At 71.4% G+C, this 56,213-nt stretch carries 51 protein-coding genes (1 of these 51 running past the window's edge); 18 read left to right on the top strand and 33 right to left on the bottom strand.

The window, feature by feature from the left end; all coding sequences use genetic code 11:
- The 5 genes from ACFVW8_RS07365 to ACFVW8_RS07345 form a co-directional block, all read left to right on the top strand.
- Positions 1–1,032, top strand: the 3' portion of a protein-coding gene (locus ACFVW8_RS07365; protein WP_389687005.1) for a beta-N-acetylhexosaminidase. It extends 558 nt beyond the left edge of the window; only the last 1,032 of its 1,590 coding nucleotides appear in the window; its start codon lies beyond the left edge, outside the window; its stop codon occupies positions 1,030–1,032.
- A 39-nt stretch (positions 1,033–1,071) separates the two neighbouring features.
- On the top strand, positions 1,072–2,496 hold the full coding sequence (locus ACFVW8_RS07360) for a cellulose binding domain-containing protein (RefSeq protein WP_389687003.1): 1,425 nt from the start codon (positions 1,072–1,074) through the stop codon (positions 2,494–2,496).
- A 177-nt stretch (positions 2,497–2,673) separates the two neighbouring features.
- A complete protein-coding gene (locus ACFVW8_RS07355) occupies positions 2,674–3,516 on the top strand; it encodes a TIM barrel protein (protein WP_389687001.1) in 843 nt (280 codons plus the stop codon).
- Between the two features lie 44 nt (positions 3,517–3,560).
- Complete coding sequence (locus ACFVW8_RS07350; protein WP_389686999.1) at positions 3,561–4,460, top strand: 2-hydroxy-3-oxopropionate reductase; 900 nt, start codon at positions 3,561–3,563, stop codon at positions 4,458–4,460.
- A gap of 282 nt (positions 4,461–4,742) precedes the next feature.
- Entirely contained in the window at positions 4,743–6,200 is a 1,458-nt protein-coding gene (locus ACFVW8_RS07345; RefSeq protein WP_389686997.1) for a catalase, read from the top strand.
- A 677-nt stretch (positions 6,201–6,877) separates the two neighbouring features.
- Here the strand turns inward: ACFVW8_RS07345 and gcl are convergent.
- Positions 6,878–8,662, bottom strand: a complete 1,785-nt coding sequence (gcl, locus tag ACFVW8_RS07340) for a glyoxylate carboligase (protein WP_389686995.1) — start codon at positions 8,660–8,662, stop codon at positions 6,878–6,880.
- A 293-nt stretch (positions 8,663–8,955) separates the two neighbouring features.
- On the opposite strand from gcl, the gene ACFVW8_RS07335 reads away from it, so the two are divergent.
- From ACFVW8_RS07335 to ACFVW8_RS07325, 3 genes are all read left to right on the top strand, one after another.
- On the top strand, positions 8,956–9,690 hold the full coding sequence (locus tag ACFVW8_RS07335) for a hypothetical protein (protein WP_389687078.1): 735 nt from the start codon (positions 8,956–8,958) through the stop codon (positions 9,688–9,690).
- A 47-nt stretch (positions 9,691–9,737) separates the two neighbouring features.
- Positions 9,738–10,274, top strand: coding sequence for a GNAT family N-acetyltransferase (locus ACFVW8_RS07330; RefSeq protein WP_389686993.1), 537 nt, complete (start codon positions 9,738–9,740; stop codon positions 10,272–10,274).
- A 76-nt stretch (positions 10,275–10,350) separates the two neighbouring features.
- Positions 10,351–10,590 carry a hypothetical protein gene (locus ACFVW8_RS07325; protein WP_389686991.1) on the top strand — a complete coding sequence of 80 codons (240 nt, stop codon included), beginning with the start codon at positions 10,351–10,353 and terminating at the stop codon, positions 10,588–10,590.
- Between the two features lie 33 nt (positions 10,591–10,623).
- Here ACFVW8_RS07325 and ACFVW8_RS07320 read toward each other — a convergent pair whose 3' ends face one another.
- Positions 10,624–12,231, bottom strand: coding sequence for an AMP-binding protein (locus ACFVW8_RS07320; protein WP_389686989.1), 1,608 nt, complete (start codon positions 12,229–12,231; stop codon positions 10,624–10,626).
- The gene (locus tag ACFVW8_RS07315; protein ID WP_389686987.1) at positions 12,228–13,904 is read right to left on the bottom strand and encodes an AMP-binding protein; all 1,677 of its coding nucleotides are present in this window, start codon (positions 13,902–13,904) and stop codon (positions 12,228–12,230) included. The genes ACFVW8_RS07320 and ACFVW8_RS07315 overlap by 4 nt, the downstream gene beginning before the upstream one ends.
- A gap of 136 nt (positions 13,905–14,040) precedes the next feature.
- Here ACFVW8_RS07315 and ACFVW8_RS07310 point away from each other — a divergent pair, with 136 nt between their 5' ends.
- Entirely contained in the window at positions 14,041–14,883 is an 843-nt protein-coding gene (locus tag ACFVW8_RS07310) for a response regulator transcription factor (protein WP_389686985.1), read from the top strand.
- 120 nt (positions 14,884–15,003) lie between these two features.
- Here the strand turns inward: ACFVW8_RS07310 and ACFVW8_RS07305 are convergent, their stop codons facing one another.
- The 6 genes from ACFVW8_RS07305 to ACFVW8_RS07280 all read right to left on the bottom strand — a co-directional run bounded on the left by ACFVW8_RS07305 (position 15,004) and on the right by ACFVW8_RS07280 (position 22,075).
- Positions 15,004–16,554 carry a sensor histidine kinase gene (locus ACFVW8_RS07305; protein ID WP_389686983.1) on the bottom strand — a complete coding sequence of 517 codons (1,551 nt, stop codon included), beginning with the start codon at positions 16,552–16,554 and terminating at the stop codon, positions 15,004–15,006.
- Positions 16,551–17,276, bottom strand: a complete 726-nt coding sequence (locus ACFVW8_RS07300; protein WP_389686981.1) for a response regulator transcription factor — start codon at positions 17,274–17,276, stop codon at positions 16,551–16,553. The genes ACFVW8_RS07305 and ACFVW8_RS07300 overlap by 4 nt, the downstream gene beginning before the upstream one ends.
- A gap of 93 nt (positions 17,277–17,369) precedes the next feature.
- Entirely contained in the window at positions 17,370–19,172 is a 1,803-nt protein-coding gene (locus ACFVW8_RS07295) for a CotH kinase family protein (protein WP_389686979.1), read from the bottom strand.
- Positions 19,172–19,849 (bottom strand): DUF4956 domain-containing protein, encoded by a 678-nt coding sequence (locus ACFVW8_RS07290; RefSeq protein ID WP_389686977.1) that lies wholly within the window; start codon positions 19,847–19,849, stop codon positions 19,172–19,174. The genes ACFVW8_RS07295 and ACFVW8_RS07290 overlap by 1 nt, the downstream gene beginning before the upstream one ends.
- Positions 19,846–20,751: a polyphosphate polymerase domain-containing protein gene (locus tag ACFVW8_RS07285; protein ID WP_389687076.1), complete on the bottom strand. Its 906-nt coding sequence runs from the start codon at positions 20,749–20,751 to the stop codon at positions 19,846–19,848. Before ACFVW8_RS07285 ends, ACFVW8_RS07290 begins: the two co-directional genes overlap by 4 nt.
- 163 nt (positions 20,752–20,914) lie before the next feature.
- Complete coding sequence (locus ACFVW8_RS07280) at positions 20,915–22,075, bottom strand: winged helix DNA-binding domain-containing protein (protein ID WP_389686975.1); 1,161 nt, start codon at positions 22,073–22,075, stop codon at positions 20,915–20,917.
- A 132-nt stretch (positions 22,076–22,207) separates the two neighbouring features.
- Between ACFVW8_RS07280 and ACFVW8_RS07275 the strand changes: the two genes are divergently transcribed.
- Positions 22,208–23,089, top strand: a complete 882-nt coding sequence (locus ACFVW8_RS07275) for a DMT family transporter (protein WP_389686973.1) — start codon at positions 22,208–22,210, stop codon at positions 23,087–23,089.
- A 64-nt stretch (positions 23,090–23,153) separates the two neighbouring features.
- Here the strand turns inward: ACFVW8_RS07275 and ACFVW8_RS07270 are convergent, their stop codons facing one another.
- The 3 genes from ACFVW8_RS07270 to ACFVW8_RS07260 all read right to left on the bottom strand — a co-directional run bounded on the left by ACFVW8_RS07270 (position 23,154) and on the right by ACFVW8_RS07260 (position 25,385).
- A complete protein-coding gene (locus tag ACFVW8_RS07270; RefSeq protein WP_371775396.1) occupies positions 23,154–23,738 on the bottom strand; it encodes a TerD family protein in 585 nt (194 codons plus the stop codon).
- 101 nt (positions 23,739–23,839) lie between these two features.
- Positions 23,840–25,099 carry a CaiB/BaiF CoA transferase family protein gene (locus ACFVW8_RS07265; protein ID WP_389686971.1) on the bottom strand — a complete coding sequence of 420 codons (1,260 nt, stop codon included), beginning with the start codon at positions 25,097–25,099 and terminating at the stop codon, positions 23,840–23,842.
- A gap of 55 nt (positions 25,100–25,154) precedes the next feature.
- Positions 25,155–25,385, bottom strand: coding sequence for a DUF6296 family protein (locus tag ACFVW8_RS07260; protein ID WP_389686969.1), 231 nt, complete (start codon positions 25,383–25,385; stop codon positions 25,155–25,157).
- 274 nt (positions 25,386–25,659) lie between these two features.
- Here ACFVW8_RS07260 and ACFVW8_RS07255 point away from each other — a divergent pair, with 274 nt between their 5' ends.
- The 3 genes from ACFVW8_RS07255 to ACFVW8_RS07245 all read left to right on the top strand — a co-directional run bounded on the left by ACFVW8_RS07255 (position 25,660) and on the right by ACFVW8_RS07245 (position 27,546).
- Positions 25,660–26,118 (top strand): DUF5709 domain-containing protein, encoded by a 459-nt coding sequence (locus ACFVW8_RS07255; RefSeq protein ID WP_389686967.1) that lies wholly within the window; start codon positions 25,660–25,662, stop codon positions 26,116–26,118.
- A gap of 97 nt (positions 26,119–26,215) precedes the next feature.
- The gene (locus ACFVW8_RS07250) at positions 26,216–27,058 is read left to right on the top strand and encodes an alpha/beta fold hydrolase (protein ID WP_389686965.1); all 843 of its coding nucleotides are present in this window, start codon (positions 26,216–26,218) and stop codon (positions 27,056–27,058) included.
- Positions 27,059–27,180: 122 nt separating this feature from the next.
- Positions 27,181–27,546 (top strand): nuclear transport factor 2 family protein, encoded by a 366-nt coding sequence (locus tag ACFVW8_RS07245; RefSeq protein WP_389686963.1) that lies wholly within the window; start codon positions 27,181–27,183, stop codon positions 27,544–27,546.
- Position 27,547: 1 nt separating this feature from the next.
- Here ACFVW8_RS07245 and ACFVW8_RS07240 read toward each other — a convergent pair whose 3' ends face one another.
- From ACFVW8_RS07240 to ACFVW8_RS07205, 8 genes are all read right to left on the bottom strand, one after another.
- Complete coding sequence (locus ACFVW8_RS07240) at positions 27,548–28,591, bottom strand: aldo/keto reductase (protein WP_389686961.1); 1,044 nt, start codon at positions 28,589–28,591, stop codon at positions 27,548–27,550.
- Positions 28,588–32,412: an ABC transporter ATP-binding protein gene (locus ACFVW8_RS07235; RefSeq protein ID WP_389686959.1), complete on the bottom strand. Its 3,825-nt coding sequence runs from the start codon at positions 32,410–32,412 to the stop codon at positions 28,588–28,590. Before ACFVW8_RS07235 ends, ACFVW8_RS07240 begins: the two co-directional genes overlap by 4 nt.
- Complete coding sequence (locus ACFVW8_RS07230) at positions 32,409–33,794, bottom strand: LLM class flavin-dependent oxidoreductase (RefSeq protein ID WP_389686957.1); 1,386 nt, start codon at positions 33,792–33,794, stop codon at positions 32,409–32,411. Before ACFVW8_RS07230 ends, ACFVW8_RS07235 begins: the two co-directional genes overlap by 4 nt.
- Complete coding sequence (locus tag ACFVW8_RS07225) at positions 33,778–34,587, bottom strand: ABC transporter ATP-binding protein (protein WP_389686955.1); 810 nt, start codon at positions 34,585–34,587, stop codon at positions 33,778–33,780. Before ACFVW8_RS07225 ends, ACFVW8_RS07230 begins: the two co-directional genes overlap by 17 nt.
- Positions 34,563–35,456 (bottom strand): ABC transporter permease, encoded by an 894-nt coding sequence (locus tag ACFVW8_RS07220; RefSeq protein WP_389686953.1) that lies wholly within the window; start codon positions 35,454–35,456, stop codon positions 34,563–34,565. Before ACFVW8_RS07220 ends, ACFVW8_RS07225 begins: the two co-directional genes overlap by 25 nt.
- A complete protein-coding gene (locus tag ACFVW8_RS07215; RefSeq protein ID WP_389686951.1) occupies positions 35,453–36,520 on the bottom strand; it encodes an ABC transporter substrate-binding protein in 1,068 nt (355 codons plus the stop codon). The genes ACFVW8_RS07220 and ACFVW8_RS07215 overlap by 4 nt, the downstream gene beginning before the upstream one ends.
- Positions 36,521–36,556: 36 nt before the next feature.
- A complete protein-coding gene (locus ACFVW8_RS07210; protein ID WP_389686949.1) occupies positions 36,557–37,078 on the bottom strand; it encodes a flavin reductase family protein in 522 nt (173 codons plus the stop codon).
- 359 nt (positions 37,079–37,437) lie between these two features.
- Positions 37,438–38,715: an ROK family protein gene (locus ACFVW8_RS07205; protein ID WP_389687074.1), complete on the bottom strand. Its 1,278-nt coding sequence runs from the start codon at positions 38,713–38,715 to the stop codon at positions 37,438–37,440.
- Positions 38,716–39,279: 564 nt separating this feature from the next.
- On the opposite strand from ACFVW8_RS07205, the gene ACFVW8_RS07200 reads away from it, so the two are divergent.
- Complete coding sequence (locus tag ACFVW8_RS07200) at positions 39,280–41,706, top strand: endonuclease/exonuclease/phosphatase family protein (protein ID WP_389686947.1); 2,427 nt, start codon at positions 39,280–39,282, stop codon at positions 41,704–41,706.
- A gap of 19 nt (positions 41,707–41,725) precedes the next feature.
- Here ACFVW8_RS07200 and ACFVW8_RS07195 read toward each other — a convergent pair whose 3' ends face one another.
- From ACFVW8_RS07195 to ACFVW8_RS07185, 3 genes are read right to left on the bottom strand one after another with little or no spacing between them, the layout of a single operon-like run.
- The gene (locus ACFVW8_RS07195; protein WP_389686945.1) at positions 41,726–42,655 is read right to left on the bottom strand and encodes an alpha/beta fold hydrolase; all 930 of its coding nucleotides are present in this window, start codon (positions 42,653–42,655) and stop codon (positions 41,726–41,728) included.
- Positions 42,656–42,693: 38 nt separating this feature from the next.
- Positions 42,694–43,941 carry a beta-ketoacyl-[acyl-carrier-protein] synthase family protein gene (locus ACFVW8_RS07190; protein ID WP_389686943.1) on the bottom strand — a complete coding sequence of 416 codons (1,248 nt, stop codon included), beginning with the start codon at positions 43,939–43,941 and terminating at the stop codon, positions 42,694–42,696.
- Positions 43,938–44,171, bottom strand: coding sequence for a phosphopantetheine-binding protein (locus ACFVW8_RS07185; RefSeq protein ID WP_389686941.1), 234 nt, complete (start codon positions 44,169–44,171; stop codon positions 43,938–43,940). The genes ACFVW8_RS07190 and ACFVW8_RS07185 overlap by 4 nt, the downstream gene beginning before the upstream one ends.
- Positions 44,172–44,445: 274 nt before the next feature.
- On the opposite strand from ACFVW8_RS07185, the gene ACFVW8_RS07180 reads away from it, so the two are divergent.
- Complete coding sequence (locus ACFVW8_RS07180) at positions 44,446–45,177, top strand: nitroreductase family protein (protein WP_389686939.1); 732 nt, start codon at positions 44,446–44,448, stop codon at positions 45,175–45,177.
- A gap of 201 nt (positions 45,178–45,378) precedes the next feature.
- On the opposite strand, the gene ACFVW8_RS07175 is transcribed toward ACFVW8_RS07180, so the two are convergent.
- Positions 45,379–46,200: an NAD(P)H-binding protein gene (locus ACFVW8_RS07175; protein ID WP_389686937.1), complete on the bottom strand. Its 822-nt coding sequence runs from the start codon at positions 46,198–46,200 to the stop codon at positions 45,379–45,381.
- A gap of 98 nt (positions 46,201–46,298) precedes the next feature.
- Here ACFVW8_RS07175 and ACFVW8_RS07170 point away from each other — a divergent pair, with 98 nt between their 5' ends.
- Positions 46,299–46,892 carry a TetR/AcrR family transcriptional regulator gene (locus tag ACFVW8_RS07170; RefSeq protein ID WP_389686935.1) on the top strand — a complete coding sequence of 198 codons (594 nt, stop codon included), beginning with the start codon at positions 46,299–46,301 and terminating at the stop codon, positions 46,890–46,892.
- 15 nt (positions 46,893–46,907) lie between these two features.
- On the opposite strand, the gene ACFVW8_RS07165 is transcribed toward ACFVW8_RS07170, so the two are convergent.
- Complete coding sequence (locus tag ACFVW8_RS07165) at positions 46,908–47,312, bottom strand: nuclear transport factor 2 family protein (RefSeq protein WP_389686933.1); 405 nt, start codon at positions 47,310–47,312, stop codon at positions 46,908–46,910.
- 50 nt (positions 47,313–47,362) lie between these two features.
- Positions 47,363–47,941 carry a dihydrofolate reductase family protein gene (locus ACFVW8_RS07160; RefSeq protein WP_389686931.1) on the bottom strand — a complete coding sequence of 193 codons (579 nt, stop codon included), beginning with the start codon at positions 47,939–47,941 and terminating at the stop codon, positions 47,363–47,365.
- Between the two features lie 271 nt (positions 47,942–48,212).
- On the opposite strand from ACFVW8_RS07160, the gene ACFVW8_RS07155 reads away from it, so the two are divergent.
- Positions 48,213–49,253 carry a hypothetical protein gene (locus tag ACFVW8_RS07155; RefSeq protein WP_389686930.1) on the top strand — a complete coding sequence of 347 codons (1,041 nt, stop codon included), beginning with the start codon at positions 48,213–48,215 and terminating at the stop codon, positions 49,251–49,253.
- 194 nt (positions 49,254–49,447) lie between these two features.
- Positions 49,448–50,710 carry an MFS transporter gene (locus tag ACFVW8_RS07150; RefSeq protein ID WP_389686928.1) on the top strand — a complete coding sequence of 421 codons (1,263 nt, stop codon included), beginning with the start codon at positions 49,448–49,450 and terminating at the stop codon, positions 50,708–50,710.
- On the opposite strand, the gene ACFVW8_RS07145 is transcribed toward ACFVW8_RS07150, so the two are convergent.
- The 7 genes from ACFVW8_RS07145 to ACFVW8_RS07115 form a co-directional block, all read right to left on the bottom strand.
- Entirely contained in the window at positions 50,697–51,440 is a 744-nt protein-coding gene (locus ACFVW8_RS07145) for an SDR family NAD(P)-dependent oxidoreductase (RefSeq protein WP_389686926.1), read from the bottom strand. The two genes, ACFVW8_RS07150 and ACFVW8_RS07145, sit on opposite strands and share 14 nt — an antisense overlap.
- Positions 51,441–51,531: 91 nt before the next feature.
- Positions 51,532–52,248: an urease accessory protein UreD gene (locus ACFVW8_RS07140; RefSeq protein ID WP_389686924.1), complete on the bottom strand. Its 717-nt coding sequence runs from the start codon at positions 52,246–52,248 to the stop codon at positions 51,532–51,534.
- Entirely contained in the window at positions 52,245–52,919 is a 675-nt protein-coding gene (gene ureG, locus ACFVW8_RS07135) for an urease accessory protein UreG (RefSeq protein WP_389687072.1), read from the bottom strand. The genes ACFVW8_RS07140 and ureG overlap by 4 nt, the downstream gene beginning before the upstream one ends.
- 67 nt (positions 52,920–52,986) lie before the next feature.
- Positions 52,987–53,652, bottom strand: coding sequence for an urease accessory protein UreF (locus ACFVW8_RS07130; RefSeq protein WP_389686922.1), 666 nt, complete (start codon positions 53,650–53,652; stop codon positions 52,987–52,989).
- Positions 53,652–55,355: an urease subunit alpha gene (locus ACFVW8_RS07125; protein WP_389686920.1), complete on the bottom strand. Its 1,704-nt coding sequence runs from the start codon at positions 55,353–55,355 to the stop codon at positions 53,652–53,654. Before ACFVW8_RS07125 ends, ACFVW8_RS07130 begins: the two co-directional genes overlap by 1 nt.
- Positions 55,343–55,687: an urease subunit beta gene (locus tag ACFVW8_RS07120; protein ID WP_389686918.1), complete on the bottom strand. Its 345-nt coding sequence runs from the start codon at positions 55,685–55,687 to the stop codon at positions 55,343–55,345. The genes ACFVW8_RS07125 and ACFVW8_RS07120 overlap by 13 nt, the downstream gene beginning before the upstream one ends.
- Positions 55,684–55,986: an urease subunit gamma gene (locus ACFVW8_RS07115; protein ID WP_148021623.1), complete on the bottom strand. Its 303-nt coding sequence runs from the start codon at positions 55,984–55,986 to the stop codon at positions 55,684–55,686. Before ACFVW8_RS07115 ends, ACFVW8_RS07120 begins: the two co-directional genes overlap by 4 nt.
- Positions 55,987–56,213 lie beyond the last annotated feature (227 nt).

Genomic DNA, 56,213 nt, shown 5'->3' with positions numbered 1-56,213 from the left:
GTCGCCGCCTACCCCCGGCTGACCGGGATCGGCGGCCACCGCACGCAGTCGGCGTCGGGACCGCCGGGCGACTCCCCCGGGGCGTACGACGGGATTCCGCACTCGGGGGCGTACACCCGGCGGGAACTGCGGGAGCTGGTGCGCTACGCGGCGGGTCTCGGGGTGCGCGTGGTTCCGGAGATCGAGATGCCCGGCCATGTGCGCGCGGCCCTCGCCGCCTACCCCGAGCTGGGCAACGATCCCTCGCGGCGGCTGGGCGTGTGGACCCGCTGGGGCGTCTGCGACACCGTGTTCGGCGTCCACGAGGAGGTCTTCGACTTCTGCCGGACGGTGCTGCGGGAGGTCATGGACGTCTTCCCGTCCCCGTACATCCACGTCGGCGGCGAGGAGTGCCCGACCACCGAATGGGAAAACAGCCCGGCCGCCCGGGAGCGGGCCGCCGCGGAGGGGCTGCCCGACGCCCGCGCCCTGCACGGCTGGTTCATGGGCCGGATCGGGGCGTTCCTGGCCGAGCAGGGCAGGCAGCCCGTCGGCTGGGCGGAAACGGGGGCCGAACTCCCGCTGGAATTCACGGTGATGACCTGGCGCTCCCCGGCCCACGCACGCGCCGCCGCCCGCCGCGGCCACCACGTGGTCGCCGCACACCACCGGGCCACCTACCTCGACTACGCCCAGTCCCCGGACCCCGGCGAACCAGCGACGCAGCCGGGCCCGCCGGTCGACCTCCGGACGGTGCACGGCCATCGGCCGCTGACGGACGACTGGGACGCGGCCGAGACCAGCAGACTCCTGGGCACCCAGGCCCAGTTGTGGACCGAGTACGCGAGCACGCCGGACCGGATCGAGTACCAGACCTATCCGCGGCTGTGCGCCCTCGCGGACCGGGCCTGGTCCGGCGGTGGCGGCGACTGGCCCGGGTTCCTGTCGCGTCTCGGCGGGCACACGGCACGGCTCGACGCGCTCGGCGTCCGCTACCGCCCCCTCAGGGACCCTTTCACGGCCCCCTCCCCAGGAACAGTGCCGACCTCATAGGAACCACTCCCCCACGACCGTTCCGGAAAGGAACAGCTCATGAAGTCACTCGCGAAGAGCCGGATCCGTGCGGTGGCCGCAGCCGCCGCCACCGTGGCCCTGGGCTGTACGGCACTCGCCGCCGTCCCGTCGACGGCGAGCGCCGCCGACGGCTCGCTCGCCGTGCAGTACCGCACCGGCGCCGCAGGGGCGACGGCCGACCAGAGCGAGCCCTGGCTGAAGGTGCGCAACACCGGCAGCGGGGCCGTACAGCTGAGCGATGTCAAGATCCGCTACTACTTCAAGGGCGAGGCGGCCGCCGACGCCTACCGGTTCGCCTGCTCCTGGGCGGTGAAGGGCTGCGCGAACATCACCGGGACGTTCGGCACGCTCGCCTCCCCGACCGCCACCGCCGACCGTTACCTGGAGATCGGCTTCACCGCGGGCGCGGGCTCGCTGGCACCGGGTGCCGACACGGGCGACATGCAACTGCGCTTCTACCGGTCGAACCGGCAGCCGCTGGTGCAGAGCGACGACTACTCCTTCGGCGCGGGCTCGACCGCGTACGGCGACTGGACCAACGTGACGGCGCGGCTCGGCGGGGCCCAGGTCTGGGGCGACGCCCCTGAGGGCAACGGCCCGACGGACCCGACCGATCCGACCGACCCGTCGGAGGACGGGCCGACGCTCTTCGACGACTTCAACTACAGCGGCCACACCGACGCGCAGATCGCCGCCCACGGCTGGAGCGTCCGCTCGAACTCCGGCGGCCCCGGCGTGCCGGGGGCCACCTGGGCACCGGAGAACGTCACGTTCGCCAGCCAGGGCGGGAACTCCGTCATGAACCTGGAGACGTCGACGGCGGGCAGCGGTGAGTCGACGAAGCAGACCGAGATCCTGACGCAGTCGATGAAGTTCCGCAACGGCACCTACGCGGCGCGGGTGAAGTTCAACGACGCGCCCGTGTCGGGGCCGGACGGCGACCACCTTGTCCAGACGTTCTTCACCATCAACGACCTCAAGGCTCCGATGGCGGACGACTACGCGGAGTACGACTTCGAGTACCTACCCAACGGCGGCTGGGGTGAGAGCGGAAACATCCTCTACACGACCTCGTGGGAGACCTACCGGCCCGACCCCTGGGAGGCGGTCAACACGCACACCGAGTCCCGGCAGAGCTACGCCGGCTGGCACGACCTGGTCGTGACCATCGACGACAGCGCGATCACGTACTACATCGACGGGCAGCTGTTCGGCACACACGGGGCGGCCTACCTGCCGGAGCGCGGGATGTCGATCAACTTCAACCAGTGGCTGATCGACCTGGCCGGGCAGACGAGCACAACGCCCCGCTCGTACGACCAGCAGGTGGACTACGTCCTGCACGTGAAGGACCAGGTCCTCACCCCGGCCCAGGTGAATGCCCGGGTGAGCGCCTACCGAGCGGCGGGGACCACGTTCCAGGACACGGTCCCGGCCACCTGACCCGGTAGCGCCGGCGGTGGGCGGGGCGGACAGGCCGACGGGCCTCCGCCCCGCCTTCCGTATGCCCCCGACCGGCCCGAATTCCCGGCACCCTCTTGACATCGCCCCCACCCTCCGGGCAATCTTCCGTTAAGCAGAAACTAACTTCCGCAATACGGAAGGAGCGCCGAAACCCTCATGGGCTACCCGGACCAGCGCTTCGATGTAAACCTTTCGATCCTCTTCACGGAACTCCCGCTCCTGGAGCGTCCCGCGGCAGCTGCCGCGGCGGGCTTCACGGCGGTCGAGCTGTGGTGGCCCTGGATCGAGACCCCCACGCCCCCGCAGGCCGAGATCGACGCCCTCAAGAAGGCGCTCGACGAGGCGGGCACCCACCTGGTGGGGCTGAACTTCTACGCCGGACAGCTGCCCGGCCCCGACCGCGGCGCGCTCTCCGTGCCCGGCACGGAGTCGGACCGCTTCCGGGCCAATATCGAGGTGGCGGCCGACTTCGCCGCCTCGGTCGGCTGCACGGCGCTCAACGCGCTCTACGGCAACCGCGTCGACGGCGTGGACCCGGCCGTGCAGGACGAACTCGCCCTGGAGAACCTGGTCACGGCCGCCCGCGCGGCCGACCGGATCGGGGCGGTCCTGCTGATCGAGACCCTCAACGCACCGGAGTCACCGCGCTACCCGCTGGTCAGCGCGCCGGCCGGGATCGAGGTGGTCGACCGGGTCAACGCGGCGACGGGCCTCGGCAACGCGAAGTTCCTGCTGGACCTGTACCACCTGTCGATGAACGGCGAAGACCTCAGCCAGGTCATCACCGCGTACGCCGACCGGACCGGTCACGTCCAGATCGCCGACAACCCGGGACGCGGCGCGCCCGGCACCGGCTCGCTCCCCCTGGAGCAGCTCCTGGACGAGCTGACGAAGGCCGGTTACGACGGCTGGGTCGGCCTGGAGTACAAGCCGGGCGACCGGCCGAGCGCCGAGTCGTTCGAGTGGCTCCCGGCCACCGCGCGGGCCGCCCGCCGATAGCGGCGGACCGTCACCCGTACACACGCTTATCGGAAGGCACACTCATGAGCAACAACCTCCCCAAGGTTGCGTGGATCGGGCTCGGCATCATGGGTTCGCCCATGTCCGAGAACCTGATCAAGGCCGGTTACGACGTCACCGGTTACACGCTGGAGCAGGACAAGGTCGACCGGCTGGCCGCGGCCGGCGGCACGGGCGCCTCCTCGATCGCCGAGGCGGTCAAGGACGCCGACGTGATCGTCACGATGGTGCCCGCATCCCCGCAGGTCGAGGCCATCGCTTACGGCCCCGATGGCATCCTGGAGAACGCGAAGCGCGGCGCGTTGCTGGTCGACATGTCCTCGATCACCCCGCAGACCTCCGTCGACCTCGCCAAGAACGCCCGGGACAAGGGCGTCCGCGTACTGGACGCCCCGGTGTCCGGCGGCGAGGCCGGCGCCATCGAGGCCGTGCTCTCCATCATGGTCGGCGGCGAGCAGGCCGACTTCGATGCCGCCAGGCCGGTGCTCGACGCGCTGGGCAAGACCATCGTGCTCTGCGGTCCGCACGGCTCCGGCCAGACGGTGAAGGCCGCCAACCAGCTGATCGTCGCCGTCAACATCCAGGCCTGCGCCGAGGCCGTCGTCTTCCTGGAGAAGTCCGGGGTGGACCTCGCTGCCGCGCTCGACGTCCTCAACGGCGGACTGGCCGGCTCGACCGTGCTGACCCGCAAGAAGGACAACTTCCTGAACCGGAACTTCGCTCCGGGCTTCCGGATCGACCTGCACCACAAGGACATGGGCATCGTCACGGACGCCGCCCGCAACGTCGGTGCCGCGCTGCCCGTGGGCGGCGTCGTCGCTCAGCTCGTCGCCTCGCTGCGCGCGCAGGGCGACGGCGGCCTGGACCACTCGGCGCTGCTCCGCTCGGTCGAGCGCCTCTCCGGTCAGCCCGTCCAGGACTGACCCGCAGGCATGCGGCCGGGCCCCGAGCGGGCCCGGCCGGCACCACCCCCGCCGGGTGCGTATCCCCCGGCCCCACAGACTTCCGGACGGCGTCCGCGCTGACACCTGTCCTGTCGCGCCCAGGCGCGGGCGCCGTCCGGAACACCTCTTCACACCCCGCTCCACCCCCATGACCAAGAATTTCAACAAACTGTTGACGTCAGGTTCGGTGCGTACTTACGCTCCTGGAGCCCCAGGACGTCGCAGTTCAGCAGCTCCCGTACGGAAGGTCGCCCCGACACCATGACGCAGCGTGTGCTTACGACCGAGTCAGGCGCCCCGGTCGCCGACAACCAGAATTCCGCCACCGCCGGCGTCGGTGGCCCGATCCTTCTCCAGGACGGTCACCTCCTGGAGAAGCTCGCCCGCTTCAACCGGGAGCGCATCCCGGAGCGCGTGGTGCACGCCCGGGGCTCCGGCGCGTACGGCTACTTCGAGGTGACCGACGACGTCACCGGCTTCACCCGCGCCGACTTCCTCTCCGAGGTGGGCCGCCGCACCGAGACCTTCATCCGGTTCTCCACGGTCGCCGACTCGCTCGGTGGCGCGGACGCGGTACGCGACCCGCGCGGTTTCGCCCTCAAGTTCTATACGGACGAGGGCAATTACGACCTGGTGGGCAACAACACCCCGGTGTTCTTCATCAAGGACCCGATCAAGTTCCCCGACTTCATCCACTCGCAGAAGCGCGACCCGTTCACGGGCCGTCAGGAGCCGGACAACGTCTGGGACTTCTGGGCGCACGCCCCCGAGGCGACGCACCAGGTGACCTGGCTGATGGGTGACCGCGGCATCCCCGCCTCGTACCGTCACATGAACGGCTACGGCTCGCACACCTACCAGTGGACGAACGCCGCGGGCGAGGCCTTCTTCGTCAAGTACCACTTCAAGACGAACCAGGGCGTGCGCTCGCTCTCGGCCGACCAGGCCTCCGAGCTCGTCGGCAAGGACGCCTCCTCGCACCAGACGGACCTGCTGCAGGCCATCGAGCGCGGTATGAACCCGTCCTGGACCCTGCACGTGCAGGTGATGCCGGCCGCCGACGCCGCGGACTACCGGTTCAACCCGTTCGACCTGACCAAGGTGTGGCCGCACAGCGACTACCCGCTCCAGCGGGTGGGCCGGCTGGTCCTGGACCGCAATCCGGACAACGTCTTCGCCGAGGTCGAGCAGTCCGCGTTCTCCCCGAACAACTTCGTGCCCGGCATCGGTCCGTCCCCGGACAAGATGCTGCAGGGCCGGCTGTTCGCCTACGCGGACGCGCACCGCTACCGGCTGGGCGTCAACCACACCCAGCTGCCGGTGAACGCGCCGCGCACGGCCGTCGTCGACAACTACGGCCGCGACGGGCTGCACGCCACGCGTTACGGTGCGCGGCACGACAAGAACTACGAGCCCAACTCGTACGCGGGGCCGGCCCAGACGGACGCGGCGCTCTCCGCCCCGCTGGCCGTCCAGGGCTGGACCGGCACGCACGAGGCGCCGGCCCACAACAAGGACGACGACTTCTTCCAGGCGGGCGAGCTGTACCGGCTGATGTCGGACGACGAGAAGGGCCGGCTGATCGCCAACATCGCGGGCGGCCTGTCCCAGGTCACCCGCGACGACGTGATCGAGAAGAACCTCGCCCACTTCCACGCCGCGGATGCCGAGTACGGCAAGCGCGTGGAGGAGGCCGTCCGCGCCCTGCGCGAGGACTGACCCCTCCCGTTGGGCCCCCAAGCCCTGCCCGCGCCGTCGCGCCCACCCGGATGAGGGGTTGCGCGCGACGCGGGCAGGACGAGGCCGCGGCGGATGTGCGACGCCAGTGCGGTGGTGTGGGTGGAGGTCCCGTCTCCTGACCTGAAGGAGCCGGGCCCTCCGCCCCCGTCGCCCTCCGCCGCGGCCCCTGTCATTCCCTGTACCAGGGCGTGGAGCACGGATTACGGTCCCGTGCTCCACGCCCTTTCGCGTGCGCGCGCCCATGGGGTGACCGGTTCCGTCCTCAAACGCCGGACGGGCTGGGGTTGCACAGGGCCGGCCCACACAATCCCGGTCCGGGCCCCCGCCCTGACGGTTCCGTCCTCAAACGCCGGACGGGCTGAGGGGACGGGCTGGGGGGGGACGGACTGGGGGGGCGGACTGGGGGGACGGGCTGGGGGGGGACAACCCGGCGCAGTCAAGCCCGTCCGGCATCTCTCGAACTCGTCCGACACCCCTCAAGCCCGTCCAGCATCGCTCAAGCCCGTCCGGCGTTTGAGGACACCCTTCAAGCCCGTCCGGCGATTGAGGACATCTTTCAAGCCCGTCCGGCGCTTGAGGACACCCCCCTTCCGGGGCACAACAACACGGCCCCCGCCTCCCCTTGGACGGGAGGCGGGGGCCGCAGGGCCCAGGGGTCAGGCCGTCGTCAGCGGGCGGATCGCCGTCGGCGCGTGGCCCGGCTCCGACGCGACGTCCTCGAACTCGTTGACCGACGCGATGTCCGAACCGCTCATCGAGATGTTCGTGACGCGCTCAAGAATCGCCTCGACCACCACCGGCACCCGGAACTCCGCCGCCAGCTTCTTGGCCTCCTCGAAGGCCGGCAGCAGCTGGTCCGGCTCGGTGACCCGGATCGCCTTGCAGCCGAGACCCTCGACGACCTTGACGTGGTCCACGCCGTAGACGCCCAGCTCCGGGGAGTTGATGTTCTCGAACTCCAGGTTGACCTGGAAGTCGATGTCGAAGTTGCGCTGCGCCTGGCGGATCAGCCCCAGGTAGGAGTTGTTCACCAGGACGTGCACGTACGGGATGCGGTGCTGCGCGCCGACCGCGAGCTCCTCCAGCATGAACTGGAAGTCGTAGTCGCCCGAGAGCGCGACGACGGAGCCCTCGGGGTCGGCCGTGGCGACGCCCAGCGCGGCCGGGATGGTCCAGCCGAGCGGGCCCGCCTGGCCGGCGTTGATCCAGTGGCGCGGGCGGTAGACGTGCAGCATCTGCGCGCCCGCGATCTGGGAGAGTCCGATCGTGGTGACGTAGCGGGTCTCCGGGCCGAACGCCCGGTTCATCTCCTCGTACACCCGCTGCGGCTTCAGCGGCACGTTGTCGAAGTGCGTGCGCCGCTGGAGCTTCGCCTTGCGCTCCTGTGCGGAGGCGGCCCACTGCGAGCGGTCCTTCAGCTTGCCGGCGTCCTTCAGCTCGCGCGCCACCTCGACGAACAGCTCCAGCGCCGCCTTGGCGTCGGAGGCGATCCCGAGGTCGGGGGCGAAGATCTTGCCCAGCTGGGTGGGCTCGATGTCGACGTGGACGAACTTCCGGCCCTCGGTGTAGACGCCCACGTCACCGGTGTGACGGTTGGCCCAGCGGTTGCCGATGCCGAGGACGAAGTCGGACTCCAGGAAGGTCGCGTTGCCGTAGCGGTGCGAGGTCTGGAGACCCACCATGCCGGCGTTCAGCTCGTGGTCGTCCGCGATGGCACCCCAGCCCATCAGGGTGGGGATGACCGGCACGCCGGTCAGCTCGGCGAACTCCACCAGGAGGTCCGAGGCGTCGGCGTTGAGGATGCCACCGCCCGCGACGAGCAGCGGCCGCTCGGAGGCGTTCAGCATCTCCACGGCGCGCTCGATCTGCTTGCGGCTCGCGGCGGGCTTGTGCACCGGCAGCGGCTCGTACAGCTCGGGGTCGAACTCGATCTCGGTCATCTGCACGTTGATCGGCAGGTCGATGAGGACCGGGCCCGGACGGCCGGTGCGCATCAGGTGGAACGCCTGCTGGAAGACGCCGGGGACCTGCGCGGCCTCCAGGACGGTCGTCGCCGCCTTGGTGACCGGCTTGGCGATCGACGCGATGTCGACGGCCTGGAAGCTCTCCTTGTGGAGGGCGTCGGTGGGCGCCTGGCCGGTAATGCACAGGATCGGGATCGAGTCCGCGATGGCCGAGTACAGGCCGGTGATCATGTCGGTGCCGGCCGGTCCCGACGTACCGATGCAGACGCCGATGTTCCCGGGGGTGGCCCGGGTGTAGCCCTCCGCCATGTGGGAGGCGCCCTCGACGTGGCGGGCGAGCGTGTGATGAACCCCGCCGGAGGCCTTGAGGGCCGCGTAGAAGGGGTTGATCGCCGCGCCCGGCACACCGAACGCGTTGCTGACGCCTTCGCGCTTGAGGATCTCAACTGCCGCTCGGGCAGCGGTCATACGAGGCATTGAGTGCTCCTGCTCGAACCTGGAGGAGTCGGGCTCTGTCGCGCCACCTGAGAGCACCAATTCCGTATTGCGGAAATTTGATTCTGCTATACGGAAGCAAATCTAAAGTGCACCCGGACAGCCGTCAAGAGAGGCGCCGGGAGCGGCCCGGGACGGAGCCGTTCCGCCGGGCGATCCCGCGAAGTGGGCCAAGTCCCTCCCCGGGACCTCGCTCTTGGTGGAGCATGGGGGTACGGAGCGCAGCCGCCCGGATTCCGGGCCGTTCCGCGCCCGCGCGGCGGAGGGAGGCCATGGTGGAGTCAGTGCCGTTACGGTGCCCGGCCTGCCGCCGCGACCACATGTACGTCACGCCCGCCTACCCGTGCCCGTGCGGTGCCCCGACCGCCCCGCCGCTGTTGCGCGGGGCCCCCGTCTCGACGATCACCCACCGCACCTGGAACGACGACTGGGTGACGGTGCGCTGCCGCGCCTGCGGGCGGCACGACCAGTGGCCGCAGCCCGAGCTGGGCTGTCCGTGCGGGACGGTGCTGCGCATCCCGGTCCGCCCGGTGGCCGTTCCCGGCCGTCCGCCGGGCGCAGGCCCGCGCCGGGCGGACCGGCCGGTGCGGCCGTCTCACATACCGCTGCCGCGCACCGCGGCCACCCCGAGGCCGGTCTTCCGGCCACTGACGATCCGTACCGCACGGGACGCGGTCGGCGCCGCCGCGCTGTATCTGAAGTGGCTCGGGTACCGGGATGTCGCACAGCCCGCCGAACGGCCCTCGTCCCGGATCGATCTGCGGGCGGCGGGGCTGATCGCCCAGGTCGACTCCACCACCCGGGCCACCGCGCTGCGCGACGTCGAATGCCTGTGGCTCAACGCGCTGAGCACGTCGGTGTCCGGTGTGTTCTTCTCGCTCGCCGGATACGCGCCCGATGCCCGGGAGCGTGCGGACGGGCTCGGCATACCACTGTTCGTCATGGATCTCACCGGGAGCCCGCAGCCGGTGAACGGCCCGGCGGACGAACTGGTCAGCACCGGCGCCTGAGCGCCGCTCGCGCACCGCGCCGCGGGCACCACGCGGCATAATGAGGTATGCGCATCCGCCCTGCCCGACGTTCGGATCTGCCACTGCTTCAGGACATCGAGCGTGCCGCGGGCGAGCCGTTCCGCGCCGTCGGCATGGCCGGCGTGGCCGACGACGAGCCGCCGTCCCTGGACGTCCTGGACGAGTACCGCCGGGCCGGTCGCGCCTGGGTGACCGTCGCCGCCGACGACCGGCCGCTCGGCTATCTCGTCGCCGATCCGGTCGACGGCGCCTGCCACATCGAGCAGGTGTCGGTCCATCCGTCGGCCGCCCGGCGCGGTCTGGGCAACGGCCTCATCGCGCATGCGGGCAGCTGGGCCGCGGCCGAGGCGCTGGCCGCGCTCACCCTGACGACGTTCTCCCACGTCCCGTGGAACGCGCCGTACTACACCCGGCTCGGCTTCCGCGTGCTGGCGGACCGCGAACTCACCGACGGGCTGCGCAAGATCCGGGCCGAGGAGGCGGAGCACGGACTGGACCGGTGGCCGAGGGTCTGTATGCGCCGGGACGTGCCGCACCTCACAGAAACCGTCCGGCCACAGTGAGTGCTATCGGTCACGTTCGAGCCAGGGGCCACAGATGTTCGGTCCGTTGTCGGTGGCGGGCCTTACAGTGGGGCGCATGGTCTTAACTCCACGGCTTTCTCCACCCTCGGTCACGCCGCGCACCACGCAGCCCGTCTACCTCGCCCAGCCGGCCCACCCGGCCGCCGTCGAGGCCAACGAGGCAATCCGCGCGCTCGTGGACGCCCGTGCCGGACAGGACTGGTCATCCGTGGAGTCCGCCGCGTACGAGGTACTCCTGATCGAATGGGCGGCCGCCACCCGGGGCGTCGCGGGCGACATCATCGAAGCCGCCTGACAGCGCCCCTGCCCGCGCCAAGCGGCCCCGGTCCTACCGGGCGTAGTCCTCCCGCAGTTCGATCTTCCGGACCTTCCCGCTGACCGTCATCGGGAAGGTGTCGAGGATCCTCAGCAGACGCGGCACCTTGTAGTGGGCCAGCTGCCCGCTGCAGAACTCCGTGATGTCCTCCAGGCTCGGCGGGTCCGCCGGGTCCCCGGGAATGACGCAGGCCAGGATCTCCTCGCCGTACCGCTCGTCCGGCACCCCCACGACCTGCACGTCCGCGATCTTGGGGTGCCCGTAGAGGAACTCCTCGATCTCGCGCGGATAGACGTTCTCACCACCACGGATGATCATGTCCTTGATCCGGCCGACGATCTGTACGTAGCCGTCCTCCCGCATCACCGCGAGGTCCCCGGTGTGCATCCAGCGTCCCGCGTCGATCACTTCGGCGGTCCGCTCGGGCTGCTCCCAGTAACCGAGCATCACGCTGTAGCCACGGGTGCAGAGTTCGCCCGAGGCGCCGCGCTCCAGCGTCACGCCCGTCGCCGGGTCGATGACCTTGACCTCGATGTGCGGCATCACGCGGCCGACGGAGCCGGTGCGGCGTTCCAGGTCGTCGTCGCGGCGGGTCTGCAGGGAGACCGGGGAGGTCTCCGTCATCCCGTAGCAGATGGACACCTCGTCCATGTGCATCTCGGCCACCACGCGCTTCATCACCTCGACCGGGCAGGGCGATCCGGCCATGATGCCGGTGCGCAGCGAGGACAGGTCGTACGAGGCGAAGCCGGGGAGGTTCAGCTCGGCGATGAACATGGTGGGGACGCCGTACAGCGAGGTGCAGCGCTCCTGCTGAACGGCGGCCAGCACGACGGCGGGCTCGAAGGCGGGGGCCGGGATCACGATGCAGGCGCCGTGCGAGGTGATGCCGAGGTTGCCCATGACCATGCCGAAGCAGTGGTAGAAGGGGACCGGCAGACAGACCCGGTCCTGTTCGGTGTAGGCGACCATCTCCCCCACGAAATAGCCGTTGTTGAGGATGTTGTGATGGGAGAGCGTGGCTCCCTTGGGGAAGCCCGTGGTGCCGGAGGTGTACTGGATGTTGATCGGGTCGTCGCAGGACAGCTCCGCCTCACGAGCGGCGAGTTGCTCCGGGGCCACCGTGTCCCTGACGGCCAGCAGCTCGTCCCAGCTGGGGTCGCCGATGTAGTGCACGGCGCGCAGCGCGGGACAGTTCGCCCGGACCTCGTCGACCAGGGCCCGGTAGTCGCTGGTGCGGTGCGAGAGCGTGGCGACCAGGAGCGAGACCCCCGCCTGCTGCAGCACGTACTCCAGCTCGTGCGCCCGGTACGCGGGGTTGATGTTGACCATGACGGCACCGATACGGGCCGTGGCGTACTGGACGAGCACCCACTCGGGGCAGTTGAGCGCCCAGATGCCGACCCGGTCCCCCTTGGCCACCCCGGATGCCATCAGGGCGCGGGCCAACTCCTCGACCGCCGTGCCGAATTCGGTGTACGTCCAGCGCCGGCCGGAGGCCACATCGACCAGTGCTTCGCGGTCGCCGAACGCGTCGACCGCCCGGTCGAGACTGCGTCCGATGGTGTCGCCGAGCAGGGCGGTGGTGCCGGTGCCGTGGGCGTAGGACAGCTCGGTCATGTCAGGTCCCCCTCGGCGTACTCGGCGCCGGTGCCCCGGGCCGTGGCCTCTCGCAGCTCGATCCGGCGGATCTTGCCCGAGACGGTCTTGGGCAGTTCGGCGAACTCCAGCCGCCGGATCCGCTTGTACGGGGCGAGGACGGACCGGGAGTGGGCGAAGAGCACCTTGGCCGTGTCGGGCCCAGGCTCCCAGCCCTCGGCGAGGACGACGTAGGCCTTCGGGACGGCCAGCCGTACCGGGTCGGGCGCCGGGACGACAGCGGCCTCGGCGACGGCCTCGTGCTCCAGCAGGGCGCTCTCCAGCTCGAACGGCGAGATCTTGTAGTCGGAGGCCTTGAAGACGTCGTCCGCGCGGCCCACGTAGGTGATGTAGCCGTCCTCGTCGCGCGCGCCGATGTCCCCGGTGCGGTAGTAGCCGCCCGCCATGGCCTCGGCGGTACGGTCCGGGTCGCCGTGGTAGCCGGTCATCAGTCCGACCGGGTGGGCCGACAGGTCGAGGGAGATCTCGCCCTCGACGGCGCCGGGCTCCCCGCTGACCGGGTCGAGGAGGACGACCTTGAAGCCGGGGCTGGGACGTCCCATCGAGCCGGCCTTCAGCACCTGGCCGGGCGTGTTGGCGACCTGGACGGCGGTCTCCGTCTGGCCGAAGCCGTCCCGGATGGTGACGCCCCACGCGCGGCGGACGGTCTCGATGACCTCCGGGTTGAGCGGTTCGCCCGCCGCGACGACCTCACGCGGCGGGGTCTTCAGCTGGGAGAGGTCGGCCTGGATGAGCATCCGCCAGACGGTGGGCGGGGCACAGAAGCTGGTGATCTCGGAGCGGTCCATCTCGGCCATCAGCCGGCCCGCGTCGAACCGGGTGTAGTTGAAGATGAAGACGGTCGCCTCGGCGCTCCACGGCGCGAAGAGATTGGACCAGGCGTGCTTGGCCCAGCCGGGCGAGGAGATGTTGAGGTGCACATCGCCGGGCTTCAGCCCGATCCAGTACATCGTCGACAAGTGGCCCACGGGGTAGGACACATGGGTGTGCTCGACGAGTTTGGGGCTGGCGGTCGTGCCCGAGGTGAAGTAGAGCATCAGCGGTTCGTCAGCGTCGGTCTCCCGGTCCGCCGTGAAGGTCTCCGGCTGCTCGTCGGCGCCGGCGTAGTCGAGCCAGCCCTGGGTCTCCGCGCCCACGGAGAACCGCGTGTAGCGGCCGGGCACCTCGTCGAACTTGGCGGTGTCGGCGTCCCGGACCAGGACGTGCCGGACCCGGCCGCGCTCGACCCGGTCACGCAGGTCGGCCGGGCCCAGGAGCGGTGTCGCGGGGATGACGACGGCGCGCAGCTTCATCGCCGCGAGGGCGGTCTCCCACAGCTCGGCCTGGTTGCCGAGCATGACGAGGATGCGGTCGCCCTCCCGTACGCCCTGCGCGCGCAGCCAGTTCGCGGCCTGGTTGGAGCGGGCGGACATCCTGGCGAAGGACATCTCGGTGCGCCGGCCGTCCTCCTCCACGATGTGCAGGGCGGTGCGGTCGTTGTTCTCGGCGATGACGTCGAACCAGTCCAGGGCCCAGTTGAAGTGATCGCTCCGGGGCCAGCGGAAGCCCTCGTAGGCCGCGCCGTAGTCCTCCCGGTTCTTCAGCAGGAAGTCCCGGGCGGCCCGGAACGTCTCCGTCGCACTGGTTGCCGACATGTGCCCTCCTCATTGCGGACCGGACCGGTCTCCCGGGTCCTGACATGATGTAAACAGTGACCCGGGTCTCACCACCCCCGAACGGGGGTGCTCCGGAGGCAGTGGCCCCCTGGGGGCCGGGCAGAGAGGCGTCATCGTGCCGGAATCCGTCGATGCGATCGAGATGCAGGCCGCGCTGCTGCGGCTGCGCCGGACGAGCGGTCTGCCCGTGGCGTTCGGCGGGCTGCTCTCCGACACCCGCCACGCCAGGATCGCGGAGCTGAACGGGGCGCACACCGCTGCCCTGCGCGGGCTGGTGATCTCGGCCGGCAGCGGTCTTGGCGGCAAGTCGATCGCACTGTCCAGGCCGTGCGCGGTGACCGACTACCACTCCTCGCGCCACATCAGCCACGAGTACGACATGGCCGTGGCCGCGGAGGGCCTGCGCTCGGTCGTCGCGGTGCCCGTCGTGGTGCGGCGCAAGGTGCGGGGTGTGCTGTACGGGGCGTTGCGCGAGCCGCTGACGCTCGGCGACCGCACGTTCGACGCGGCGGTCGCGGCCGCCCGCGACGTGGAGCAGGCGCTGGCGGTACGCGACGAGGTGCAGCAGCTGCTCGCCGTGACCCGGGAGGAGGTGACCGATCCGCGGGCCGCCCCTGAAGCCTGGGAGGACGTCAGGGAGGCGCACCGGGAGCTGCGCGCCCTCGTGCCGAAGGTGCTCGACCCGGCGCTGCGCGACGAGCTGCTCGCGGTGTGCGGGCGGCTCGCCTCGGCGGCCGGCGCCCGGGCCCCGGGGTCCCGGGAGGTGCTGCTGGCGCCGCGCGAGGTCGATGTCCTCGCCTGTGTCGCGGCGGGCGCGACGAACGCGGTGGCGGCGGACCGGCTCGGGCTGCGCCCGGAGACGGTGAAGGGCTATCTGCGCTCCGCGATGCGCAAGCTCGGTGCGCACACCCGGCTGGAGGCGGTCGTAGCGGCCCGGCGGGCGGGGCTGCTGCCGTAGCCGCGGTGCCGGGCGTCTGCCGTGGCCGCGGTGCGGGACTTCTGCCGCAACCGCCGTGCGGGCCGAGACGGGTCACGCGGGCGGGTGTCCAGGGGTGCACGACCCGGAAGGGGCCGGTGGTCATGGGCCGGGACCCGTGCTGTCCCGGGCGGAGTCGTCCGGCAGGAGCAGCCGGAACGTGCAGCCTTCGCCGGGTGCGGTGTCGAGCTCCAGGCGGCCGCCGTGCGTTTCGGCGATCGTCGAGGCTATGGCAAGGCCGAGGCCCGAACCTCTGTCACGCGGGGCGCCGGAGGCCGCAGGCGCCCGGTAGAACCGGTCGAAGACCTGCCGCGCCTCCCGCGACGTCAGCCCGGGGCCGTCGTCGGCGACCTCGATGACGTGGGCGAGCGCGCCGTACGGCAGGGCCGGATTGGCGCTGGTGCGGCCGGGCCGGTCGGCGCCGCCGGTGCTCGGGCCGGCCCGCAGGCTCCCGACGTGCACCTGGATGCCGGTACCGGACGGGGTGTGCGTGCAGGCGTTGTCCAGCAGGTTGGACACCACCTGGGCGAGCTGGTGGGGGTCACCGGATCCCTCCACGACATCGAGCTCCCCCGGACCGGCGGCCCCGGCCGGCCCGAGCGGGCCCAGCCCGATGCGGCACGCCGGATGCCGCACGGCGGAGGCGGCGATGGCGTCGGCGGCCAGGGAGAGCAGGTCGACGGGCCCCCGCTCGGCGGTGGGTACGTCGCCGAGCTTGGCCAGCAGGAAGAGGCTGTCGACCAGACGGCTCATGCGCTCGGCGTTCTGCGCGATGAGTTCATGGGCTTCACGGCTGCGGCGGACGGACATGTGCGGTTCCTGCAGCAGGAGTTCGGCGAAGCCCTGCAGGGAGGTCAGGGGGGTGCGCAGTTCGTGCCCCGCGTCCGCCATGAAGCGGCGCAGCCGGCGCTCCGTCCTGTCCTTGCGGTACAGGGCCGCGCGCAGCTGGTCGAGCATGGTGTTGAAGGCGATACCGAGACGGCCGACCTCGGTGTCCGGGCTGGTGTCGGCGACGCTCTCCTCCAGCTCACCGCTGGTGATGCGCCGGGCGGTGTGCTCGACGCGGGTCAGCGGCCTCAGGCCGAGGCGCACGGCGGCGCCGCCCAGCAGCACGACTCCACCCGCGGCGACCGCCCCGACGGCCAGGCTGAACCAGAGCAGCCTGGCCGTCGCCTCCTGCACCGTGTCCAGGGGAAGGGCGACGACCGCGCGCATGCCGTCCGGCCCCGAGTCGGCGACCACGCGCCAACTGCCGCCGCCGTCCAGGGCGGGCACCGTGGCGGGGCGTCCGTCCACGGGCCGGCGCGCGGTGATCCTCCCGGCCAGCCGCGGTTCGCCCCGGCCGCTGCCGAGCGAGTCGGGCAGGAGGCGGCCGTCGGCGTCGTAGAAGTAGACGCGGAAGTCCGAGGGCAGGGTCTCGTGCGCGGGCGGCCGGTGGGAGGGCACGGTGCCGTTGGCGATGTCCCGGTAGGCGGGCGGGGGCGGACGGAAGTCGGTGAGCCGGTCGTCGACCTGCCCGATGAGCCAGGAGCGCATGAGGGTCAGCCCGGTGGCCTGGCACGCCAGGACCGCGGCCGTGGCGAGGACCGTGGCGATGAGCACCAGCCGAGTACGCAGGGAGCGGGGCCGCAGCCGCCTCGGGACCCCTCTCACACCGGCTCCTCCTCCCTCGGCAGACGCAGGCAGTAGCCGACGCCCCGCACGGTGTGGATGAGCGGCTGCCCGGAGCGGTCGATCTTGCGCCGCAGATTCTTGATGTACGTGTCGACGATGCGGGTGTCACCGGCGAAGTCGTAGTGCCAGACCCGCTGCAGGATCTGCTGCTTCTCCAGTACCTTCTCGGGCTGCGCCATGAGGCAGGCCAGCAGCCGGAACTCCGTCGGTGACAGCGGCACCCGCCGGCCGGCGCGCTGCACCTCGTGTGCCTCTTCGTCGAGGGTGAGGTCGGCGTAGCGCAGGGGCGGGCGCTCCGCGGGAGGCGTCGCGCGCGGTCCCGCGCTGCGGCGGAGGATGGCGCGCACCCGCAACAGGATCTCCTGGACGTGGAACGGCTTGGTGACGTAGTCGTCCCCGCCCGAACTCAGACCGATGATGCGGTCCTCGACGTCGGTGCGCGCGGTGAGGAAGAGGACCGGGGTGTAGACGCCCCGGGCACGCAGCTCACGCGTCACCGTGAAGCCGTCGGTGTCGGGGAGCATCACGTCCAGCACGATCAGGTCCGGCCCGCCGCGGTCCATCTCGGACAGGGCGTCCCGCCCGGTCGCCGCCGCTGCGACGGAGTACCCGGCGGCGTGCAGGGCGGAGGTGAGCAGGGTGCGGATGCTCGGGTCGTCCTCGACGACCAGAACGCTGTGCCGGGGTGATGAGGCGGTCACGGCTGGGGCCTTTCGTTCGGATCAGGCCGGATCGGGCTGGGCGTGCCGGTGCCCCGGACCGGATCGGGGGATCCGGGTCCGGGGCGCCGGTCGTCAGCCGGATACTTCCGTGTTCTTCGCCAGTGCCTCGGTGCGCGCGGTGACGGTCGTGCGCAGCGCGGCCACGGCCTTCTTCAGCTCCGCCGCGTCGACACCGGCCGTCTCCGCCTGGCCGGAGATGGCGTCCAGCGCCTTGAGCGCCGCGCCGGAGTCGAAGAGCTCTTCGTACAGCTTCTTGTACGCCTTCTTGTACACGGGATCCAGGGCGTCGAGCTCCAGGAAGCGGTCCTTCAGCGCGTGGCCGCTCATGCCGCCACCGCCCTTGCCCTTTCCGTCTCCGCCCTTTCCGTCCCCGCCTGCGCCGCCGGGGAAGCCGCCCTGCGGACCGCCTTCTCCGTTGCCGCCCGGCATCCCCTCGGGCGCCCCTTCGGGAGCTGCCGGAGTGTCGCCCTTGCCCTGAGCTGCTCCGCCCCCGGCTGCCCCGGCACCGTCCTCGGCACCTTCGGTCGCGCCCTGGGGGCGGCCGCCGCCCATGCTCATCGAGTCGTCCGGTCCGGCCGCGGTGTCTCCGCTGAAGGTCAGGTTGTAGTCCCATCCCAGGACGGAGAACTTCTTGGTGTCGAGGTCGTACCAGAGCAGGTAGTTCTTGCCGGGCCCCGCCATGTCGTCGAAGTTCATCATCAGGTTCTGCGCGGCGACGTACTCCGCGAAGGACTCGACGTCGACGTGCTTGCCGAGGTCGGCGGCGAACTCCTTGTCCGACGCCTGGTCCACCCACTTGACGAGCTTCATGACGGGTTCGAGGTCCTGGCTGCCGACCTTGTTCAACTGCCGGAAGGACGTCTCGTAGTCCGAGGGGTCATCGCCCTGATAGGCGAAACTGCCGCCGGCCCTCGCCTTGTACAGGATCCCCTTGCCGTCGATGGCCTCGGCGTAGTCGGTGTCGGGGTTCTCGACCATGAGCCGGGTGACCGTCGGGCCGTTGTTGACGGCCACCGTGGTGAAGCCGTACCGCTCGGCCGTCGCCCCGCTCCTGTCCGTCATCGACAGCGCCAGAGCCTCGTTCAGCGGCACCTGTGCGTCGGCTCCCGGGCGCAGCGAGATCTCCCGCTCGCCCTGGTAGGCGCGGCCCTCGACGTACTCGTCGATCTTGATGAGCAGGGGGAGCTCCTCCGGCTTCTCGGCGGAGAGGTTGTACTGCGTCATCCCTCCCCTGCCACCGCCGGCGGCAGCGCCACCGGCGGCCTTGCCACCACCCGCGGCATCATCACCGCCCGCACGGCCTGCATCACCGGCACCACCGGCACCACCGGCGGCAGCTGCGCCTCCCGTGCCACCCGCGGCGCCAGGAGGGCCGCCGTTCGCGGCCCCGTCCGCGCCGCCCTGCTTACGGGCGTCGTCCTGCCCGGCTCCGCCGGGCATCCCGCCGCCACCGGCCCGGCCCTTGTTTCCGCTCAGGGACTGCAGGGTGGAGTTCCCCTTCAGCCGGATCCCCACGTCCTGGAGGTAGACCCCGTCGATGGTGAGGTCGGCCTCGATGGGGTCCTTGGTCCCGTCGTCCTTGAACTCCTTCATCATCTTGTCGAAGTCGGTCTGTTCGTACGACAGATGGATCGAGTGCTTGACCGTGGTGTCGTAGAGGCCGACCGTGCCCCTGACGTCGTCGGTGATCGTGTTGGCCTCCACCTGCGAGGCCGAGGTGACGTACGGCGAGATGCGGGCGTCCCCGAAGGCGTACACGAGCAGGGCCAGCCCCAGGCACAGCGCTCCGGCCGGTTTCCAGTGGTGCCGCAGCCGCACCGGGAGGCGGTCCTTCAGCCGCCGCCGGCGCGCCGGCGTACCGCCACTCGCACTCATCACAGGTCGGTCGTGTCGTAACCGGTCAGCACCGTCACCCGCTGCCCGGAGGTGCGCTCCTGCAGGGCGGTGACGAGGTCACCGGGTTCGGTGCCCTTCTTCATCCGCACGGTGTAGAACACCTCGTTCAGGGCCCCGCCGCGGATCGTCTCGGTACTGACCAGCTCGAACTCGCTGGTGTACTTGATCAGCACGTCACGGATGGCAGGCGTGTAGTCCTCACCCGCGGGGACCTGGACCTTGACGACCTGGCGCTGCACGTTCAGGGCAAACCAGCTGAACTTGAACATCACGAGGATCACGACGCAGATCACGACGGCGCCGACGGCGGCCAGGGTGTAGAAGCGGGCACCGCAGGCCATGCCGATCGCCATCGCCAGGAAGATGAACCCGACGTCCCTCGTCTCCTTCACCGCGTTCCTGAACCGGACGACGGACAACGCGCCGACCAGGGAGAACGCCCGTGCCAGGTTGGAGCCGACCACCAGCATGATCAGGGCGACGATCATGCCGACGATGACCAGCGTCTGGACGTAGGACTGGCTGTACGAGACGTTGCGGTGCGTGTACCGGTAGGTGTAACCGATCACCGTGCTCAGGATGAACGACAGCGCCATGGCGGCGACCACGTCGGCGACGCTGAACGTCCCGCTGAGTTCCTGCAGATCGAAGTTCACTGTGCTCCTGCTTTCACCGGCGCGTGCGGCGCCGCCGGCTGCCCCAGCGGCAGCCGGCTGTGGGGGGTGGGAGGCGGACAGTCCGCCTCGTCGAGGTGGAAGACCGACCTGGGCGCCAGGCCGAACGCCTCGATGGACTGGACGTATTTGCTGACCCGCACCAGATTCAGGTTCCGGCGCGCGGCCAGGTCCGTGATCCAGTGCGGTGTGCGCTCGTTGACCTTGATCTCCATCACCGTCATGTGGGGCGGGATGGTGAACCGGTTCTCCGGCGTGGCGGTCCCGAAGTGGAAGTCGCGGTCCCGGCCCCGGATCCGCCGGTCGAAGGTGACCCGCAGCCCGGTGTCGGAGTCGCGGCCGACCAGCGCCTCGCGCTGGTATCCGGTGATCGCGGTGGGCCGGAGGTTCAGCCGGATGACGAGATCCAGGACCTCCTGGACGAAGGCGCTCTCCCCGGGTGAGTGGTCCACCATCTCCCGCGCGTCGCACAGGCTTCTGGCCGTGGCGTAGGGAAGCGTGATGCGCCGCTTCTGCGTCACCCGGTTCACCCGCTGCTTGATCTCGACGCACACCGGCGACTCGTCGGTGACTCCGTCGAGATCGCCGTAGTGCCGGATCCGCAGCTTGCGCCGGAATTTCAGGCCCTCGATCTTCTCCCAGTAGAACCGCAGCTCGGGGCTGTCGTAGTACAGGCTCCAGACCCCGTATCCGCCCTCCGGGCTGTTCAGGTCCTGGTCCATCCGCTCGCCGAGCTCCTCACGGATCTCGGCGGCCCGGTCCACGGGGACCAGGTACTTCAGCTCGAACCGGTTGAACGAGTGCAGCCTGCTGGCGACATGCAGCGGCTGGCCGCCCTCCTGGTCCGAGGCCTCGCTGTCCCCGGACGCGCGGGACGCAGCCATGTCGGGTCGCGACACCATGCCCCCTCCTTTGTCGTATGTGCCGGACCGGCCGGCCGGAGACACGTAACCAAGGGCTCATGAGGAAGCGGTGAGAAATCCGAGTTGATTGCCGGAGAATTCCGAGTGACGTGAAGGTGAACACCGGGCAGATTCCGGGTCCCGCTCACCCGTCGAAATCGATGAACGAGTCGAACCTGACGTCGTACCCGCTGCCGTCCGTGGCCGCCTCCGTCATCACCGCGAGCAGCGCCGCGGCCTCCTCGGTGACGGCCTCGCGCCCGGCCGCGCCGAACGGCCGCATCTCCTGCACGGTGACGGTCGTCGGCGCACCGCCCCGGCCTGCGTCCAGCCGCCAGATCGCCGCGAAGAAGCCATCGAACAGCACGCTCCCGTACGCCTGGTTCCCGACCCCGTTGCGCCCCTTGAACTCCGGCGGGATGACGCGGGTACGGTCCGCGTGACCGAGCAGTACGTTGTCGAACTCGGGCAGGAAGCGCGGCGGGGCGGGGGTGTCCTCGTCGGGGCGCGGGGCGTCGGGCAGGTCGAAGAGCTCGACGCCGTTCTCGTCCCGGAAGGTGACGAGCTGTGGGCGGAGCCGGTCGAACACCTCCCGCAGCCGGGTCAGACCGGCCCATGACTGCATGTCCCGCACGGACGCGGGGCCGAAGGCACCGAGGTAGCGCAGCACGGTGGCATCGGGTGCGGGCACCGGCTCGGAAGGCCGGTCGAGCCACCGCTCGGCGGTGGTCAGCGCGACCCGGCCGCTCTTCCCCCACACCCCGCGCGGGGTCACCTGGACCAGCGGCAGCACACAGCGGGCGGCCGTGCTCAGGGCCTGCGGGTCGGCGTCGGGCCACTCGGTGAGCAGCCTTTCGCGGATCTCCTTCGGAGTGCGGGGCGCTTCCTCGACGTACACCCGGCTGATGTCGCGCAGCCGGTCCAGGTCCACGCCCACGAGCCGCTTCCGGAAGATCCTGAGCTCCCGGTCGCGGGCCTCCTGGACGAGGGGACGCAGGGTCAGGGCGTCGTCGGCGGTGTGGGTGTGGATGGTGGAACGCAGGGTGACGATGCGGACGGCCTCGCGCGACTCCATCAGCGCGGCCAGTTCCGCCGGGTCGAAGCCCTCCAGCCGGGCCAGGAGCTGGTAGTACGGCGGCTTGGTGTTCTGCGCCTGGAGGCCGACGAGGTGCCCGATCGCGTCCTTGGCCGGCATCGCCGCGCGGCGGAGCAGCATCTGGCGTTCCAGGGTCGCGCGCCCCAGCGCCCGGGTCGAGAGCACTACGGGGGCAGGGCCCACGGCGGAGGTGTCCTTCTTCACGGCCATGAGCTGCACGCTACGCGGGCATCAGGTCGGATTCCGTCCTGATTGCGGGACCCGTCGGCGATCATCGGCACGGCGCCATGCCGTCGCGTGGCGGGACCCGGATCCTGACGATTCCGCCCGCATCATGGACCGGTGATCAGCGTCCTCTTCGCCATCCTGACCGCGCTCAGCAACGGGTCAGCCTCCGTTCTCCAGCGCCGCGCCGCCCTGAACGTTCCCGACCGGGACGCGATGCGGGCGTCGCTGATCGGCCATCTGCTGCGCCAGAAGGTGTGGCTGGCAGGGATCGGTCTGGTGATCGTCGCGGCCGTCTGCCAGGCCGTGGCGCTGGCCACCGGGCCGATCGCGGTGGTCCAGCCGATCTTCGTGATCGAGCTGCCGGCGACGCTGCTGGTGGCGGGGTACGTGATGCGGGTGCGGCTGCCGCGGAACGTCTGGTTCGGGGCGGCTGCGGTGACGGCCGGTCTGGCCCTCGGCATGGCCTCGGCCGCGCCGGGCGGCGGCAGCGAATCGGTGCACGGGGCCGCGTGGGTTCCGGCGCTCATCCTGACCGGCCTCTTCGAGACGGCCCTGATCGCCGGGGCGCAGGCCACCCGCGGCAACCCCCGGGCCGCGCTGCTCGGTCTGGCCGCTGCCTGTGGATATGCGCTCACCGCAGCCCTCATGAAGGACGCCATGGCCAGGCTCAGCGACGGCGACGGGGTGGTGGTGCTCCTGGAGTCCTGGCAGCTCTACGCCACCGCCGCTGCCGGCGTCGGCGCGCTGTTCCTCCTCCAGAACGCGCTCCAGGCGGGCACGCTGGTCGCGGTCCAACCGTGTCTGACCCTGGGCGACGCCCTCATCAGCGTCCTGTACGGGGTGACCCTGTTCGGCGAGCACCTGCGCACCGGCTGGTGGCTGCTCCCCGAGCTGCTGGCCGTGGGCCTGATCACCGCCGGCTGCATCGAACTGGCAAGGTCACCGCTGGCCTCCGGAAACGCGACAGCCCCGGCCCGTACACGCCGGGTGGACTGAACCACCGCGTGTGCGGGCCGGGGCCGGTCGTTCCAGGAACACGCCCCCGGCGGCCGTCCGCCGGTTACTTGCTCACGGCGAAACGCATCAGGGCCTGCTCGGTGCCCTGCTTGATCTTCCCCGTCTCGTTGATCACCTCAAGCTTCCAGCTCCCGCCGACCCGCATCGCCTTGGCCACGGCGCAGCCGTTGTCGTTGCTGAGCAGGCTCGGCCAGATGTCGGCGACCTGCTGGCTGCTGCCACCCGTCGCGTCGTACACCTTGAAGCTGATGTTGCGCGCGTTCTGGAAGGAGCTGCCCTTCTTGTACGCGGCGGCGATGAAGACGATGGACGTGATGTTCGTCGGCACCCGGGCGAAGTCGACGGTCACCGTCTCGTCGTCACCGTCGCCCTTCCCGGTCTGGTTGTCGCCGCTGTGCACCAGCGAGCCGTTGCCCAGCGGGTCCAGGGAGTCCAGGCCGGCCAGCCGGACCGGGTCCGCGCCCTGCATCGCGATGGCGATCAGGTCGAGGTCGGTGCCCTTCTTCTGACGAAGCTTCCCCATCAGCCCGCCACTGCTGCCGACCGTGGGGTCCCAGGACACCCCGATGGACAGGTGGGTCACCCCGTCCAGATCCGCCGGGCCGTCTTCCTTGTTCAACGTGATCATGCGTGATCCTCTTCGTGGCGAGATTCCTACAGGTTGAGTGTGCCTGGTGTCCTGCCGAAGCGGCCCACCAGGGGCAAAATTTCGACCAAGTGTTTGACGCCTCAGGCCGGATTGTCCTGCGTCGGTACGATGTCAGTGGACATGGGCACGTGATACGGGCCGGGGATGTCCACGACTCCCAGGGCACTCAGGCGCTCGATGTCGGAGCGGCTGCGGCCCAGGCCGGCGAGGATCTGCCCGGTGTGCCGGCCCGCCTCAGGGACCGGGCCCATGCACGGGGTGACCCCGCCGAGATCCACCGGCGGCAGCAGTGCCTGTACGGGGGCCGGGGCGCCGGGTACCGAGACTTCGCGCCAGCGGTCGCGCTCGACGAGCGCCGGATGGCCGATGAACTCCTCGACCGAGTTGACGCCGGCGTTGGCGATGCCCGCCCGGTCCAGGAGCTCCATGGCCTCGTCCCTGCCGAGGTCCGCGAACCGCAGGGCGACGATCGCGTTCAGCTCCTCGCGGTGGGTGACCCGGTCCGTACCGGTGGCGAACCTGGGGTCGTCCACGAGCCCGGGCCGGCCGAGAACGGTGGCGCACAGGGCACTCCACTCACGCTCGTTCTGGACCGACAGCATCACCTCCTTGCCGTCGGCAGCCGTGAACGGACCGTACGGGGCGATCGTGGCGTGCTGGGCACCGATCCGCGGCGGCTGGGTCCCGCCGTAGCGCGTGTAGTACGCGGGCTGGCTCATCCACTCGGCGAGCGCGTCGAGGAGGGAGACCTCGACGGTGCGGGCGCGGCCGGTGGTGGCCCGGGTGAACAGGGCCGTCAGGATGCCGCTGTAGGCGTACATCCCGCCGGCGATGTCGGCGACGGAGATACCGGAGCGCGCGGGTTCGTCGGGCGAGCCCGTGATGGAGAGCAGCCCGGTCTGGCACTGGATCAGGAGGTCGTACGCCTTGCGGTCCGACCACGAACCGCTCGTCCCGTAGCCGCTGACCGTGCAGGGGATCAGGCAGGGGTGACGGGCCTGGAGCGCGGCGGCACCGAGACCCATCCGGTCCGCCGCGCCCGGGGCGAGGTTCTGCACGAACACATCGGCTCCGGCGAGGAGTTCGTGCAGGATCTCGCGGCCCTCGGGTGCTTTGAGGTCCAGGGTCAGGGACTCCTTGGAGCGGTTGAGCCAGACGAAATAGCTGGCCTGGCCGTGCACGGTGGTGTCGTAGCGGCGGGCGAAGTCACCGCCACCGGGGCGCTCGACCTTGATGACGCGGGCGCCGAGATCGGCCAGCTGACGGGTGGCGAACGGCGCCGCGACGGCCTGTTCCAGGCTGACGACGGTGATGCCGGCGAGCGGAAGCGGTTCGGTCATGCGCACATCCTCCCGGGGCGCGTCTCCCGGGAGGGACGGCGGGCCGCGGCCCGCCTCAGGCAGCCGGTTCCCGCACCACCAGCGGCGTGCCGAGGAGCTGGTGCCCGCCGCTGGCGAGCATGCGCACCTCTCCGCGTTCGCTGATCTCGGCGCGGACGATCCCGGTCTCGTCCTCGTAGACCGGGTATCCCCCCGCCCCGGACTGTGCCGTCCGCCGGACGACCACCGCGTCGTCCTCCACGGCGGACGTCTGAAACACCAGCTGATAGCGCTCCGCATAATCCATGACGGGTTCTCCAGACAACCTTTCCGGGCCGGCCGCTACGACAGGCTCCCCGGCGGGCACCTCGCGGCCCGGCCTGCACCTTCCATGGTCGCGCAGACCGGCCGACCCCGCCCGTGCACCGACCGCACCGGGCCGCACACTGCGGGGCCGGGCCCCGGCTGCCTATCCTGAAGGGGTGGTACGGGATGTCCGAAGGCATTCGGGCCGGTATGCCCCCTTGTCCCCGCGTACGGCAGGCATGACCGGGCTCCCCGACATCGTGAAGGGAATCGTCATGGATGATGCCGACCGGGGCGACGACGTCTATCAGCCCCAGCAGCCCGAGGCCTCCGACCCCGTGGAGCAGCTGGACACGGCGGACACCCTCGAAGGCCGGGACCGGGGCCTGACCGACATCCTGGACGAGGGCTACTCGCCGCCCGAACGGCCGTGGGCCGTGGAGGACCGGGGCACCACCACGTCCGAGCAGGTCAGCGGGGAGACGCTGGACAACCGGCTGGCCCGGGAGCTGCCCGAGTCCACCGATCCGCCCGGCGACGACGTGGGCGATGTGGCGGACGGGGACGGCGAGCCGTGGGACGCGGAGGTCGGGACCGCACGCGCCGGACGGCTCACCCGGGAGCTGGATCTGAACGAGCCGGACAGCATGGCCGGCGAGGACGTCGGCGTCGACGGGGCGGCCGCGTCCGCCGAGGAAGCGGCCATGCACGTCATCGCGGACGAGCAGCCGTAGGCCCGTCCGCCGTCGCACGGCCGTAAGCCTGTCGGCCGCATCCTGACGCCATCGCCGCGGCCCCTGCCGCGGTGCCACCGAAGCACGGGAGAACCACATGCCGTACATCACCGCCGGCCGGGAGAACTCCGCCGGTATCGAGCTGTACTACGAGGACCACGGCGAGGGCAGGCCCGTCGTCCTCATCCACGGGTTCCCGCTGAACGGCGCGTCGTGGGAGAAGCAACTGCCGGTCCTGCTCAGCGCCGGGTACCGGGTCATCACGTACGACCGGCGCGGCTTCGGGCGGTCCGACCGGCCGACCGCCGGATACGACTACGACACCTTCGCCTCGGACCTGGACGCCGTCATGGAGACGCTCGATCTCCAGGACGCGGTGCTGGTCGGGTTCTCCATGGGGACCGGCGAGGTCACCCGCTACCTCGCCAACCACGGCTCGCAGCGGGTCTCCCTTGCGGCGCTGGTGGCGCCGGTTCCTCCGTTCCTGCTGAAGACGGACGACAACCCCGAAGGCGTCGACCAGAGCGTGTTCGACGGGATCATGAGCGCGATCGTCGCGGACCGGCCCGCCTATCTGACGGAGTTCCTGGACGCCTTCAACAACGCCGATGTGCTCGGCGGCACCCGGATCAGCGACCAGGCCCTGCGCTCCCAGTGGACGGTCGCGGCCGGCGCCGCGGCCCACGCCACGCTCGCGTGCGTGCCGACATGGCTGACGGACTTCCGGGACGACCTGCCCAAGAACGACGTGCCGACACTGATCGTGCAGGGCGACGAGGACCGCATCCTGCCCATCGACTCCACCGGGCGCCGGCTGCCGGACCTCATCCGGGACAGCCGCCTGGTGGAGATCGCGGGCGGCCCGCACAACATCGGCTGGACACACGCCGAGGACCTGAACACCGCGCTCCTCGGATTCCTGGACGAGCACCGGCGCTGACCTGCCCCGACGGCCGTTACCCCGGAGGTAATCGACGCCTTCCGTCCCCTCGGGCATCGTGTTCCTCACGAGCACAGCGCCCCCGGCCCACCGGGCCGGGGGCCCGAGGAGAGGACCGCACGATGACCGCCTACGACGACGCCGTCCAGCGCTACTTCGCCGCCTGGAACGCCGCCACCCCCGAGGAGCTGGAGAAGGCCGTCGCCGCGGCGTTCACCGAGGACGCCACGTACACCGACCCGCTGGCCGACGTCCGGGGCCACCAGGAGCTGGCGGCCGCGATCACCGGTGCGCAGACCCAGTTCCCCGGGTTCACGTTCCGGCCGGACGGGACAGTGGACGGGCACCACGCGCTGGCCCGCTTCAGCTGGGAGCTGGTAGCGGCCGACGGCTCGGCGCCCGTCGCCGGCTCGGACGTGATCACCCTTGCCGACGACGGACGGATCAGCTCGGTGAGCGGATTCCTGGACCGCGTGCCGACGCCCTGACTCACACCCCCGGGTACGAACGGCGGCGCAGGGCCGGGTCGGTGAGCTCCGGCGGGTGGTAACCCGCGTCACGGGAGGACAGATTGGTGCCCGGCGGGACGATCTTGTCGATCCGGTCCAGCACGTCCTGGCTCAGCCGCACCCGGTCCGCGCCGAGCTGGCTCGTCAGCTGCTCGAAGGTCCGCGGGCCGATGATCGCGGAGGTGACGGCCGGGTGCTCCAGCACGAAGGCCAGGGCCAGTTGGACGAGGGTGAGCCCGGCCTCCTCGGCCAGCTGGGCGAGCGCCTCGGCGGCGTCCAGCTTGGCGGTGTTCTCCGAGGAGGCGATGTCGAACCGCTCGGCCTGCCGGTCGGCGCGGCTGGAGACCGGCTGGCCGGCGCCCTTGCGGTAGCGGCCGGAGAGCCAGCCGCCGGCCAGCGGGCTCCAGGAGAGAACCGCCAGTCCGTACCGCTGCGCCGTGGGCAGCACCTCGCGCTCGATACCGCGGGCCAGCAGCGAGTACGGCGGCTGTTCGGCGACGACGCGTTCGCGGCCGCGCCGCTGCGCGGTCCACTGGCCCTCGACGATGGCGGACGGTTCGAAGGTGGACGTGCCGATGTAGCGGATCTTGCCCTGGTGGACCAGGTCGGACAGCGCGCCGAGGGTCTCGTCGAAGTCGGTTCCGGGCTCGGGCCGGTGCACCTGGTAGAGGTCGATCCAGTCGGTACCGAGCCGGCGCAGGCTGTTCTCCACCTCCCGGATGATCCAACGGCGGGAGTTTCCCTGCTCGTTGGGGTCGCTGCCGAGGCTTCCGTGGAATTTGGTGGCGAGCACGACGTTGTCCCGGCGCCCGCCGGCCAGCGCCTTGCCGACAATGGCCTCGGACTCACCGGCGGAGTAGACGTCGGCGGTGTCGACGAAGTTGATGCCGGAGTCCAGGGCGTGGTGGATGATCCGGACGCTGTCGTCATGATCCGTGTTGCCCCGGGCACCGAACATCATGGTGCCGAGGCACAGCGGGCTGACCTTGACGCCCGTGCGGCCGAAATCGCGGTACTCCGTCATCCTGCGTTCTCCTTGACGAGTTCGGTGACACTCAGATGGTCGGCCGGTGTTGCGTGGCCGCTCTCGCGGAAGGCGTCCCACAGCCGTCGGTACGGGCCGTGGGCGGCGAGCAGTTCGGTGTGGGTGCCGGTCTCGACGACGGCTCCCCCGTCGAGCACCACCACCCGGTCGGCCCGGACCGCCGTGGTCAGCCGGTGGGCGACGACGACGGTGGTACGGCGGCGGGACAGCACCTCGGTCGCCGCTGCCACCCTGCGCTCGGTGGCCAGGTCAAGCGAGGCGGTGGCCTCGTCGAGCAGCAGGACGTCCGGGTCGACGAGTTCGGCGCGGGCCAGGGCCAGGAGCTGGCGCTGCCCGGCGGAGAGGTTGCGGCCCCGCTCCCCCACCTGCTGGAGGTAGCCGAGCCGGAGCCCGGCCACCATCTCGTGCGCGCCGACCGCGCGGGCCGCCCGCTCCACCTCGGCGTCGGTCGCGTCGGGGCGCCCGTAGGCGATGGCGTCGCGGACCGTGCCGCTGAACAGATGGGCCTCCTGCGGGACCACCCCGAGTCTGCGCCGGAATCCGGGCAGGTCGAGCTCGCGCAGATCGTGCCCGTCCACCCGGACGGTGCCGGCGGAGGGGTCGTAGAACCGGGCGAGGAGCTTCACGACGGTCGATTTGCCGGCCCCCGTGGCACCGACCAGGGCGACGGTCTCACCCGGCGCGATCCGCAGCGAGACCCCGCGCAGGACCGTCTGGCCGCCGCCGCCCGCGTATCCGAAGGAGACCGAGTCGAACTCGACCTCGCCGCGCAGCGCGGGGACCGGCCTGGCGTCCTTCGCGGGCGGCGTGCCGGTGGGGGTGCGCATCAGACCGTTCAGCCGGCCGAGGCCGACGACGGCCTGCTGGTATCCGTCGAAGACCTGGGAGAGCTGCTGGATCGGCGAGAAGAACAGCTCGACGTAGAGGAGGAACGCGATGAGCGTCCCGGCACTGAGCTCCCCCGAGCGGACCTGTCCCGCGCCGACGGTGAGGACGGCGGCGGAGGAGAGCGTGCCGAGGAATTCGACGAACGGGAAGAACGTGCCCATGTAGCGCTGGGCCCGCAGCCGGGAGTCACGGAAGGACCAGGCGAGTGCGGCGAAGCCGGTGGCGTTGCGGCTCTCGCGGCGGAAGGCCTGGGTGACCCGGATCGCGGTGACGTTCTCCTGGAGGCAGGCGTTGACGGCGCTGATCCGCTCCCGGGCCTCGCGGTACGCGGGTACGGAGTAGTGGCGGAAGACGGCGGTGGCCACGGTCAGCAGCGGCAGCGCGGCGAGCAGCACCAGCGCCAGTTCCGCGTCGATCACCAGCAGGCTGACCAGGACGCCGAGCACCGTCAGCAGGCTCACCACGGCGGTGATCAGGCCGGTCTGCAGGAAGGTGGACAGGGCGTCGACGTCGGTGGTCATCCGGGTCATGATCCGGCCGCCGAGCTCACGCTCGTAGTAGTCGAGGCCGAGCCGCTGGAGCTGCGCGAAGGTTTTCACACGCAGGGTGTAGAGGAGGCGTTCGCCGGTGCGTCCGGTGGTGCGGACCTGTGCGACGCCGATCAGCCAGTTCGCGGCCACCACGAGGGCGGCGGCCGCCGCCGCGGCGAGCAGGACGTGGCCGGCGTGGTGGGCGACGCCCTGGTCGACACCGTGGCGGACGAGGACCGGCACGGTGATCTGGGCGGCGGCGTCGAGCGCGACGAGCAGCAGGCCGAGGAGCAGCGGCAGCCGGAAGGGCCGCAGCAGAGCGGCGAGTCCGAAGTCCGCCTCGGCGGCGGCGGCCTGCCCGGTGGATACGTCGGGGTCGGCGGCGGGCAGCGGGATCCTGGCCAGTGCGGCGATGAGTTCGGGGCTCGGCGGGGCGGAGCCGAGCACCCCGCCGCCGGGGCCGGCGCGTCCGGGCCCGGCAATGGCCGCGGCCTCGGCGAGCGCCTGCGCGGCCCGGACCGCGGTCCCCTCATTCCGGTCGCCCGCCCCCTCGGGCCGGCGCCACAGGTGCGGGGTGGGGCAGCCGGCCGGTGCGGCGGGGACGGGGACGGTGGGTGCGCCGGGGGCGTCGTCCGTCGAGAGGAGTTCGCGGAACAGGGGCGATCTGTGCCGTAGTTCGTCCGGTGTCCCGGTGTCCGTGATCCGTCCGCCGTCCAGGATCGCGACGCGGTCGGCGAGTTCGAGCGTCGATCCGCGGTGGGCGATGATCAGGGTGGTGCGGCGGCGGTCGTCCTCCCGCAGCCGGTGGTGGATCTCCGCCTCCACCCGGGCGTCGATGGCCGAGGTGGCGTCGTCCAGCACGAGCACGGCCGGATCGCCGATCAGGGCGCGGGCCAGGGCGATGCGCTGGCGCTGTCCGCCGGAGAGTGTGAGGCCCTGGTCACCGACCACGGTGTCGTACCCCTGGGGAAGCCGTTCGATGAACTCGTCGGCACGGGCGATCCGGGCCGCCGCCCGGATCCGCTCGTCGGTGGCGTCCGGCACCCCGTAGGCGATGTTGGCGCGCACGGTGTCGGAGAGCAGCAGGCTCTCCTCGAAGACGTAGCCGATCCGGGAGCGCAGGGAGTCCAGGGTGAGTTCGCGGACGTCTCCGCCGCCCACCCGTACCGATCCGGACGGCACGTCGTAGAACCGGGGCAGCAGGGCAGCGGCGGTGGATTTGCCGCAGCCGGCCGGGCCGATCAGGGCGAGGGTCTCGCCGGGGCGGATGTCGAGGGTGAAGCCGCGCAGGAGCGGTTCGGCGTCCCCGTAGCCGAAGGTGACGTCCTGCCAGGCGAGGGCGGGCGGCTCGTCCGGGAGTGCGCGGGCCCCGGGCGCGTCGGTGATCACCGGGGCCTCGTCGACGACCTCCAGGACCCGTTCGGCGCCGGCCCGTGCCTGCTGCCAGACGGTGAGGAGGGTCGCCACCTGGCGGACCGGGGTGACGAAGGAGCCGAGGTAGGTGGTGAAGGCGAGAAAGGTGCCGAGCGAGATCCGGCCGTGCAGGGCCATCCAGCCGCCGAGGGCGAGCACGGCGACCTGGCCGAGCGCGGGGACGGCCTGGAGCGCGGGGTTGTAGCGGCTGGTGAAACGGACGACGCGCAGCCGGGAGGCGAACAGATGGCGGGCACGCCGCTCCAGTCCGGCGAGTTCGCGCTGCTCCTGGCCGAAGCCCTTCACCACCCGGACACCGGTGACGGTCGCCTCGACGGTGGAGGCGACCTCGGCGGCCTCCTGCTGGGCATGCCAGTTGGCGGGGAAGAGATCGCGGCGGCTGCGCAGCGCGATCAGCCAGAGCAGCGGGCCAACGACCAGCGCCACGACGGTCAGCAGCGGTGACAGCACCGCCATGAAAACCAGCGAGAAGAGGAACATCAGCGCGTTGCCGGTGAGGTTCGGCAGGAACTGCAGCAGGGTCTGGATGAGGGTGATGTCGGAGATGGACCGGCTCACCACCTGGCCGGTGCGCAGATCGTCCTGCTGGGCGCCGCCGAGCCGGAGCAGAGCGGCGAAGGCGTCGTTGCGCAGGTCGTACTGCACCCCGAGGGAGAGCCGGCCCGAGCGGTAGCGGCGGGTGAAGCTCGCACCGAAGCGGACGGCGCCCAGTGCGGCGAGCAGCACGGTCCAGGGGGCCAGCGAGGCGGTGGTGCCCGCCGCCACCCCGTCCACCACGTGCCGCAGCACGAGCGGCAGGGTGGCGGTGGCGACGGCGGCGAGCACCGCGGCACCGAAGGCGAGGAGCAGATCGGTGCGGTGCCGCAGGCAGTAGCCCAGCAGCCGCCGGGCCCAGCCGGGCGGCGGCTGCCGGTGCGTACCGGCTTCCGGCGTCGGACAGTCCGTCACCGGGCCTCCGCCAGACCGATCCCGAAGGAACCCTCGCTCCGGTCGACGGTCTCGAAGAGCCGGTTGGCGGGGCGCGGCAGTCCGTAGTGTCCGCGCAGCGTGCTCGCGGTGTACTCGGTGCGGAACAGGCCCCGTTCCTGGAGGATCGGCACCACCCGGTCGACGAAGACCTCCAGGCCGGAGGGGAGGACGGCGGGCATGATGTTGAAGCCGTCGGCGGCGCCGCTGTCGTACCAGTGCTCGATGGTGTCGGCGACCTGCTCGGCCGTGCCCGCGAAGGTGCGGTGGCCGCGCCCGCCGCCGAGCCTGCCGATCAGCTGACGTACGGTCAGTTTCTCCCGCCTGGCCAGCTCCACGATGAGGGTGTAGCGGCTCTTGGCTCCCTCGATCTCGTCCTCGGTGGGGATGTCATCGGGGAGTTCGGCGTCGAGGTCCAGGTCGTCGGGGGCGATCTTCAGCCGCTGGGCGAGCTGCCGCTTGGCGTACTCGGGAACGATGAGGTTCTCCAGCTCGGCGTCGAGCGCCAGGGCCTCGGCCTCCGTCTCGCCGATGACGGGCACGATGCCGGGCAGGATCTTGATTCCGTCGGGGTTGCGGCCGATGGCCTCGGCGCGCTGCTTCACGTCCTTGTAGAAGGCGATGCCTTCCTCCAGGGTCTGCTGGGCGGTGAACACCGCCTCCGCGTACCGGGCCGCGAAGTCCTTGCCGTCCTCGCTCGAACCGGCCTGTACGAGCAAGGGATAACCCTGCGGGGGCCGTTGTACGTTCAGCGGGCCCTCGACGCGGAAGAACTCACCGCTGTGCCCGATCTTCCGCACCCGTTCGGCCAGGGCGTGCACGCCGCGTTCCTTGTCGGCGATCACGGCGTCGTCCGCCCAGCTGTCCCACAGCTTGGTGGACACCTCGACGAACTCTCCGGCGCGCCGGTAGCGGTCGCGGTGCAGCGGGGTGTCGTCGAGGTCGAAGTTGCGGGCGGCGTCGGCCCCCGCGGTGGTGACGATGTTCCAGCCGGCCCGGCCGCCGGAGACATGGTCCAGTGAGGCGAACCGTCGGGCCAGGTTGTACGGCTCGTTGTAGCTGGTCGACGCGGTGGCGATGAGGCCGATGTGGCGGGTGGCACCGGCCAGCGCGGTCAGCAGGACCGTGGGCTCCAGCTTGGCGGCGGGCCGCCGGCCGGGGTCACCCATCAGGACGGGGCTGTCGGCGAGGAACAGCGAGTCCAGTCTGCCGCGTTCGGCGATCCGGGCCAGGTTCTTGTAGTGCTCGATGTCGGAGTTGGCCTCGGGCGGGCTCTCGGGCAGCCGCCAGGACGCCTCGTGGTGACCGGTGGACATGAGGAAGGCGTTGAGGTGGAGCTGCTTGCGGTCAGGCGTGCGGGACATGGGCTTCCTTCTGCTCGGAAGAGTTCTGGGGCTGGGGCTGCGTCACGCCGAGGGCGGTGAGCAGGGTGTCGCGGTACCCCTGGAACCGGGCGTCGCGGCGGGAACGCGGGGTGGGCAGGTCGACGGTGAGGTCGACGGAGATCCGGCCCTCCTCCAGGACGAGCACCCGGTCGGCCAGTTCGACGGCCTCGTCGACGTCATGGGTGACCAGCAGCACGGCGGGGCGGTGGCGCTCGTACAGTTCGCGCAGCAGGCCGTGCATCCTGATCCGGGTCAGCGCGTCCAGGGCGCCGAACGGTTCGTCTGCCAGGAGCAGTTCGGGGTCGCGGACCAGGGCGCGGGCGAGTGCGGCGCGCTGCTGCTCGCCGCCGGAAAGCTCGTGCGGCCAGGACCGGTCGCGCCCCTCCAGGCCGACCTCGGCCAGGGCGGTGAGACCGCGTTCGCGGGCTCCCGGGCCGCGCAGGCCGAGGACGACGTTGTCGATGACACGGAGCCAGGGCAGCAGCCTGGAGTCCTGGAAGGAGAGCGAGACCCGGTCGGGAACGGTGAGCTCACCGGAGCCCTCGACGGTGTGGTCGAGCCGGGCGACGGCCCGCAGCAGGGTGGACTTGCCCGAGCCGCTGCGGCCGAGCAGTGCCGTGAACTCCCCCGCCGCGATGGTGAGATCGAGCTCCTTGAGGACGTCCCGGTCGCCGAATCCGCGGACCAGTCCCCGGGTGCGTACCGCGGGGATCTGCACAGCCGTGCCGGCCGCGGCGCGGGTGTCGGTCAGCCCGCCAGTGTGCGTCGCCATGACAGGACCTTCCTCTCGACGGCGCGTACTGCCGCGTCGGATGCGAAACCGAAGATCCCGTAGGCGACCAGGCCCACGATGATCACGTCGGACTGGGCGTACTGCTGGGCCTGGAACATCATGTAGCCGATGCCGCTGGTGGCGTTGATCTGTTCGACGACGATCAGCCCGAGCCAGGACGCGGTGACGCCGAGGCGCAGTCCGACGAAGAATCCGGGCAGCGAGCCGGGTACGACGACCTTGCGGACGAACTGCGCCCGGCTCAGGTCGAGTCCCTCGGCGAGCTCGACGTAGCGGCTGTCGATGCCGGTCAGCGAGGCGTACGTGTTGATGTACATGTTCACCGCGACGCCGAGTGCGATCACGGTGACCTTCATCTGTTCGCCGATGCCGAGCCAGAGGATCAGCAGCGGGAGCATGGCCAGGGACGGGATGGCGCGCTTGATCTGGAGCGGCCCGTCCAGGAGGTACTCACCGGTGCGGCTCAGCCCGGCCGCGACGGCGAGCACGACGCCCGCGCCCACTCCGAAGAACAGCCCGAGCCCGGCGCGTTGCAGCGAGATGAGGACGTTGTCCTGGAGCCGGCCGCTGGAGACGAGGTCCGACGCGGTGGAGAGCACCGTGCCGGGACCGGACAGAATCCGGGGGTCGAGGTAGCCGATCGCGGAGGCGAACCACCAGAGGGCGATGACCAGTACCGGCCCGATCAGCCTGCCGAAGGGGACGGCCCGGCCGGGACCGAGCCGTCTGCGGGTGGCACGGGGCGCCGCGGACCGGGGGGCGGCCGCCTGCGACTCCGGTGGCTCCTTGGGCGCGACGGCCGTGTTCACCCGGCCCGACGTACGGGCGTTGGTCAGTAGTTCGGTCATGACGTCTCCCGGTAGCGGGCCGGTACGGCCTTGGCCGCCAGCCCCTCGAAGCGGCGGTCGAACAGCCCGGTGACGTCCTGCTTCGGCACGAAGCCACCCGCGGCCATCAGGTCGGCGGTCTCCTGCTCCCAGGCGATGGCCTTGTCCCAGCTCACCGGGAACTGCGGTGTGTGAAGTGAGGCGACGATGCGCTTGCCGTCCTCCCGTGAGACGCCCTGGTCCTTGACGTAGTAGGTGTCGATCCACTCGTCGCTGTTCTCCCAGGCCCAGGCCAGCCCGCGGGCCCACAGCGGGACGAAGGAGCGGACGGCGGCGGCCTTGGCCTTGTCGCTCAGCACCTCGTCGGGTGCCCAGAGGACCGAGAGCAGGTCCACGACGTCGGTCTTCACGCCGCGGGCCCCGTCCTTCCCGTACTGGGTCAGGTACTTGGTGAGCGTCGGCTCGCCCAGCGGGGCCACGTCGACCTGCTTGGACTGCAGTGCGGTGAGGAACTGGGTGCTGGGCAGTGCGACCAGTTCGACGTCCTTGTTGGCGATGCCCGCCTTCTTCAGTGCGCGCAGCACGACGACGCCCTGTGCCTGGCCCTGCGAGAAGCCGATCTTCCTGCCCCGGAAGTCGGCCACGGTCCTGATGTCCGAGCCGGGCGCGGTCGCGAAGACGTAACTGGGATTGTTGCGCACCTGCACCGCGACGATCTTCGCGCCGACGCCGATGGCCTCGGCCTGGATCGGCGGGATTCCGGCATTGACCGCGAGATCGATGGAATGGGCCCGGAATCCCTGGATGATATCGGGACCCGCACTCAGATTGGGCCACTGGGAAACCGTGAAGGGCACGTCATCCTGCAATCCGGCAGGACCCAGCTGGAGTTTGGTGGAACGGACGGCTATGGAGAGTTTCGTGCCGGGCGGCGGCGCTCCTGAGGGAAGTCTCCCGACGGGCTCGGCACGTGCCGCCGTTTTGGCCTGGTGTGAGCAGGCGGCGAGCGTACCGATGACCGTCGCACCGGTGAGTGCGAGAAAGGACCTGCGTCCGACGGTCCGGTACGTGTCGTGGCGTGGCATGGTGAATTCCTGATCTGTGGTCGGCGGGGCGGGTGCTCAGAGGGTGTGGTAGGCGCCGTCGTGGAAGAGCAGCGGGCTGCGCCGCTCGTCGAGCCGGACGTCCACCACGCGGGCGATGACGATGCGGTGGTCGCCGGCCGGGACGAGTTGTTCGATCTCCAGCCGCAGCCGTCCGGCCACCCCGTCGAGCGCCGGCTCCCCCTCCGGCAGGCGCCGCCAGCGGGTGGGAGCGGCGAAGCGGTCGATGCCGCTGGTGGCGAACGTGGTGGCAAGCTCCTGCTGTTCGGCGCCGAGGAAGTTCACGACGGCCGTACGGGCCCGCTCGATGTGCGGCCAGGACGAGGAGGTGGTGCCGATACCGAACGACACCAGGGGCGGGTCGAGCGAGAGCGAGCTGAGCGAGGTCGCGGTGAAACCCATGGGGCCGTGGCCCGCGTCGGCGGTGATGACGACGACCCCGGCGGGATGGCGGCGGAACGCCTGCTTGAAACGGTCCGGGACGATGCCGGGCGCGGGGGCGGCGGGCGGCGCCGGATATGAGGACACAGTGACGGTCAACGTCTCTCCCGTGATGGAAAGTCGGAAAGGGGCAGGGAAATGCGGTGAGTCCACGAAAAAGGGCATGCCGGACAGGGCGAGGCGCACGGCGGCGCGGAGCTTTCGCCGAGTGCATCAGATTCCGGCCGATTACGGGACAGCCCTTAGCGGAGGCCCGGACAGGGGCGGCGACACAGGAGCGGGACGGAAACGGGAGCCGTCACGGGCGGGCGGAAGGCGCGCGTCACGAAGGACGCGTTCCCTGAATTCCGCTGCCGACTGGTCATGAATCCATCATCCCGTCCGGATTCGGGCCCGGTCAACAATGCAACTTCCTGAATTAAGTCCGATGCGGAAGCACGGTCCGCTGTGGTGCGACGTCAGGAGACCGCGGGCAGTGCCGGCCACGGCCCGAGCGGATCCGTGTACAGGGCGCCGAGCGCCACCGCCCCGCCGGCCGTGGCCAGCACGGAGCCGGTGAAGCTGGTCGGCACCACGGCCCGCTCGGGGTCCTCGCAGACCCAGGAGCGCTCCGCCACCTCCGCCCGCAGATCGGCCAGACATGCCGGGATCCGGCCGGACCCCGGCTCGACGACGACGAGCACCTCGGGGTCGAACATGTCCAGCAGGAGGGCCGCGGCCCGGCCCACCAGGCGCGCCCGGCGACGGAACAGCGCCACGGCTCTCGGATCGGCGGCCAGCGCCCGGTCCAGCAGCTCCCGGAACGATCCGACGACCAGCCCCTGAGCGGCCGCGCGCCGCACCATGGCGCGTTCCGACACCTCCGACTGCAGACAGCCGGTACGCCCGCAGGAACAGGGCTCGGCTCCGCCGTCGCCCCCCGCTCCTGGGGATCCCGTACCTCCGGTGCCGAGCGGCAGATGCGCCACGCTGCCCGCCCCCGAGCGCGGGCCCCGGTGCATGGCGCCCTCGGTGGCGAAGGCGGCGTCCACGACCGCGCCGACGAAGAGCAGGACCGTACTGGTGCGGGTCGACTCCTCGCCGAACAGCTGCTCCGCCCGCGCAAGCGCCCGGGAGTGACTGTCCACGTGGACCGGCAGCCCGGTCGCGGCGGCGAGGATGTCGCGCGCCGGGACGTCCCGCCAGCCGAGCTGCGGATGCTCCACGATCATCCCGGCCACCGGATCGACCCGGTGGCCGGTGGCGAGACCCAGGGCGAGCACCGTGCGGCCGCCCGCGTGCGCCGCCGTCAACCGGGGCAGCCGGGACGCGAGTTCGACGAGCATCCGGTGTGGATCCTTGGTGCGGTGCGGCTGCCGGTCCTCGGCCACGATCCGGCCGCGCAGATCCATCAGGGACACGGTGGAGTGCGCGACGGCGATGTGCGCACCGGCCACCAGATAGCGGCCGGTGTCGACCTCCACAGGGATGTGCGGCCGGCCGAGGCCCCGTGGGCCCGACGTCTCCGCGCTCTCCCGGACGAGACCGCGGGCCAGCAGCTGGCCGACATGGCCGGTGACCGAGGCGGGCGAGAGACCGGTGAGCCTGGCCACGGTGGACCGGGCGACCGGTCCGTGGTCGAGGATCGCCCCGAACACGGAGCCGGTGCCCGCGAGACGGCGGGCGGTCGCCGCGACGGGTAGGTCGGAGCGGCGCAGTGGATCGGTGCGACGGCCGGGCGCAGACAGACTGTTCACAGTGTCTTCCAGGTCCTCGATGGCAGCGGGTGACGCGGTGCGTGCTCCCGTACGGAGCTCCGGCAGGCCGCCGCCGGCCTGTGGGCGGGGCGGGGAGGCGCTGCCTGTGCGGTGGAGAGTCACCTGCGGGACGCGGCGGTGGGTGCGGGGCCGGTCGACGGCCGCCGTGGGCCGGGTCACGCGGGCGTGGTGCTCTCAGACCTGCTGACACACGGCGGAGCACACACGCTTCAGGTCGATATGACCTCGCGTCGTCAGGTGTGCGGATCGCTGCATGCCGCGCAACGTAACCGGACCGGCGCAACCCGGTCAAACCATTGCCGCATCATGGACACCGGTGCGCCGCAAGGGTGTTGCCCCTGCGTTGCGGCGGCATGGCGGGCGTGCGGCGAGAGCGTGAACAGTGGCGCCTCGGCCGAACATCAGGGCGGGTCCGGATCCGTTCGACGACCGGTACGGGACGGACCGCGGAACGATTTCTGGAATTAACCTCTGATGCCTTGTCATCACCGGTTCTACGCGCATAGCTTGTGCTCCCTCACCACCCACTGAGGGGCAGTCTCCGTGCGCATATCCAGACATCGTTCCGTTCTGCTGGCCGGCGCGGTCGCCGTGACCCTCTCGGCGACCGCCCTGCCCGCCGCCTTCGCGGCCCCGTCCGCGTCCGCCGTGATCTCCGAGGTGTACGGGGGCGGCGGGAACTCGGGGGCGACGCTCAGCCGCGACTTCGTCGAACTGGCCAACGCCGGCTCAGCCGCATACGACCTGTCCGGATTCAGCGTCCAGTACCTGCCCGGGTCACCGTCCGCCGGTTCGCAGTGGCAGGTGTCCGCGCTGACCGGAGCCGTCGCGCCCGGCGGCCGCTATCTGCTCGCGGAGGCCGCGGGAACCGGCGGCACCGTCGCGCTCCCCGCCCCGGACGCCACCGGCACCGTCGCGATGTCCGCCGCGAGCGGCACGGTCGCACTGGTCTCCGGCACCACGGCGCTGACCTGCAAGACAGCGGCCGACTGCGCCTCCGATGCCCGGGTCGTCGACCTCGTGGGCTACGGCTCCGCGGTCGTCCGGGAGGGCAGCGGACCGGCGACAGGCGCTTCCGCCACCGCCTCTGTGGCGCGCGCGGCCTCGCTCGCCGACACCGACGACAACGCCGCCGACCTTCTCCCCGGCGCGCCCACGCCGGTGAACGCGGCCGGTGAGACGTCCGGCGGCGGCGAGGACCCCGGCGACCCGGGCGACCCGACCGAGCCCGGCACCGTGCGCGTGCACGACATCCAGGGCACCACCCGGGTCTCCCCGCTGGACGGACAGGCGGTGACCGGAGTGCCGGGCGTCGTCACCGCGGTACGCACCACGGGCTCGCGCGGATTCTGGATCCAGGACCCCTCGCCGGACGCGGACCCGCGTACGTCCGAAGGCGTCCTCGTGTACACCGGCTCCGCCACCCCGGCGGTCGCGGTGGGCGACTCGGTCCTGGTCAGCGGCACGGTGGACGAGTACTACCCGTCGGCCACCACCCAGTCCGTCACCGAGATCACCGCCCCCAGGACCACGGTCCTCTCGTCGGACAACGCGCTGCCGGCGCCGGTGGCCGTCGACGCGGCCTCGGTACCCGGACGTTACGTCCCCTCGGCGGGCGGCGGGTCGATCGACGGGCTGCCGCTCGAACCGTCGAGGTACGCGCTCGACCTCTACGAGTCCCTCGAAGGCACCCGGGTCGAGACCGCCGACACCCGGGTCACGGGCGCCACGACCTCGTACGGCGAGGTCTGGGTGACCGTGGAGCCGAAGCAGAACCCGACCCGGCGCGGCGGCACCCTGTACTCCTCGTACACGGACCAGAACACCGGCCGGATCAAAATCGTGTCGCTCGACGCCGGCCGGCCCGTCCCGGTGGGAGACGTGGGCGACGTGCTGTCCGGCACCACCACCGGCGTGCTGGACTACGACTCCTTCGGCGGCTACAGCCTCCAGGCCACCCGGCTCGGCACGCTCACCGACCGGCATCTGAAGCGCGAGGTCACCAGGAAGCAGAAGCGCGGTGAACTCGCCGTCTCCACCTACAACGTGGAGAACCTCGACGCACTCGACGACCAGGGCAAGTTCGACACGCTCGCCAAGGGCGTCGCGGTCAACCTGGCCTCCCCCGACATCGTGTCGCTGGAGGAGATCCAGGACGACAACGGCGCCGTCGACGACGGCACGGTCGGCTCGGAGGCGACCCTGAAGCGGTTCACCGACGCGATCGTCGCGGCGGGCGGCCCCAGGTACTCCTGGCGCTATGTCGCCCCGCAGGACGGCAAGGACGGCGGCGAGCCGGGCGGCAACATCCGTAACGTCTTCCTCTTCAACCCCGCCCGGGTCTCCTTCGTGGACCGCGCCGGCGGCGACGCGACCACCGCGGTGCAGGCCGTACCGACGAAGAAGGGCGTCACGCTGTCGGCCTCGCCCGCCCGGATCAGCCCGCTCGACGAGGCCTGGTCCGACAGCCGCAAGCCCCTGGTCGGCGAGTTCCGCTTCCGCGGGGAGCCGGTCTTCGTCATCGGCAACCACTTCGCCTCCAAAGGCGGCGACCAGCCGCTGCACGGCCGCTACCAGGAGCCGGCGCGCAGCTCGGAGAAGCAGCGGGTGCGGCAGGCCGCGCAGGTCAACACCTTCGTCACGTCGCTGCTCGCAGCCGACAAGTCGGCACGGGTCATCGCACTCGGCGACCTGAACGACTTCGCCTTCTCCCCGACGGTGTCCGAGCTGACCGCCGGCAAGGCGCTCAAGCCGCTGATCACCACGCTGCCGGCGAACGAGCAGTACAGCTATGTGTACGAGGGCAACTCGCAGACACTGGACCACATCCTGACGAGCCCCGGTGTCCGGCACTTCGACTACGACGTGGTGCACATCAACGCGGAGTTCGCGGACCAGGCGAGCGACCACGACCCGCAGATCGTGCGGATGGCCGTCGACGGGTCCGGGCACGGGAACGGGCGCCGCTGAACCGGCGTGGGCGGGTGGCTCAGCCGCCCGCCCGGGGCGCTGCCGCTCCCGATGTGCGCGCACGCGCACGCGGGCGCGGCAGCGCGGCACCCAGAGGCCACAGGGCGGGGGCCGGCTCCAGGGGGAGGTCGCTGAAGAAGCGGGCGGTCAGATCCGCCACGTCGTCGGGGCGTTCCAGCACGACCCAGTGGTCGGAGTCCCCGATGGTCAGGAACCGGCTGCCCTCGATCGTCGCCGCGAAGGCGCGCTGCCGTTCGGGCGAGGTCACCGTGTCGTGCTCGCCCGCGAAGACGAGCGCGGGCACGCCGCTCAGCCCACCGGAGAAGTCCGGCCGGTGGCCCAGCGCCCGGCGCAGTGACTGCGCGGCGTGGGGGGAGTTCGTGAGCGCGTGCAGGAACGACCGCCTGACGTAACGCCGGGCCAGCTCCCTGCGGTGCACGGTGCGGTCCGGGTCCAGGCACATCAGGGCCTCGGCGGTCAGCGTGGCGAGCCCCTCCATGTCACCGGTCGCCAGCCGGTCGACCGCCCGCCCCCACTGGGTCCGCTGGGCGTCGCTGATATGAGCCGGTACGCCGCCGAGGACCAGCCGGGCGATGCGGCCCGGGTTCCGCCGGGCGCAGCCGAACGCGATCGACGTGCCGTAGGAGAAGCCGAAGAGGTTGACCCGGGGTACGCCCAGGTCGTCGATGATGCCGGCGACGGCCGCGTACAGGATGTCGTCGCCGGTGCCGGGCGGCAGCGGGTCCGCGCCGCCCATTCCGGGCAGGTCGGCGGTGACGACGTGGGCCCGCGCACCCAGGTGCTCGTCCATCTGCGGCCAGCCGTACATCCCCTGGAGCGCGCCGCCGAGGACGATGACCGGTTCGGTGCGGGGCGACGGCTGCGGCAGGGTCCGGTAGCTGTAGCGCAGCCCGTGCACCGACAGGTTCCGGATGATCTCGTCGGGCATGGTGACCGTCCCGTCGTTGTATGCGCTGGTACGGGCGGTCAGGCCCTGGTGAGCACGAGTGCGGCGTTGTGCCCGCCGAAGCCGAGCGAGGTCTTGACGGCCGCGTCGAACACCGCGGGCCTGGCCTCCTTGCTCACCACTTCGATGGGGATCTCCGGGTCGGGGGCGTCCAGGTTGACGGTGGGCGGCACGAGCCGGTGCTGGAGGGCGAGCACGGTCAGGGCGGTCTCGATGCCGCCGGCCGCGCCGAGGGTGTGCCCGGTCATGGCCTTCGTCGACGTGACGAGGGGGTGCTCGCCCAGCACCCGGCGCAGCATGGTCGCCTCGATCAGGTCGTTGGCCACGGTCGAGGTGCCGTGGGCGTTGACATGCCCGACGTCCGATGCGCCCACCCCGGCGTCCGCGAGGGCGGCGCGCAGGGCCCGTTCGATGCCGAGGCCCTCGGGGTCGGGTGCGACGGCGGAGTACGCGTCGCTGGACGCGCCGTACCCCGCGACATGCGCGCGGACGGTGGCACCGCGGGCACGGGCGTGTTCGGGGCGTTCCAGCACGAGGAGTCCGGCGCCCTCGCCGACGACGAATCCGTCCCGGTGGGTGTCGAACGGGCGGCAGGCCGACTCGGGGTCGTCCCGGCGGGTGGAGACGGCCTTCAGCTGGCAGGCGCTGGCGATCAGCAGCCGGGAGCAGACCGATTCGGCGCCGCCGGCCACGACGATGTCGCAGGCTCCGGTGCGCAGCATCTGGTGTGCTGTGCCGATGGCGACGGTGCCGGACGAGCAGGCGGTGGAGACGGCCTGGCTGGGACCGTGCGCGCCGAGGTCCGTGGCGACACTGCTGGCGGCGCCGTTGACGACGGTGAGCGGGGCGAGCTTGGGCGAGACCCGGCGGGCGCCGCGTTCGCTGAGTGCGGTGTGCTGCGCGTCGTAGAAGGGCAGTCCGCCGTGGGCGGAGCCGATGACGACGGCGACGCGGGCGCTGTCCCAGACCGAGGCGTCGAGCCCGGCGTCGGCGACGGCCTCGCGGGCCGCGATCACGGCGAGCTGGGAGAAGCGGTCCATGAGCCGCTGGGTGGCCACGCCGAGGACCGCCCTCGTATCCAGTCCCGCGATGGTGTACATGAAGTCGCAGGGCAGACCGTGGAGTTCGGGCCTGTGCGGCACGGAGGGCGCATCGGCGGCCTCGGACACGCCTCGCCAGGTGGCGTCGGTGCCGACGCCCGCCGCGGTGACGAGGCCGATCCCGGTGACGGCGGCGGCGAACGGCTCGGGACGGTACCGGGCGCTCACGCCGCGGCCTTGGCATGCACCGCGTCGACCAGTCGGCCGACGGTGTCGCGCGAGGTCAGCTGGACGTCGTCCAGATCGACGCCCAGCCGCTCCTCGATGAGGAGCCGCAGCTCCTCCAGGGCCAGGGAATCCAGCCTGAGCTGACGGAGCGACGTTTCGGGGCGGATCGCCACGGGATCGGTTCCGAAGTTCGCCACCAGCAAGGTACTGATCTCGTCTGCCGTGCTCATGGGCACTCCTCCGCTGTCGTACGCGGTGACGCCTTGCCGCGTGAGAGGTCACTGCCATCGGGGGACGCCGGCCGGTCCGGAGGGACCCTTTATACGCCCTGCGGGAGGCCACTCCGGTCCGCGTTCCCCCGTGCGGTGGGAGGTTGGGCAGGTGTACGAATCCGCAGGTGTGCGCGCCTGGACGGACCGGCGCGGGCCGAACGGCGCCGCCCGCCGCCGGAGGCCGGCCAACAGGCCTCCCCCCGAAGCGGCTTCGCCCGTAAACTCCGCGATCATGAACACCGAACCCACACAGTCCGCCGAGGTCTCCGCCGACGCCCGCGCACTGTTCGCCACGATGTCCACGATGCGGGCCATGCGCCGCCTGAGACCGGAACCGCTGCCCGAGGCCACGCTGGAGCAGCTCATACAGGCCGCCGTCTGGGGTCCCAGCGGCGGCAACATGCAGTGTTACGAGTACGTCGTGGTGACCGACCGCGAGGTGATGGCCCGCCTGGCCCCGCTGTGGAAGCGGTGTGTGGACGCCTATCTGGCGACGACCGGGAAGTACGCGCCGAAGGGCATGGACGACGCGGCGTACGGACGGATGGTCGCCGCGATCGAGTACCAGCGCGACCACTTCGCCGACACCCCGGCGCTGATCGTGCCCTGCTACCGCTTCCCGGAGCCCCGGATCGAGGAGGAGGGACTGGCCGCGTACGCGCAGGCGCTCGGACCCGCGGGTGTCGAGCACATGACGGACACCCAGACGCGTTTCCAGGCGCTCGCCGAGGGCTCCTGCGTCTATCCGGGGGTGCAGAACCTGCTGCTCGCCGCCCGCGCCCTGGGGCTCGCGGCGAACGTCACCATCTGGCACCTGATGCTGGAGCAGGAGTGGAAGGAGGCCCTCGGCATCCCCGAGGACATGCAGACCTTCGCCGCCGTTCCGGTCGGGCTGCCGCAGGGCAGCTTCGGTCCGGTGCGGCGCCGTCCGGTGGCGGACGTCATCCACCGCGACCGCTGGTAGAAGGTCCGGCCCGTACCCGGACCTCCGGGTACGGGCCGCCATGTACGCACGGCCCGTCCCCCCAGGGCGCGGTGACGGTCTGCCAGGCGGTGTACGGCCTCGCCACGGCGGTGCGCGCCTACCGGAGAGGCCGGGGCCTCACGGCCGACGGAACTGTCGGCTCAGGGCGTCGGGAGCGGAGACGGAGCCGGTCGGCGCCGTTCAGCGGAAGGCGGCGGCGTTGCGTTCGGCCCAGACTCCGAAGGTGCCCGGCGCTCGGCCCAGGACCCGCTCGACGTCGGGGCTCACGCGCTGTTCGGCCCCGGTCGGCTCACCCAGGATGGCCAGGGTGCCCTCGACGACGGGCAGCGGCATGAACCGCGCCATCAGCGCGTGGGCCTCCTCACGCGTCTGTTCGGTGAAGCGCACCGGTTCGCCCAGCGCGGCCCCGATCGCGGCTGCCCGCTCACGCGGCGTGGTGGGCACGGGACCGGTCAGGGTGTACGTGGCACCGAGGTGCGCGGTCCCGCGCAGCACGGTCGCGGCGACCTCCGCGACGTCACAGGGGTCGACGAAGGGGAGCGCCACGTCACCGAACGGTGCCGCGGCCTCCCGCCCGGTGCGGATCGACTCGGCCCAGGCGAACGCGTTGGTGGCCATCCCTCCCGAGCGCAGGACCGTCCAGTCGAGCCCGGACTCGCGCACGGCCGCCTCGAACAGACCCGGGTGCCGGTACGCGTCGGGGCGGGTCTCCACGCCCTGCGAGGACAGCAGCACCACCCGGCGGATGCCGGCGGCCCGCGCCGTCTCCAGGATGCCGTCCGGATTCTCGCCGGCCACCAGCAGGAAGAGCGCGTCCGCACCGTCGAAGGCTCCCTTCAGACCGGCGGGTTCGGCCAGGTCGGCGGCCACCGCCCGCGCCCCGGGCGGCACATCGGCATCGGTGATGTGCCGGGCCACGGCCGTCACCGGCACCTGCGCGTCGATGAGGGTCCGTACCAGCACCCGTCCGACATTCCCGGTCGCACCAGTTACCACGATCATGTCGATCTCCCCGTTCGAGAAGTGAGTTAGTCAGCTGACTAACTGCGTCGAACGAGAAGCTAGCACAGGCGGGCGGCAGGATGTCTATAGTTAGTCGGGTGACTGACTCAGTGGATTCCCCGCATCGGCGGACCAAGGCGGCCGGCAAGCGGCAGCGGCTGACGGCAGCCACCGCCCGGGTCCTGCACGAGCAGGGCGTGGAACGTACGACCATCGCCGACATCGCCCGGGCCGCCGACGTCCCGGCGGGCAACGTCTACTACTACTTCAAGACCAAGGACGAGCTGGTCCAGGCCGCCCTCGCCGAGCACACCGGCCACTTGGAGGAGCTCACCGGCATCCTCGACCGGCTCCCCTGCCCGCGCGAACGCCTCAAGGGCCTGATCGACGCCTGGGTCGGCCGGCGGGAGACAGCGGCCCGCTTCGGCTGCCCCATGGGCACCCTCGCCGTCGAGCTCGACAAACGGACCGGCGGTGGTCTCGATCTCGCGGCCGGACAGGTCATCCGCCGACTGCTGGACTGGGTGGAGCAGCAGTTCCGCCTGCTGGGCGTGACCGACCCCGAGGGCCGCGCGCTGGCGCTCGTCGGCGCCTACCAGGGCATGTCCCTGCTCTCCAACGCCCTGCGCGACCCGGAGATCATGACGCGCGAGGGGGCCCGCCTCGTGCGCGAGCTGGACAGCCTGGCCTGAGCGCCGGAAGGGGGGTCAGGAGGCGCTGAGCGGCCTCCGCCGGGTGATGACCTTGCGGTAGGCGATGCGCCAGCCCCGCTCGCCACGCACGACCGTGTCCTCGTACGTCACGCTGCCGCACGTGCCGTCGGCGTTGACGCCGAGGCCCTTGGAGCGGGACCCGACCCGGCCGTCGCCGAGGTCGGTGAGCACGATGTTGGTGACGTGGTGGCCGACCGGGTCGAGCCCACCCATGGCGAGCGCCGCGTCCCGGAAGGCGTCCACCCCGACCAGCGAGCCGTGCCCCAGGTCCGTGACGTCGTAGACGATGTCGTCGGTGAACAGCTCTTCCAGCCGGTGCAGTTCACCGTCGTCGACCAGATGTCCGTGCAGGGCGACCAGTTCCATGACCGCGAGGCGGTCCTCGATACCCAGTGCCATGTGATTCCCTTCGCCGGTGCGGGAGCGGAGACGACCGTACCCCCGAACGGTCAGCGCGCCGAGGGCTTTCCGGCGGGCTCGTACCGCATTTCCACCACTCCGTTGCCGAAGGTCCGGGTGCTCACGAGCCGGAGGGCGGTCCTGGTGTCCGACGTCGGGAACAGCGGCTTCCCCCGGCCGATGAGGACCGGGTGGACGTAGACGCAGTACGCGTCGATCAGGTCGAGCGCCATGAAGGACGCGGCCAGTCCGGCGCCGCCGAGCGACAGGTCGCCGCCCGGCTGCTCCTTGAGCGCCATCACTTCCTCGGCGACCACGTCATGGACGACCGTGGTGTTCCAGTCCGCCCGCTCCAGCGTCCGGGAGTAGACGATCTTCGGCATGTCCCGCCAGATGCGGGCGAATTCGGCCATCGGGCCGGCATGGGCCGGATCCTCGTCCGCGGTGGGCCAGAACCCCGCCATCAGCTCATGGGTGACGCGTCCGTCCAGGAACGCCCCCATCGTGGCGAGCTGTTCGTTGTAGTAGCGGTGCAGTTCGTCGTCGACCTGATGCCAGCTGATGTCTCTGTCCGGGCCCTCGATATAGCCGTCGAGGGACATCGACATGGAATAGATGATCTTGCGCATCGCGAGCCTCACCGGTTCGGGAATCGGGGACGGGTCGGCGGAACGAATCCGACATTACTCCGGCAGCGGTCCGCGGAGACGGGAAGAGACGGCGGGAAGCGAGGGCGGGAAGCGACGGCGGGAAGCGACGGCGGGAAGCGACGGCGGCCGCTTGACGGCCGGTGGGCACGCGCCGTAGATCTTCGGATGAGAGGCGGGCCCGGCCGGGCTCCGGGCGCCGGGTGGTCCTGGGAGGGCCGTCTCCGTCGGCACTATCCCGAGGAGTTCCGTGATGAGAGTCGGAGCGGCACGCGCCGCCGCAGTCCGCTGGGTGGCCGCGCACGCCCGCCCCGCCGCCGGCTACCGGGGGGCGTACTTCAGCGGGTCGACCGTCGGCCGGCCGGACGACGCCGAGCTGGCACCCTCGTCGGACGTCGATGTCGTGGTCGTCACGGCAGCGGACGAGCCACCCGCCAAGCCCGGCAAACTCCGCTACGAGGACGTGCTGTTGGAGATCACCTACGTGCCGTGGGCCGAGCTCCGGGACCCGGCGGCGGTGCTCTCCTCGTACCATCTCGCGGGCAGTTTCCGCCGCGACACGGTCATCGACGATCCCACCGGCCGGCTGCGCGCCCTGTACGCGGAGGTCTCGCCCCGTTTCGCCGAGCGGAGCTGGGTACGCCGCCGGTGCCTGGACGCCCGGAACCGCGTGGAGGGCCGCCTCGCCGCGTTCGACGGCTCCGCACCCTTTCACGAGCAGGTGACTGCCTGGATGTTCCCCACCGGGGTCACCACGCACCTCCTGCTGGTCGCCGCGCTGCGCAACCCCACCGTCCGGCTGCGCTATCCGGCCGCTCGCGACGTCCTCGACGCGTACGGGCAGCCGGAGCTCTATCCGGAGCTGCTGGAGCTCCTCGGCTGCGCCGGCGTCTCCGCGCAGCGGGTACGGCACCATCTGGCCGAGCTGGTGCGGACGTTCGACGCCACGGTCCCGGTGGCGTCCACACCGTTCTTCTTCAGCAGCGACCTCACCGCGCAGGCGCGCCCGATCGCCGTCGACGGCAGCCGGGAGCTCCTCGACCGGGGTGACCACCGCGAGGCGGTCTTCTGGATCATCGCGACCCTCGCCCGCTGCCACACGGTGCTGGCCGCGGACGCCCCGGCGCTGCACGCGGCGCGGCTGCCCGCGTTCGGGGCGGCCGTCGCCGAACTCACCGGGATCACCGGCACCGCGGACATCCTGGCCCGCCGCGAGGAGGTCATCCGGTTCGTGCCCCGACTGTGGACGGCCGCCGAGGACATCCTGGCGGCCAATCCGGACATCACCGGTTAGGGAGACGCCCGCGAAGTCCCGGTGGCCCTCTGCCGGATCGACGGGGGCTCTGCTAATTTGCCCGCATGTCCCTTCCTCGCGCGTAGGACCCCGCACTGACCGCACCCGCTCGGGCGGGTGCGGCACTCCGGTGTCCCCGCATGCCCGCAGCGCCGTGTTCCCGCGCTGCCCTCACGAGGAATGTCATCGTGCCCATGTCTTCGTCCGCGCCCACGCGCGCGCCTTCGTATGCCGCCGTCCTGCGCACCCCGCACGCCGCCCGCACCTTCGGTGCCGCGCTGCTGGGGCGGCTCTCCTACGGGATGGCTCCCCTCGCCCTCCTGCTCGCGATCAAGGACGCCTCCGGCTCGTACTCCGTCGCCGGTGGCGCCATGGCCCTGTTCGGGGCCGCGAGCGTCATCCTCTCCCCCGCGCGTGCCGCTCTGATCGACCGGTACGGGCCGCGCCGGGTCCTGCCGCCGATGGCGGGGCTCTACGCGGCGTTGCTCACCGTGACCGCCCTGGCCACCTGGAACCCGGGCGTCCACTCCCCTGTCCTGTGCGCGCTCGCCGTGGCGGCGGGCGCCACCACCCCGCCGCTTGGACCGGTCATGAGGGCCCTGTGGAGCGGCCTGGTGCCGGACCGGGAGCTGTTGCAGCGCGCGTACAGCCTGGACGGTGTCGCGGAGGAACTGCTGTACGTCACCGGCCCGTTGCTGGTCGGCGTGATCGTCCGGGCCGGCCGCCCGGCAGCCGCCGTGCTGGCCGGCGCCGTGCTGGTCTTCGCGGGTGCGGTGGCACTGGTGTCGTCACCGGCGGCGTCCCGCACGCACGCGAGCCCCGAACCGCTCCCGGCCGACACGCCCGCCGCGCCCCGGCTGCGGCTGCACGGCATCGCCGCGCTGCGGCAGGCGGTCCTGGTGACGGCCGCTGTGGGGCTCGGCCTCGGGGCACTCGATCTGCTGGTGGTGGCGTTCACCGAGCAGCACGGCCGGGCGGCGGCGGTGTCCTGGGTGCTGGCGGCCCTCTCGGCCGGGAGCGCCGTCGGCGGTCTGGCCTACGGGGCGGTGCGGTGGAGGTCGTCCGGCCGGGTGCGGCTGCCGGTGGTGGCCGCGGGGCTGGGAGCCGCGCTGCTGGTGGCCGGACTTTCGTCGCGGCTGTATGTGCTGGTCGCCGTCGTCGCGGTGGCCGGCCTGTTCGTCGCCCCCGCGCTCACCACCGCGTATCTGATCGCCGACGAGTCCGTGGACGCCGCCCGGCGCACGCAGGCGGGCGCCTGGGTCAACACCGCGTTCAACGCCGGGTCCTCGGCCGGCACCGCGGCGGTCGGGCTGCTCGTCGACCGGCTGCCGCTCGGGCTGTGTTTCGCCCTGGCGGCAGCACCCGCACTGCTGTGTGCCGCGGTAACGGCACGCACGGGCGTCCGCCGCTCCCGGCCTGCGGGAGCGGCGGCCCGGGGCGGGGTCAGCGGAGCTTGATCGCGCCGCCGTCGGCCATCAGCGTCTGACCGGTGATGTAACGGGCGTCGTCGCTCGCCAGGAAGGCGATGACGGGCGCGACGTCCGTGCGCGGGTCACCGAAGCGGCCGAGCGGGACCTTGGCGGCGGAGAGCGCGTACTGCTCGGGGTTGGCCTCGGCCCACGCGGCGACGCCCGCGGTCTTCGCCATCGGCGCGACGACGTTGACCCGGATCTGGTCGGCGGCCCACTCGTTGGCCACGACCCTGCTCAGCCCGCGGATCGCCTCCTTCGCGGCGGCGTACGAGGCCTGGTTCGGCTGGCCGTCGATGCCCGCACCGGAACCGAAGTTGATCACTGCGCCCCGGTTCCTGCGGAGCTCGGGGTACGCGGCGAGCATGAAGTTGCGGGTGGCGAAGAGGCCGGTGTCCAGGGCGAGCTTCCAGTCGTCCTCGGTCTGCTCGGTGAAGGCACGTACGCGTGAGGCGCTGGCGTTGTTGACCAGGACGTCCAGCCCGCCGAAGCGTTCGACGGCGGTGGCCACCGCCAGATCGGCGACCGCGCGGTCGGACACGTCACCCCTCAGGAAGACCACGTGGTCGCCGAGGTCCGCCACGACCGCGTCCCCGGCCTCCTGCTGGAGGTCGACGACCACGACCCGGGCGCCACGCTCGACGAAGAGCCGGGTGACGGCCTCGCCGATGCCCGAGGCTCCTCCGGTGACGACGGCGACCTTCTTCTCCAGTGTCATTGCGCTGTTCCTCCGACTCGCTGTGCCTGTCGGCGCTCCCCCCGGTCCACGCCCTCAATATGCACCATACATCCTACATGTATGGTGCATATCAGCGGGTGAGCCAGGACTCCCAGACCGAGGCCAGCTCCGCCTCGACGGCCGGCGCCACCGTGTCCAGCAGCCGCACCTGCGCGCCCGGACCGGCCAGGTCCATCCGGTAGGGGTGCGGCGGCCCCGCCGGTCTCGCGCCGAGCGCGGTGACCGAGCCGATGACGCGGTTCGGGCCCAGGAGGCCGGGAAGTTCACGCAGGTCCGGATCGGTGAGGTCGAGGTCCTCGACCAGCAGCTCGCGATCCTCGTACGTCACCCGGGTGGTGGCCCGGACCAGCCCGCCGCGTTCGCCGGAGCGGCCGAGCACCAGGGTGTCGCGCCACATCATCCGGGCGCCGGCCGCGAGTCCTGCGTCCATGACGCGTTCGACGTCCGCCCCACCGGCGACCACGAACGGCAGCCCGTTCCAGAGGAGTTCGCCGCCCTCGGCGATGTCGACGCGGGCCTGCCAGCGGGAGCGGCCGCCCCGGTGGTCGTAGGCGACGAGTCCGGCCGGTTCGACCAGTTCCAGGCATGCGCCGGGACCGACCGAGATCCGCAGGGTCAGTTCGTCCCCGGCGAGCAGCCCGGCCCGGGTGCCGACCAGGGCGATCCGGGTCCGGCCGGGGCACGGCAGCAGCGGGCGCGGGGCGAGGAAGGTGCCGGGACGCAGTTCGTGGGTGAGGTGGCGGCCCGAGCCGTCCCGCTCCACCGCGACGACGGTCGGATCGGTCACGGGTGGGTGTGGCTGTGCGGCGCCATCGGGCCGGGGTCGGTGGGGACGTGGGTGCCCGAGCGGTGGCGCCGCAGCAGGGACCGTACCCAGTCGGCGAGTTCGGCGATGGAGTCCGGGTCCTTCCTGGAGAGGGCGAGGACCGGGAGCCCGCCGCGGGCCGCCTCGGCGTCGGCGACCATCGCGGCCACGTCGACCTCGACATGGGGGGCCAGGTCGGTCTTGTTGACGATCAGCAGGTCGGCGCCCGTGATGCCGGGGCCGCCCTTGCGGGCGACGTCGCCGCCGCCCGCCACATCGATGCAGAAGAGCTGCGCGTCGGCGAGGGCCGGGCTGAAGGTGGCGGTGAGATTGTCGCCGCCGCTCTCGATGAGCACCAGGTCGAGTGGACCGTAGGCCTCCTCCAGGTCCTCGACGGCGTCCAGGTTGGCGCTGACGTCGTCACGGATCGCGGTGTGCGGGCAGGCGCCGGTCTCCACCGCCCGGATGCGCTCGGTGGGCAGCACGCCCGCCGAGCGGAGGAAGCGGGCGTCCTCATCGGTGTAGATGTCGTTGGTGACCACCGCCATGGAGAGCTCGCCGGCGAGTTCGCGGCACAGGGTGGCCAGGATCGAGCTCTTTCCGGTGCCGACCGGTCCTGCGACACCCAGGCGCAGGGCCCGGGGCTGGTTCAGCGGCTCGTGGAAGTGCGGGTTGGGCTGCTGGGCGGGGGTTGTGTCGTTCTCAGGTGTTGTGTCGTTCTCAGGCAAGGAAGAGTCTCCGTTCGCGTCGTGCGTGTTCGAGCGCCCACCGTTCGGTGAGCGGGGCCGTGCGGGCGGGCAGCCGGTCCGGGTCCCGCACCGCGAGGGCCGCGGTCACCGCCGACGCCGCGTCCGGTTCGGCGGCCAGGATCCAGGCGACCGAGTCGAGCGGGTCGCCGGGCAGGAGTTTCAGTGCGGCGGAGGCGACGGTCTGGAGCTCGTCGTAGACGACGGCGTGTGCCAGCTCCTCTTCGGAGACCTCCAGTACGGCGCCGAGCGCGCCGAGCGCGACCGGCCGCAGCGGCCGGGGGCGGAGCGCGGCCAGCGCGGTGACCGCCGGGTGGTCAGGGGCGAGCCGCCGGGCCAGCCGGAGCACGCCCCGGCCGAGCGTCGCCGATGTCTCGCGCTGGGGTGCGGCCGGGGTCCGGGCGGCGAGGGCCCGTTGTACGGGGCCGAAGTCGACCGGGTTCCGGCCTGCGGCCCGCAGGGCGAGGACGGCGGCGGCCGCCTCGGTGACGGCGACGGTGTGCAGCCGGGCCCGCAGCAGTGCCGGGATCCGGTCGCGGGCGAGGCCTGCGACGACGGCCGGTTCGAGCCCGGCACTGTAGGTGTACGCGCCCACCGGGAGCCGTCCGTCGCCGAGCAGCAGGGGTGCCAGAAGGCCCATCAGAACATCGAGTACCGCTGGGCCAGCGGTAGTTCGGTGGCGGGTGACGGCTCGACGAGCTCCCCGTCGATATGGATGGCGAAGGTCTCCGGGTCCACCTCGATGGCCGGGAGCGCGGTGTTGTTCGGCAGGTCCGCCTTGGTGAGGTGGCGGGTCGGGCGTACGGCGACGAGTTCGCGCACGAGACCGAGGCGTTCGGCGAGGCCGTCGGCCAGGGCGGCCGGGGCGACGAAGCTGACCGAGAGATGCGGGGCGGCCTCCGCAGCGGCGGTGGGGCGCAGCAGGACGGGCTGGGTGGTGGGGATCGCGGCGTTGGCGTCACCCAGGGGTGCGTACACCACCATGCCGCCCTTGATCACCGCGGCGGGGCGGATGCCGAAGAACGCGGGGTCCCAGAGCACCAGGTCGGCGAGCTTGCCCGGTTCGACGGAGCCGACCACGTGGTCGATGCCGTGGGCGACGGCCGGGCAGATCGTGTACTTGGCGACGTAGCGGCGGGCCCGTTCGTTGTCGGCGGGCAGCTCGCTGCCGCGGTCGCCGAAGCGCTGCTTCATCACGTGGGCGACCTGCCAGGTGCGGCAGATGACCTCGCCGATCCGGCCCATGGCCTGGGCGTCGGACGAGGTGATCGAGAGGGCTCCGATGTCGTGCAGGATGTCCTCGGCCGCGATGGTGGTGGCGCGGATGCGGGACTCGGCGAAGGCCAGGTCCTCGGGGACGCGTGGGTTGAGGTGGTGGCAGACCATCAGCATGTCGAGGTGTTCGTCGACGGTGTTGACGGTGTGCGGGAGCGTCGGATTGGTGGACGCCGGGAGGATGTTGGGCTGCGAGGCGACCGTGATGATGTCGGGCGCGTGGCCGCCGCCCGCGCCCTCGGCGTGGAAGACGTGGATGGAGCGCCCGGCGATGGCGTCGAGCGTCCCCTCGACGTAACCGGCCTCGTTGAGGCTGTCGCCGTGCAGGGCGACCTGGAGGCCGTAGGTGTCGGCGGCCTTCAGGGCGGCGTCGATGGCGGCGGGGGTGGCACCCCAGTCCTCGTGGACCTTGTAGCCGCCCGCGCCGCCGAGCGCGGCCTCGCGCAGGGCCTCCTCGCCGACGGTGGAGCCCTTGCCGAACAGCATGATGTTGAGCGGGACCCGGTCCAGGGACCGGTGCATCATCGCGAGGTTCCAGGCGCCGGGGGTGACCGTGGTGGCCTTGGAGCCCTCGGTGGCCCCGGTGCCGCCGCCGATGACGGTCGTGGTGCCGGTGGCCAGGGCCTCGTGCAGGGTCTCCGGCATCAGGAAGTGGACGTGGGTGTCGACGGCCCCGGCGGTCAGGATGCGCCCCTCGCCGGAGACGACGTCGGTGCCGGGGCCGATCACCAGGTCGGGGTGGATGCCGTCGCCGATGTCGGGGTTGCCCGAGCGGCCGAGGGCGACGATCCGGCCGGCCCGGATGCCGATGTCGGTCTTGACGACGCCCCAGTGGTCCAGGACCACGGCGTTGGTGATGACGAGGTCGAGGGCGCCGTCGGCGCGCGGCGTGGTGGCCTGGGCCATCGATTCGCGGATGGACTTGCCGCCGCCGAAGACCGCCTCGTCGCCGCCGACGCAGCGGTCCTCCTCGACCTCGATCCAGAGGTCGGTGTCGGCGAGCCGGATGCGGTCGCCCGTGGTGGGGCCGTAGAACGCCGCGTAGGCGGCGCGGGTCAGTTGTGCCATGTCACACGGCCTGTCGTTTCTGCGGCGCCGGAGCCGGGCGTGGCGCGGACGACGATGCCGGGCACCGTTCCGCGTCCGCCGAGTTCGACGAGGGTCACCTCCGCGCCGACGCCGGGCTCGAAGCGCAGCGATGTGCCGGAGGGGATATCGAGCCGGAACCCCTCGGCCCGCGAGCGGTCGAAGGACAGTGCGGGATTCACGTCGGAGAAATGGAAATGCGATCCGATCTGAATGGGCCGGTCCCCGTCGTTCACGACGGTGATCTGCAATTTCCGGCGACCGGAATTTATGTGCAGGACGCCGGCACCGGTGCGGACCTCGCCGGGGATCACGGGATCGGCGAGGTGATCGTGACGAGCTTGCGCCCGTCGGGGAAGGTCGCTTCGACCTGGACGTCGTGCAGCATCTCCGGAACACCTTCGAGCACGTCAGCGCGGGTGAGAACGGATCGTCCCGCAGTCATGAGGTCGGCGACACGGGCACCCTCACGGGCTCGTTCCATCGCCCAGCAGGCGAGCAGGGCAACGGCCTCGGGGTAGTTGAGGCGTACGCCCCGCTCCCGCCGGTCGCGGGCGACCATTCCGGCAACACTCAGCAGCAATTTCTCCGTGTCGGACGGAGTGAGAAACATGGGAAACCTCCATGGCGGCAGTTCCCGGAATTCCCGGAATCGCCTTGGCCACCTTCCTCTTATAAGCCTCCGGGTGAGGCCGTGGCAACTTGCGCCACACCGCAAAAAGTCCCTTTCTTGCATCATGACCCACTATGTACGGGCAAAGCAGACAAATTTTGATCATGGCGAGACCATGCAAAGGCGGCCGCGCTCCCCCGTCCAGGGGTGCGCGGGCGCCGCAAGAG

The sequence above is a fragment of the Streptomyces sp. NPDC058221 genome, from assembly GCF_042882365.1.
In the GTDB taxonomy this organism is placed as follows: Bacteria; Actinomycetota; Actinomycetes; order Streptomycetales; family Streptomycetaceae; genus Streptomyces.
Note: the sequence above shows the minus strand (reverse complement) of the source record. Positions and strands in the feature narration are given on the sequence as shown.

Coding starts and splice junctions, on each gene's coding strand:
- ACFVW8_RS07225 (WP_389686955.1), bottom strand. CDS start 34,587: ATGGCGACGCACACTGGCGGGCTGACCGACACCCGCGCCGCGGCCGGC.
- ACFVW8_RS07355 (WP_389687001.1), top strand. CDS start 2,674: ATGGGCTACCCGGACCAGCGCTTCGATGTAAACCTTTCGATCCTCTTC.
- ACFVW8_RS07270 (WP_371775396.1), bottom strand. CDS start 23,738: ATGATCACGTTGAACAAGGAAGACGGCCCGGCGGATCTGGACGGGGTG.
- ACFVW8_RS07320 (WP_389686989.1), bottom strand. CDS start 12,231: ATGACCGAGCTGTCCTACGCCCACGGCACCGGCACCACCGCCCTGCTC.
- ACFVW8_RS07155 (WP_389686930.1), top strand. CDS start 48,213: ATGAGAGTCGGAGCGGCACGCGCCGCCGCAGTCCGCTGGGTGGCCGCG.
- gcl (WP_389686995.1), bottom strand. CDS start 8,662: ATGCCTCGTATGACCGCTGCCCGAGCGGCAGTTGAGATCCTCAAGCGC.
- ACFVW8_RS07165 (WP_389686933.1), bottom strand. CDS start 47,312: ATGGCACTGGGTATCGAGGACCGCCTCGCGGTCATGGAACTGGTCGCC.
- ACFVW8_RS07360 (WP_389687003.1), top strand. CDS start 1,072: ATGAAGTCACTCGCGAAGAGCCGGATCCGTGCGGTGGCCGCAGCCGCC.
- ACFVW8_RS07180 (WP_389686939.1), top strand. CDS start 44,446: ATGAACACCGAACCCACACAGTCCGCCGAGGTCTCCGCCGACGCCCGC.
- ACFVW8_RS07150 (WP_389686928.1), top strand. CDS start 49,448: ATGTCTTCGTCCGCGCCCACGCGCGCGCCTTCGTATGCCGCCGTCCTG.
- ACFVW8_RS07230 (WP_389686957.1), bottom strand. CDS start 33,794: ATGTCCCGCACGCCTGACCGCAAGCAGCTCCACCTCAACGCCTTCCTC.
- ACFVW8_RS07115 (WP_148021623.1), bottom strand. CDS start 55,986: ATGTTTCTCACTCCGTCCGACACGGAGAAATTGCTGCTGAGTGTTGCC.
- ACFVW8_RS07255 (WP_389686967.1), top strand. CDS start 25,660: ATGGATGATGCCGACCGGGGCGACGACGTCTATCAGCCCCAGCAGCCC.
- ACFVW8_RS07315 (WP_389686987.1), bottom strand. CDS start 13,904: ATGTCGGCAACCAGTGCGACGGAGACGTTCCGGGCCGCCCGGGACTTC.
- ACFVW8_RS07350 (WP_389686999.1), top strand. CDS start 3,561: ATGAGCAACAACCTCCCCAAGGTTGCGTGGATCGGGCTCGGCATCATG.
- ACFVW8_RS07330 (WP_389686993.1), top strand. CDS start 9,738: ATGCGCATCCGCCCTGCCCGACGTTCGGATCTGCCACTGCTTCAGGAC.
- ACFVW8_RS07325 (WP_389686991.1), top strand. CDS start 10,351: ATGGTCTTAACTCCACGGCTTTCTCCACCCTCGGTCACGCCGCGCACC.
- ACFVW8_RS07240 (WP_389686961.1), bottom strand. CDS start 28,591: ATGACGGAGTACCGCGATTTCGGCCGCACGGGCGTCAAGGTCAGCCCG.
- ACFVW8_RS07175 (WP_389686937.1), bottom strand. CDS start 46,200: ATGATCGTGGTAACTGGTGCGACCGGGAATGTCGGACGGGTGCTGGTA.
- ACFVW8_RS07145 (WP_389686926.1), bottom strand. CDS start 51,440: ATGACACTGGAGAAGAAGGTCGCCGTCGTCACCGGAGGAGCCTCGGGC.
- ACFVW8_RS07345 (WP_389686997.1), top strand. CDS start 4,743: ATGACGCAGCGTGTGCTTACGACCGAGTCAGGCGCCCCGGTCGCCGAC.
- ACFVW8_RS07185 (WP_389686941.1), bottom strand. CDS start 44,171: ATGAGCACGGCAGACGAGATCAGTACCTTGCTGGTGGCGAACTTCGGA.
- ACFVW8_RS07130 (WP_389686922.1), bottom strand. CDS start 53,652: ATGGGCCTTCTGGCACCCCTGCTGCTCGGCGACGGACGGCTCCCGGTG.
- ACFVW8_RS07195 (WP_389686945.1), bottom strand. CDS start 42,655: ATGCCCGACGAGATCATCCGGAACCTGTCGGTGCACGGGCTGCGCTAC.
- ACFVW8_RS07160 (WP_389686931.1), bottom strand. CDS start 47,941: ATGCGCAAGATCATCTATTCCATGTCGATGTCCCTCGACGGCTATATC.
- ACFVW8_RS07280 (WP_389686975.1), bottom strand. CDS start 22,075: ATGGCCGTGAAGAAGGACACCTCCGCCGTGGGCCCTGCCCCCGTAGTG.
- ACFVW8_RS07285 (WP_389687076.1), bottom strand. CDS start 20,751: ATGGCTGCGTCCCGCGCGTCCGGGGACAGCGAGGCCTCGGACCAGGAG.
- ACFVW8_RS07245 (WP_389686963.1), top strand. CDS start 27,181: ATGACCGCCTACGACGACGCCGTCCAGCGCTACTTCGCCGCCTGGAAC.
- ACFVW8_RS07265 (WP_389686971.1), bottom strand. CDS start 25,099: ATGACCGAACCGCTTCCGCTCGCCGGCATCACCGTCGTCAGCCTGGAA.
- ACFVW8_RS07220 (WP_389686953.1), bottom strand. CDS start 35,456: ATGACCGAACTACTGACCAACGCCCGTACGTCGGGCCGGGTGAACACG.
- ACFVW8_RS07215 (WP_389686951.1), bottom strand. CDS start 36,520: ATGCCACGCCACGACACGTACCGGACCGTCGGACGCAGGTCCTTTCTC.
- ACFVW8_RS07260 (WP_389686969.1), bottom strand. CDS start 25,385: ATGGATTATGCGGAGCGCTATCAGCTGGTGTTTCAGACGTCCGCCGTG.
- ACFVW8_RS07125 (WP_389686920.1), bottom strand. CDS start 55,355: ATGGCACAACTGACCCGCGCCGCCTACGCGGCGTTCTACGGCCCCACC.
- ACFVW8_RS07295 (WP_389686979.1), bottom strand. CDS start 19,172: ATGAGTGCGAGTGGCGGTACGCCGGCGCGCCGGCGGCGGCTGAAGGAC.
- ACFVW8_RS07250 (WP_389686965.1), top strand. CDS start 26,216: ATGCCGTACATCACCGCCGGCCGGGAGAACTCCGCCGGTATCGAGCTG.